The organism is Neptunicoccus sediminis (assembly GCF_001719615.1).
Taxonomy (GTDB): Bacteria; Pseudomonadota; Alphaproteobacteria; order Rhodobacterales; family Rhodobacteraceae; genus Amylibacter; species Amylibacter sediminis.
The window spans coordinates 57,672-115,342 of record NZ_MDVX01000008.1 but is presented as its reverse complement, the minus strand read 5'-3'; the positions used below and the strand labels follow the sequence as shown (position 1 = coordinate 115,342).

The following is a 57,671-nucleotide window of genomic DNA, read 5'->3' as shown; positions in this document are numbered from 1 at the left end:
TATGCGGAATGGAGCGGGTGAACCCGAAATTTGCCCCCGAAGCCATCAGCATCAGGTTGTTCGGCCCCGGTGTGATCGAGGAAACAAAAGCAAATCCGGCCAGAGCGGGAAGAAGTGTATAGTCCATAGACCGCTTTATTGCCGGAATGGGCGGTAAGGGAAACAGGCTTTTGCGCAATTGCCCCCCAAGGCGAGGCCCTGTGCAGCGCACACGTCCCCCCGAGGCGCTTGCCCCCTTGCGGTCAAGCATTTATAGACAGCGCTAAGGAACATTCTACGCCGGAGGAAAAATGGCAGGCCATTCTAAATGGGCAAACATCCAGCACCGCAAGGGACGTCAGGACGCTGTGCGCTCCAAGCTGTTTTCAAAGCTGGCAAAAGAGATCACCGTTGCCGCCAAGATGGGCGATCCCGATCCCGAGAAAAACCCGCGTCTGCGGTTGGCCGTAAAAGAGGCCAAAGGCAAATCCGTTCCAAAGGACGTGATTGAACGGGCCATCAACAAGGCGTCGGCGCAGGACGGCGAGAATTACGAGGAAATCCGCTATGAGGGCTATGGCCCCGCTGGTGTCGCCGTAATTGTCGAAGCCATGACCGACAACAAGAACCGCACAGCCTCTACCGTGCGCTCTACCTTCACAAAATCCGGCGGCAATCTGGCCGAGACCGGCGCTGTGTCTTTTATGTTCGAGCGTAAGGGACTTGTGGCCTATCCTGCGTCTGTTGGCGATGCGGACACTGTGTTCGAAGCCGCAATCGAAGCGGGTGCCGAAGACGTGGAAAGCACAGAAGACGGGCACGAAATCTACTGCGAGTTCACCGATCTGAACGAAGTCAGTAACGCACTTGAAGAAACGCTCGGGGAATCCGAGTCTTCCAAACTGATCTGGAAGCCGACCACCACGACGGAACTGGACCTTGAAGGCGCAGAGAAACTGATGCGTCTGATTGCGGCTCTGGAAGATGACGACGATGTGCAAACGGTCACAGCAAACTTTGAAATTTCCGACGAGATCATGGAGCAGCTTTAAGCGATTTTGAGTATTTTTCGGAACATTGAAACGGGGCCGCGGGGAAACCTGCGGCCCCTTTTTTGAGCCAAGGCGGGATTTTGACTGATTCTCCGGCTAAGAAAATTACGGGTTCGGGTGATTATCTTTTCATAAGTTTTAACGATCGCAGAAAACGGGGGACGTTGCGTCAGCCGCGCTACTTTGTGCTTTAGTCCGCAAAAAGCCTGAAATTTGTGCAGGAAATAAACCGATTCATGCAATTTTCGGGCAGATTGCCGCATGTACTCGGGTTCGAATCCTGTTATCCAAACTCGGTGATGTATAAATGTGCGCCGGTTTTGCCCGTTCGGGGCGGAGGCCCGGTCGCAACGCTTGAACAAAGGAGGTTTGTCATGCGCATCGGAACTCCCAAAGAGATTTTCGAAAACGAAGCCAGAGTGGCAATGACGCCGGACTCTGCACGCCAGTTGCAAAAGCTTGGCTATGAATGTGTCATCGAAACAGGGGCGGGCGAAAAGGCTCGTTTCTCGGACGAGGACTATAAGGCTGCCGGTGTAGAAGTGGTGAAAACCGCAGCGGCCCTGTATAAAACGGCTGATATTGTCGCCAAGGTCCGCCCCCCCGAAGAAATCGAGATTAAACGTCTGCGCAAAGGCCAGACGCTGATTTCCTTCTTCTATCCGGGGCAAAACACGGCCCTGATGGAGGCGGCCAACAAGAAAGGCGCCCATGTCATTGCAATGGACATGGTGCCGCGTATTTCACGGGCGCAAAAGATGGATGCCCTGTCCTCTATGGCCAATATCGCGGGCTACCGCGCGGTGATGGAAGCGGGCAACAACTTTGGCCGTTTCTTTACCGGACAGGTGACTGCTGCGGGTAAGGTCCCGCCGGCTAAGGTTCTGGTTGTGGGCGCCGGTGTGGCCGGTCTGGCGGCGATTGGTGCAGCGACATCCCTTGGCGCACAGGTCTACGCCTTTGACGTACGCCCCGAAGTGGCTGAACAGATTGAATCCATGGGTGCCGAGTTTGTGTACCTGGAGTTTGAGGAAGACGCCAAGGACGGTGCCGAGACAGGCGGTTATGCGGCCCCCTCCAGCCCCGAGTTCCGCGAGGCCCAGCTTGCCAAATTCCGCGAACTGGCACCGGAGATGGATATTGTCATCACTACCGCGCTTATTCCGGGTCGTGATGCGCCCAAGCTGTGGACGGCCGATATGGTGGCGCTGCAAAAGGCCGGTTCCGTTGTGGTCGACCTTGCGGCAGAGCGGGGCGGCAACTGTGACCTGACAGTTCCTGACGAGAAAATCGTATCGGAAAATGGTGTCACAATCGTTGGTTACACCGATTTCCCGTCGCGAATGGCGGCGCAATCCTCGACCCTATATGCGACCAACATTCGCCATATGATGACCGACCTCACGCCGGAAAAGGACGGTGTGGTCAATCACAATATGGAAGACGATGTGATCCGCGGGGCAACCGCGACCTTTGAAGGAGAGATTACCTTCCCGCCGCCACCGCCCAAGGTGAAGGCGATTGCGGCGCAGAAACCCAAAGCAGAGGTCAAGGAACCGACGGCGGAAGAGAAAAAGGCTGCAGAGGCCGCTGCGTTCCGCACAGAGACCCGCAACCAGGTCACATTGTTGGCCGTTGGCGGGGCACTGATCCTCGGGGTTGGTCTGGTCGCGCCTGCCAGCTTTATGCAGCACTTTATCGTGTTCGTACTGGCAGTCTTTGTCGGCTTTCAGGTCATCTGGGGCGTGGCGCACAGCCTGCACACCCCGCTTATGGCGGTGACGAATGCGATTTCGTCCATCATCATTCTGGGGGCTTTGATGCAGATCGGATCGGGGAGTTTCCTTGTGATCCTGCTGGCGGCACTCTCGGTCTTTATGGCCGGAATTAACATCTTTGGCGGCTTCATGGTGACACGGCGGATGCTCGCCATGTTCCAGAAATCGTAATCGGAGGAAGGTACTATGGAATTCGGATTTACCACCGCCGCTTACGTTGTTGCGGCTGTTCTTTTCATTCTGTCACTGGGCGGATTGTCCGGTCAGGAAAGCGCGAAACGCGCTGTCTGGTATGGTATTGCCGGCATGGCGCTGGCGGTTTTTGCAACCCTTGTCGGTCCCGGTTCGGGGCTGTGGCTGCTGTCGCTGGTGCTGATCGCCGGTGGCGGTGTGATTGGCTGGCAACTGGCCAATCGTGTGCAAATGACGCAAATGCCCGAGCTGGTTGCCGCGATGCACTCTCTTGTGGGTCTGGCCGCGGTTTTTGTCGGCTTTAACGCCCATATCGAGCTGGGCAATGTGTTGCTGCTTGATGAAAACGCGCGCAAGAGCCTTGAGGGGTTTGCAGCCCTTCTCGCCAAAAAAGATGCGCTGGAGATTTCCATCCTGCGGGTTGAGCTGTTCCTTGGCATCTTTATCGGTGCTGTGACCTTCACAGGTTCGGTTATTGCCTATGGCAAGCTGGCGGGTCGTGTGGGCAGTGCGGCGACGAAACTGCCGGGCGGTCATATGCTGAACGCAGGCGCGGCGGTTCTGTCGCTGATCTGTCTGGTCTGGTACTTTAACACCGGCGGATTTCTTCCGCTGGCGATCATGACACTGGCGGCGCTGTTTATCGGTTATCACCTGATTATGGGCATCGGCGGCGCGGATATGCCTGTGGTTGTGTCCATGCTGAACAGCTATTCCGGTTGGGCGGCGGCTGCGATCGGTTTCAGCCTTGGCAACGATCTGCTGATCGTGGTCGGTGCGCTGGTGGGTTCTTCCGGTGCGATCCTGTCCTACATCATGTGTAAGGCGATGAACCGCTCTTTCATCAGCGTGATCCTCGGGGGCTTTGGCGGTCCTGCCGGTGAACAAATGGCTGTCGAGGGCGAACAAATCGCAACCGATGCAGCAACTGTTGCGGCGCAACTGGATGACGCGGACTCTGTGATCATCGTGCCGGGCTACGGTATGGCGGTGGCGCAGGCCCAACAAGCGGTGTCCGAGCTGACCAACCGCCTGCGGGCCAAGGGCAAGAACGTGCGTTTCGGTATTCACCCTGTTGCAGGGCGTCTGCCGGGCCACATGAACGTGCTGCTGGCCGAGGCCAAAGTGCCCTATGACATCGTGCTGGAGATGGACGAGATCAACGACGATTTCCCCGAAACGGATGTGGTTATGATCATCGGCTCCAACGACATCGTGAACCCTGCGGCGCAAGAAGATCCGAACTCTCCCATCGCGGGGATGCCGGTTCTGGAGGTCTGGAAAGCCAAGAATGTAATCGTGTCAAAACGGGGGCAGGGGACTGGTTACTCCGGCATCGAAAACCCGCTGTTCTTCAAAGAGAATACGCGCATGCTTTACGGTGATGCCAAGGATAGTGTGAACCAGCTTCTGGCGAATATTTCCTGATCCGGTGGCGGGTGAACGCCCGCCCCATCACAATTCAAAACGCCTGTGGATTGCGATCTACAGGCGTTTTTTTTGTGGGGTAGGGGTACTGGGGCAGGCGTGCTACTGCTCGGGGAAGATGTCGTCCCATGTGGTTTCCAGCACGGCGATGACAAGCCATGCGACCATGCCGCCGATCGCCATTCCAATCAGAAAATTCATGTCTCGGCCCTTGATTAAATCAGTTGTTTTTCAATTCCATTCGGGCCTTCAGAATTGAGGGGGAAATGTGTCAGGAATGAGGCTGCTTTGCGCGGCACACAGGGGGGCGCCTGCCACTTTGCGTGACATTTAAGCTGCGGTTGGCGTGTTTTTTCAGGGGTAAGGGCGCACGGGCTGTCCGGTGCAGGCAGGGCCGTCCCTGCGAACATCCGCCCGTTGCCGGGCGGATGTGGCAAATCTATCTGACAGATCAGGCCGCTTTTTGGGCTGTTTGATCGCGCAGCCATTCCAGAACGGTCTCTGGTGTGGAAACTTCGTAAGGATCGTCTGCGGCGTTGTCGCAACGACCGGCCTCTTCGAACCAGCCGTCAACCACACCATCCCGCACGATGGCTGCATAGCGCCAGGAACGGTGGCCAAAACCCAGATTGTCCTTGTTCACCAACATGCCAAGTTGACGGGTGAAATGACCGGAGCCGTCCGGAATCATGCGGATGTTCTTCAGGCCAAGCGCCTTGCCCCATTGGTACATCACGAAAGCATCGTTCACGGACACACAGTAAATGGTGTCGATGCCAGCCTTCGCAAATTCTTCGGCCAGTTCGTCAAAGGACGGCAGTTGACGGGTGGAGCATGTGGGTGTGAAGGCACCGGGCAGACCGATCAGCAGTGCGTTTTTGCCCGCAAACAGGTCGGACGTGGACTGATCCTGCCAGCGGAAGGGGTTTTCGCCGCCGATGGACTCGTCCCGGACGCGGTTGTGAAAAGTAACTTCGGGGAGTTTCGAACCTGGTTTCATGGGTCTTACTTTCTTCTAGTGAATCAGTGCAAACCGGCTTTTACCCTGCCTGTCGGAAAGTTCCAATCGCCCAAAATGCCTCAGCGGGGGGTGCGTCTTTTCGCGCCTCTGATCGGGCGTATTTCACTGGTTTCGGGTTTTTGTTGATTGACCAGTCAATATAAAACCGTCAGATTGAGCCGCGAACAAATCTGAGTCTGTGATGCCCAAAGTTGGAATGGAACCGATCCGCCGTCAGGCGTTGATTGATGCTACGATTGCCGAGATCGGGCAGGCGGGTTCACTAAGTGTGACGGTCAGTCAGATTGCAAAACGCGCCGGCATGTCGAGCGGCCTTGCCCATCATTACTTCGGCAGCAAGGAGCAGATTTTCGTCGCCGCCATGCGCCACATCCTGCGCTCTTACGGAGAGCACATCCAGTCCGAGCTTCGACGTGTTGAAGGCCCCAAAGAGCGGCTGGACGCGATCATCGCCGTCAGCTTCCACCCGCTGAATTTTGCCGAGGAAGTGGTCTCGGCCTGGCTGAATTTCTACGTCTATGCCCGCACCGTCCCCGAGGCAAAGCGGCTCTTGGAAATTTACGGGCGGCGGCTGCATTCCAATCTGGTCTACAACCTGTCCCAGCTAATGGACAGGTCACGCGCGGATCACGTCGCACAGGGGTTGGCGGCAATGATTGACGGGTTTTATATCCGCCACGCCTTGCAGGAAAACGCGCCAGCCCGTGTCGAGGTCATGGCAATGGTTGACGAATACCTGCGCCAGCAACTGCAATTTCACGGAAATACGGGTAAATCATGAACAAACCGAACATTCTTATCTTTATGGTGGATCAGCTTAACGGCACCTTGTTTCCCGATGGTCCTGCGGACTGGCTGCACGCACCGAACCTCAAGAAATTGGCAGCACGCTCCACACGGTTTAAAAATGCCTATACCGCATCGCCGCTTTGTGCACCGGGGCGGGCGTCTTTCATGTCCGGCCAACTGCCCAGCCGCACACGGGTCTATGACAATGCGGCCGAATTTGCCTCTGACATTCCAACCTATGCCCACCATCTGCGCCGCGCGGGCTATCAGACCTGTCTGTCGGGCAAAATGCACTTTGTCGGGCCTGACCAGATGCACGGGTTTGAGGAGCGTCTGACCACAGATATTTACCCTGCGGATTTTGGCTGGACCCCGGATTATCGCAAACCCGGAGAACGGATCGACTGGTGGTATCACAACATGGGATCGGTCACAGGGGCGGGCGTGGCCGAGATTTCCAACCAGATGGAATACGACGATGAGGTCGCCTATAACGCCACCCGCAAGGTCTACGATCTGGCACGGGGCAAGGACGAACGGCCGTGGTGTCTGACCGTCAGCTTTACCCACCCCCACGATCCCTATGTCGCGCGCAAAAAATACTGGGATTTGTATGAGGATTGCGACCATCTGCTGCCCACAGTTCCGGCGATGGATTACGCGGAGCACGACAACCATTCAAAGCGGATATTCGACGCGAACGACTGGCGCAGTTTTGATATTCAGGAAGAAGACATCAAACGCTCTCGCCGCGCCTATTTCGCCAATATTTCCTATCTCGACGATAAAATCGGTGAAGTGATGGAGGCGCTGGAGTCCACCCGTCAGGACGCGATCATCCTGTTTGTCTCCGACCACGGTGATATGCTGGGGGAGCGGGGTCTGTGGTTCAAGATGAGCTTCTTTGAAGGCGCGTCCCGCGTGCCCCTGATGATCAGCGCACCGCAGATGGAGCCGGGGCTTGTCAGCGATCCTGTCAGTAATATCGACGTGGCCCCCACACTGGCGGAACTGGCTGGCGTGTCCATGGAAGAGGTCGCACCCTGGACCGAAGGAGAGAGCCTTGTGTATCTGGGGCAGGGCGGGGAACGCACCGCCCCTGTCGCGATGGAATACGCCGCAGAGGCGTCCTATGCGCCGCTGGTCTCCCTGCGTTATGGCAAGTGGAAATACAACCGCTGCGCCCTTGATCCCGAACAGTTGTTCGATCTGGAAAACGATCCCCACGAGCTGACCAATCTGGCAGGGGATGCCGCGCATCAGGGCACGCTGAACTCGCTTCGGGCCAAAAGCGAGGCCCGCTGGGATCTGGCGGCCTTTGATGCGCAGATCCGCGAAAGTCAGGCGCGCCGCTGGGTCGTGTATGAGGCGCTGCGCAATGGGGACTATTACCCGTGGGATTACCAACCGCTGCAAAAAGCCTCTGAACGCTACATGCGCAACCATATGGACCTGAACACGGTCGAAGACATCGCCCGCTACCCGCGGGGCGAATAACACCAGTACCGCAGGGCAGGTCCGCAACCGCCCGTGGCACTGTCCAAGCAAAAGGCGAAAGCTATGAACGCAGATTATATCATCATCGGGGCCGGTTCTGCCGGTTGCGCAATGGCCTATCGCCTGTCCGAAGATGGAAAACACAAGGTTCTGGTGGTGGAATACGGCGGCACCGACTGGGGGCCGTTTATCCAGATGCCCGGAGCGCTCAGCTATCCGATGAATATGTCCCGCTACGACTGGGGCTATCAGTCCGAACCCGAACCCCATCTTGGCGGGCGCAGGCTGGCGGCCCCTCGGGGGAAGGTGATCGGGGGCTCGTCCTCTATCAACGGTATGGTTTATGTGCGGGGGCACGCACGGGACTATGACACATGGGCGGAACAGGGCGCGCAGGGCTGGTCGGGCGCGGATGTCATGCCCTATTTCAAGCGTCAGGAAAACTGGGATCCTTCTGGCCACGGCGGCGATCCCGAAGTGCGCGGCACAAACGGCCCGTTACACGTCCAGCGGGGCAGTCGCGAAAACCCTTTGAACCGCGCCTTTGTCGAGGCGGGGCGGCAGGCCGGTTATCCGGTGACAGAGGATTACAACGGCATCCAGCAAGAAGGCTTTGGCCCGATGGACCAGACCGTCCACAAGGGGCAACGCTGGTCTGCGGCCAATGCCTATCTGAAACCGGCCTTGAAGCGTCCTAACGTTGAACTGGTCAACGGGCACGCCAACCGCGTGGTGATAGAACAGGGTCGCGCGGTCGGGGTGGAAATCACCCAAGGCGGCAAGGTTGTCACCCTGCGGGCCAACCGCGAAGTTATCATTGCGGCTTCGGCCTTTAATTCGCCCGCGCTATTGCTGCGCTCGGGGATCGGGCCGGCGGCCCATCTGCGGGAACACGGAATTGACGTTGTGGCCGACCGCGCCGGTGTGGGGCAGAACCTGATGGACCATCTGGAACTATATATTCAGGTCAAAAGTCTGCAACCTGTCACCCTGTTCAAATACTGGAACCTGATCGGCAAGGGCTATGTCGGGGCGAAATGGTTGCTGACCGGCAAGGGGCCGGGGGCGTCCAACCAGTTTGAATCCGCGGCCTTTATCCGTTCACGGGCGGGGATCGAATATCCCGACATCCAGTATCACTTCCTGCCGATGGCTGTGCGCTATGACGGCAAAGCCGCTGCGGAAGGCCACGGCTTTCAGGCCCATGTGGGGCCGATGCGCTCTACCTCGCGCGGGGCGGTGACGCTTGGCAGTGCTGATCCCGCGAAACCGCCGAAAATCCTGTTCAATTACATGAGCAAGGATCAGGACTGGGAAGATTTTCGCACCTGCATCCGCCTGACCCGCGAGATTTTCGCGCAGGACGCCTTCAAGCCCTTTAACGGCGGCGAAATCCAACCCGGTGCAGCAGTGCAATCGGATGACGAACTGAACGGGTTTATCAGGGAACACGTAGAAAGCGCCTATCATCCCTGTGGCACCTGCAAAATGGGTGCGGCAGACGATCCGATGGCAGTTGTTGACCCCGAATGCCGTGTGATCGGGGTAGAGGGCTTGCGCGTGGCTGACAGTTCCATCTTCCCGAGCATCCCGAACGGCAATCTGAATGCGCCCTCTATCATGGTCGGTGAAAAGGCAAGCGATCACATCCTCGGCCGCACGCCGCTGCCGGCTTCCAACCAACAGCCGTGGATACACCCCGACTGGCAGAACAGCCAACGCTGACGGGCGGGGGCGCTGACGGGGCGGGGCCGCTGACACGGGAAAGGGGCGCTGGCATCAGCGCCTCTGATACGGTCTGAAACAGGGCAAATTTCCCAAGTTGCAGAACAATCCGGATTTCCTGAATTTTTTCGCGCCTTAGGGCTTGCATGCCCCTGCCGAGATCGGTAATACCCCGCCTTACGGACAGGTGGCCGAGTGGTCGAAGGCGCACGCCTGGAAAGTGTGTAGGCGGGGAACCGTCTCCAGGGTTCGAATCCCTGTCTGTCCGCCACCCACCCCAGTTTCCCCAAAAAACCAAACCGCCGCCGCTGGCTGGTACATGGCTTTTGCAACGCGCTTTTTGTGTTGCGTGGGGCTGTGTGGTCTGCGTTTTGTCGCAATGACCTTACACAAACCGGAATTTCAGGCTAGATAACCAGCAGACCAGCGCCAGCGTGATTGGAAATTTCAAAGCGATGAACCAGAACCTGAAGATAGTGTATGACGGGGACTGCCCGTTTTGTGCGCGCTATGTGCGGTTCATCCGGTTAAAAGATACCGTCGGTGAGGTCGATTTGGTCGATGCCCGTTCGGAAGATCCGGCAGTAGAGCGGGTGCGGGCGAGCGGAGTAGATCTGAACGACGGTATGGCACTTATCGACGGGGACCGGATCTATTTCGGGGATGAATGTATTCACCGCCTTGCACTGATGAGCACGCCTTCGGGGGTGTTCAACCGCCTAAATGCGGCGGTATTCCGGTCTCCGACCCTGTCCAGACTGCTGTATCCGGTGCTAAAAACGGGGCGTGCGATCACGTTGCGCCTGTTGGGACGTGCCCCGTTGTAACGCGGTGTGACCCGCCCTTTGCTTAGCAAAAGGCGAAGTCCTCGGCGGGGGGGCAGGCTACGATGGCGGGGATGTCTGCTGCGATACCGCCTTGCGCTGCGCCAAAGCTGCCGACGGCGGCGGAGAACGGGTTCTCTTCCGGTTGCGCCGGCGTCAGGGCCACGTCAGAGAGGGCAGGCTCTGCTTTGGCTGGTTCGATAAAGCTGAATGTATCGGCCAGTGCTGCGACAGAAGCGGCGATTGCGGCGTTGCCGAAAAAGCCGGCGTCATCACAGGTGCTGCGCGTAGCCTGTGCAACGGGGATGTCCTCAACGGTGTCTGTCTCGCTCTCGGGGGTGGTTGTTTCGGGTTTGGTGGTCCGATCACCTGCAGTCGGGATAATGATCCGCGCTACCTCGAAATCCTGCTCGAAATGGTAGCTGATTTCACCGTCGCTCACGGCCAGCTCGATCCGCGACACCACGGGGACTTCAAACAGGCGTTCGTAAACCGTGCCTTTGAATTCCAGGAACTTCTCGGGGATTTCGGTGCGGATTACATCGGCCCAAACATAGTCTGCGGTTGTGTCCTCTTGCAGCGAGACAGACACGGTCAGACCGGATTTCTTGATGTCGCCAGCGGTCAGGAACACCACCTGTTCGGTTTCATCCGCAAAGGTGAAGGACTGATGGGTTTTTGCATTGTGGTTTTCGGACCAGGATCCGTCTTCAAATGTACCGCCCAGCAGTTTTTTTCCAACCAGACTGTCGGACAGCAGGCTTAACGCTTCCCCGCCGTGGCTGGTGGTTTCCAGCGCGCCGTGGTCGGTGTGCCAGAAATAGCTGTTCTCATGTCTTACCGTTCCCCAAAGTGATAGGGCGTCCGCGCCCAATGCGATGAAAGAGGTGAAAGCCTCGATGGTTTCGCCGGCTTGACGGGCACCGATGCTGTTGTCTGTCAGTTCCGCGGTGTCGATGTTGGAGACGTTGAACGGGTCTTTGGGATCATAGGTGTGAACAGGTTTGCCTACATTCCACGCGGAGAGGTTTTGCTCCACATCCCGCCCCAGTGCTGCGCTCCAGATGTCATAGGCATTTTCGATGTCGGAAAAGCCGAATTTCTCTACCGTGCTTTCCAGATGGTGCGAAACGATCTGGTCAATGCGGTCAAGGTTTTGCGGGTCAATTTCGCGCAGGATGGTGCGCGGGCTGTTGGTGCCGGACTGAATTGCGACGGAAATCTCCAACCCGTCGGGATTGTAGCGGCTGCTTGAGGCGATTTCGTTGATGGTCGCAAGCATGGTATTTGCGATCTGACCGTAGCTGCCTTGGGAAGAATAGGTCGCGCCTTCCCACCCCATTGCAAAGGTTTCATTGCCGATTTCCAGAGTCATATCTGCGGGCAGTTCACCAAATTCACCGGCGAAGAGTTTGATCAGAAACCCTTTAAGATCCGCCTCTGCGGTTTCCAGATCATTTGCATAGCGGCGGGTGGGGAGGATCATTGAAAACGACTGGCCCAGACTGTTGGCATGCGCCAGCATATCGGTCAGGCCCTTGCCCTCGTCAGAGCCGTCCACGAAGAACAGATCGGGGTTCGTGAGGCGAAAGTCGTCGGACTCTGCCCGCGCACCATCCGGCCAGCGTATAAAGTTGCCCTGATAGCCTGCTACGTCGTGGGATTTCTCAAAATTCGAAAGCGTTGTGTAGGTGGTGTATATGTCACCAAAGTGTTTTTCAGTAACTTCAAAATCTGTTGCATTTTTGTAGGGCTCAACCTGAACGAGAAGGTCCAATTCCGGGACAGATTCTGCATTTGGTGCGCCTGCAATTTGGTAATCATACATTGTATTCGTCATCTTGGTTCCCCGTGTAGCCGTGTAAGGTGTCTAAATCCCTTAGAAAGCTAGCAGGGGCGTTTGCGAAAGGTTACTCAACAAAGGGCTAAACAGGCCCAATACCGCATAGTGCGATGTATACAAAATTGAGGCAAAATGTGTCCGTATTGAGGCGCGACCTACCCAAAAGTCTACGAATGTTCAACTTTAGGTAAAAATAAGGCGATTACGTCACGTATCAGGAAACAATCGCAGGCCGTATTGTTTCCGAATCGGCAACCCGTCACAGAATCGCCCCATTCATTTCTCGCTAAGGTTGCGAATCTGGCGCTTTTCATCCGGTAACTTGGGAAACACGCGACTTATCCTTTCGCGCCGGTTTCCTACCCTTTTGCACTTTTGAATGGATGCCCCGTTCTCGCTAGCTGTGGTCCATCGAAAGTCTCGTCCGCGCACAGCGGTCGGACGAGTACCCCAACACGGCGAGGACACGCATGAACGGACTGGTGGATCTAACTGTTTTGAACGAAGCTATGGACGTGTTGGGCAATCGCCGCTTGCGACGGTCCATCCGGAAAGGATTTCGCTGTCTGAAACAGGATCTCGAACAACTCAGCACGCTGGGTGCAACGGCGAATGCCGGTTTCTGGGCCAATCGCGTGCATCTCGCCTGTGGTCCTTGCGCGGTATTTGGCGCCGCGGCCCTGACCGACGCGATGCGGGAACTGGAGGAAGAGCTTCGCAACAACCGCCTTCAGGATATTCCGAAAAAATCCCGCCTAGTGTTCCAGCTTGCCGCCAGCACCGAGAGTGAGTTGAACAGATTGACCAAAATCAGCTTCTTCTAAGGCCCCCCACACAGCCCGATCAAAAACACGCGCTCAATCCGTTTGAGGCGCGTTTTTTTTGTCTGCCTGCAGCAGAGCGAGAGCCGGTTGCAAAGCTGATTGTCCTGAAAAGGGGAGGGGGGCAGAAAAAGCAACAGTGTTCCGGTCAGCCGCGCCGGAGGGAAGCGCGCTGTGCCACTGTGCGAGCTTTGGTGCAGAACACCGTCGCTTTTTCTTTACCCGTTCGGTACGCCAACCGCTTTGTGGGGAGCCTTACAGTCGGAACAACAGCCCCCCACGTGGCTGGCGTAGGTCTTTTATACTAAATCTCCGGGGCGAGCGGGTGCTCTCTAAAGTATAGGATTTGATTACAAAGGTATACGAATTGGCGAAAACGCCGCCGCAAATGCCGCCGGAAACGCCCCTGAAAATGGCAAAGCCGTCAGGCGCAGGCTGCGCTTAACGGCTTTTGAGAGAGCAGAGTGTTAAAGGGTGTTCAGAGATACCCGGCTTCTTTTGCGATCATCGCGGCATGGGTGCGGTTGCGCGCGTTCAGTTTCTTGCTCAGGGTTTTAACGTGCAGTTTCACCGTGACTTCGCGCAGATCCAGATCGCGGGCGATTTCCTTATTGGCCTTGCCATCGGACAGCCCCTTTAGCACTTCTTTTTCACGGGTCGACAGGAGCGTGTCAAATTCATGGGCCTCTTCCGTGCGCTGCGCCATGAAGCTGACCGGCGCAAAGGTTTCCCCTGCCGCCATGAAACGCACGGCGTTCAACAAGGATTTGGCAGCCATTGTTTTGGGCAGAAACCCCGCCGCCCCCGCCTCAAGCGCAGCTTCTGCGACAGAAACAGGCGCCGTGCCCGAGATGATTCCGACAGGTTTTCGCTCATTGGCTTCCAGTGCTTTGGCAAGGCCCGAGAGACCGTTCATACCGGGCATTTCAAAATCCAGCAGCACCAGATCGAACGGCCCGTCCTTGTCGATGTGATCAAGCGCCTCTTGCAGGTTGGACGCGGGCGCGACGGTGTTTTCCGGATCGGACTGGATATAGGCTGCGATTGTATCGCGGACCAAATCATGGTCGTCTGCTATTAAAATTCTCATTGGCATCATTCCGTTTTGCGCCGGTCTTTGGGATCATAGGCCCGCTGTCCCGGCTTTTCTATTGCCTCTGTCCGGTTACTATATTGTGCTTCTGTAGGGTCGGAAAGACGCTTCGTAATGTGCCTTTAACCTTTCGAGAATTCCGAAATCAACGATCTTAAAGCCGTCCGATACCAATGCTACAAGACAACTATACTTTAGCATAGTCGTCCTATCCACTATTGCACAAGTAACATCAAATGCCTTGGGTTAGACCAAAGCCTGAGACAATATCAACAAGCGATGAGGATTTGATACGATGAAAAAACCTAGCATTCTAACGACTGCATGTGCCGCCCTGTTGTGCGCCCAGCTCTCTTTCGCTTCAACCGCTGTCGCACAGGCGCCTCTGGCCGCCCCCGGCGGAGACGTGGTTCTGACGGTAAAGGGTGGGATCGAAAACACCAATGCCGCTGACGCAGCCGCGTTCGATCTAAGCATGATAGAGGCACTAGAGGCGACGGAATATAAAACCAAAACCATCTGGACCGAAGGGGAGCAGGTTTTCAAAGGCGTACTGCTTAGCACCCTGCTGGACGCGCTGGGCAGCGATGGCAGTGTGATCAGCGCGATTGCGGCCAACGACTATCTGGTGTCCATCCCGATCGATGATGAAACCTTTGAAGGGGCGCTTGTCGCTTATGAGTTGAACGGAAAAAAGATGTCGCGCCGCGAGAAAGGGCCGCTCTGGATCGTGTACCCTTACGATTCTGACGAGAAATACCGGTCTGAAACCGTCTACAGCCGCAGCATCTGGCAACTTGACCGCATCACAGTGAAGTAGAAAACCATATGACGTATTTTAGCAGGGCTGACGGTGCAAGATCCCGCCGGGCAAGAAAGAGATCACAGATCGTTTTTCGTCTGGTGTGGACGCTCGTTCTTGTCGGGGGGATTGGACTCGTCGTCCTGCTTAGTGCGCAGCTTTCTTCCAAAATAGAGGAGATGCGCGAGGTTCCGGAGGATAACGCGCAGTGGAACCTCTCCCAGATCGAGGTGGCTTTTCTGAAGCTGCGGATCGCGGCGGATAACGTTCTTTTGCAAGGAGAATCCGCCCTGCCGGAGTTCCGCAAGTGGTTTGACATCCATTACAGCCGTATCGAACTGGTCAGCACCAGTGCGGATGCGATGGAAATCCATCAGAACCCGCAGTTGCATCACCTGCACGAACTGCTCCGCAAGTTTAACCGTGAAAAGGTCGTGCTTGTGGATGGTCCGGACAACCTGCTTCTTGCAAATATGCCAGATTTTATTGCGGATATGCAGCAGCTTGCCTTCGCACCGCGGGAGTTATCCGTCGGGGGAGTGGAACTGAAATCCGCACGCTCTGACGCCAAGCGTAATGAGATCGTCAAGATCCTGCAAACCATCGCGCTGGTATCCACGTTGGTGATGGTCAGCCTGATTGCCGCTTTTGTGTTCGTCTGGTTGCAGCGGCGGCGGCTGAACATGCAATCCGCCGAAATCCGCAAGGCTGGCAAATTCCATGAAACGATCCTGCGGGCCTCGCTGGATGCGATTGTCGTTGTGGACGGCAGCGGCAAGATCACAGATTTTAACGGGTCTGCCGAAAAGGTCTTCGGATTGAACCGCGCAGATGTGATCGGAAATTCCCTGTCGCAGACTATACTGCCCGAACGCTTTCGCAGCGCCCATGAATCAGGGATGGCCCATTACACCAGTGCGGAGGAGTCAAACATCGTAGATGAGGGGCGACTGGAACTGGTTGCAGTCCACGCAGACGGGCATGAGTTCCCGGTCGAGGTCTCAATCTCCGAAGCCCATAGCGACGATGGTCGTATCTTTGTGTCCTATATTCGCGACATCACGCAAGAAAAGCAGAACAAGGAAGACCTGCAAGCTGCGCGGGATCAGGCGTTGGACGCCTATCGCGAGAAGTCCCGTTTCCTCGCCGTGATGAGCCATGAGATGCGCACGCCGCTCAACGGGATAATCTCTTCCCTGCACCTGCTGCGGGATGATCCGCTCAGCGAACGGCAGGAGCGGTTTGTCAATTTGGCGGATCACTCCAGCAACGTCCTGCTGAACCACATCAACGACGTTCTGACGATCGAGCGTCTGGATTCCGGCGAAACAAAATCGGCCAAACAGGTGTTTCTGGCGCGTGACATCGCGCAGGGCCTGATCGAGGTGATGCGCCCTCTCGCGGATGAACAGAACACCAGCCTGTTACTAGACATCGAGGGCGAGGAAGCCTTTGTGCTGGGCGAACAGCGCCAGATAGAGCAGGTTTTGACCAATCTGCTGAGTAATGCGATCAAGTTCACCGCCAGCGGAGAGGTCACGCTTGGCATCACATCGGAGCGGGTGAACCTGAACGAACTCAAGCTCGATTTTTCGATCAGCGATACGGGTATCGGGATCTCCGAGGAAGATCTGCAAACCGTATTCGACGATTTTGTGACCGCTGAATCCCCTTACGAGCGTACCGCCAAGGGAACGGGACTCGGGCTGGGGATTGTGCGGCGGCTGGTGGAGTCTATGGGGGGCGAACTGCACTTTGACAGCATTCTGGGAGAGGGCAGCATTTTCGGTTTCTCGATCACGCTGCCGATAAAGGACGAAGTTGCGCAGCCACGGGATCAGGCCGCAGCGGAGGACGGACCGTCTGCGCCGACAGGTTTGAAAATCCTCGTGGTTGAGGACAACCCGATCAACCGCGAACTGCTTGGCGCGATGCTGGAACGGGACGGGCATGTTGTGTCCTTTGCAACGGACGGTTTTGAGGGCGTTCATGTGGCCAGCAAGAACGTCTTTGACGTGATCCTGATGGACATCAGCATGCCGAATATGAACGGGATCAAGGCGACGACAACGATCAAAAGTTCGCAAGGACTGTCCCGCAACACGCCGATTTATGCGGTAACGGCCCACGCCATGCCCGCGGAAATCGCAGAGTTTGAAAAGGCCGGTATGGAAGGGTGTCTGCTCAAACCGATCCGCGTGGAGAAACTTCGCGCGATCCTGAGTGAGATTTCACAGGATGACCCCGCGGATGCGCCTTCTGAACCCCCGATGGCACCTCCCAATCCGACCGGTGCAACGGACATTGCGCCGCTTCTTAGCCCCGATCAGCTTAGAAAAATGAGAGAGGTTTTCGGCCCAGAAGCCATGATCGACAAAGTGCAGGCTTTCCTGAAGGAAGGCGATCTGCTGATTGGCGCGATCCTGAACAACACGCTCGGGCAGGACCGCGAAACCTTGCAATCCTCCACCCACAAGTTAAGCGGCTCTTGCGCGATGTTCGGCGCGACCCTGCTGCGGCAGACCCTGACCGCGCTTGAAACAGCCTGCAAGGAAGGCAACGAAGAGGCTGCGGCGGCGTTGCAAGAAAAGGCGCGGGAAGAATGGAAACGCACCAGAACCGCGCTCGACGCGATTTACACGCAGGGCTGATCCTTGCGCCGGCAAATCACGCCGGACGCGCTAGTTGCCTTTGGAAATGTCCAGCTTGGTCTTGAGCAAGGCAACCTGACACACTTCTCCGGCGATTTCCCGTTTGGGACCAAAGGCGCCGGAATCAAGGTCCAGACGGCTGCTCCAGCGTTTCCACAGGTAGGGCACGATACCGATGACGAATTTTGCTCCCTCCCTGTGGGCGGTGTCGGTGATTGCCTGCAGCAACTGGGTGCGCACGAGCAAACGGTCGCGGGAGGGCACATCGTCAGACACAAAAATTCGCGAGGCTTCCCAGACCCTCGGGCTGACCGGAGCCTCGCATATCAGCAGGTCCGACGGAATATCCTCCAGCAGGCCGCGTTGGGCGTCGCGAATCATATAGGTGTAAATCCCGCATTGCGCGGTTGTCGGGGTCAGGCGCACGCCCGCCAATATCTCGCCGTAGCGGTGTAAAACCAGCCATCTGCTGAAGGGATTATCGTATTGATCGAACTCGTACCCATCGACACTGGGCAATTCCCAGCCGCGTTTTTCAATAAACACCCGCCGCCGGATCTGAAGCAGATCGTGGAACATTTCACCGTATTTGTGCATGTTTCCCATAGAAAGCGTGCTCACCCGGATGGTCCCCCGGCTGGACCTGCGTGCCGGAACCGCAGGGGATGGGGCGGGCATGGGCATCGCCTGAGGCTCTTCCCTGACCGTCATTGCGTTCAGCGGGGACAGGCCCGGCTGTTCTACCGATTGTGAGTTGATCGAAAATGGATGGCGAAGCGATTTCACAATGTTCTCTCTTAAACGCGGTGTCGTTTAACGCAATGAATACCACAGATTGAATCACAACGCAGGGGTTAACTTGCAAAAAGGAAAGAATCTGGAAGTTTTTACTGGCTAAAAAATGGGCAAAGTCAGGAAAACATTGCAAATACTTGTAGAAATTTGGAAAAGAACTTTTTAATTCAATTAATAAGTTCAGGAAAAACATAAGCTTACCAATCTGCTGCAGTTGTTTCAAATTCCTGACATATTGAAACCACATTTTCCGAAGATTCCATAACACTGGGCATGTGTAGTGTTTTTTTGTCACGCATGGTTGGACGGGTGCCGTTGTATCCGCATTTTTATGGAGTTCGGAAAGTCCATGTATACTAATAACGGGTTAAGATGACCTGAACCTAATGGCCGGTGAAACGGCTGCGTCTCTCATCTAAAGCAGGTAACGTTCTACGTTGACACATCAAGCAAATATCCTGATCTCGACCGATCCCGCCTCTCTGAAGGATATTCAGACGCGTTTGGCGGATTACGTCGGTCGTATTTCGGGTCTACTTGTCCAGCGGCAGACCATTTTTATGGCCACTGCTATTCTGGCGGCTGTTTACTTTGATTTCTGGATTGCCGTCTACTGCATGACCCTGATCCAAATCACCGAAGTGATTGACATCTTCCTTGCGCGGCGGGTGCAGGCGGATGCGCGTTCCGGTGCGCTGAACAGGGTTATCCCCCATTATTACGGCCTGCTGGTGAACACGGTTCTGAACGCCTCGGCCATTTGCTTTTTCATCTTTATCATCGCCAGACAGGAAGGGAGCACGACACATTTCACGCCGATGTTCTTCCTGTTCGCTGCGGCACTATTTGCGGCTATGAACAACCATCAGGTTCTTGCTTTTATCGGCGTGCGACTGGCAATTTATACCATCACCTTTCTGGCAATCCCCGTCATCGACATTATCCAAACCGATGCCGAAATGATGTCACCGATCTGGTTGCAGATGTTCACGGTCATCTTCGTTCTGTTTTTCATCGTCGATAGCTCTGTGGTTTACATAAAACTCTATCGACGCAATCTTGAGCAGATGGAGACGTTGAAAGAAGAGAAGGAAAAAGCGACTTCGGCGCTGATCGCCAAATCGCGGTTCCTCTCAACCATCAGCCATGAGCTGCGCACTCCGTTGACCTCGGTTAGCGGGGCGATTGCCTTGCTGGACAGCGGCGCAATGGGAGAGCTTTCGGACCATCAGAAACGCACCCTTGCCATTGCGCGGAAAAATGCGGCGAACCTTACGGAAATGGTCGGTGACGTGCTGGATGTGCAGAGCCTTGAGGCGGATGAACTGCTGCTTAACATGGACACTGTAGACTGTCCGACCCTGCTGAAAACAACCTTCGATACCCATGTGGCGGCCGTCGAAAGTCAGGGCCGCAAGTTGCAAATTCAGGACGCTCTGCCCGCTGTTTCCATCAGGGCTGACAAAAAACGGCTGCACCGGATCCTTTCGGGGCTTATCTCGAACGCCGTTAAATTCTCCGCCCCCGGCACCACCATCACACTGGGACTGATTGACCGCGACGGTCAGGTTGAACTGACTGTGGCCGACGAAGGGGAGGGTATCCCCGAAGGTCAAGAGGACGCGGTCTTTTCCAGCTTTACCCAGCTTGACGGGACCGATGTGCGCAAGGCCGGAGGCAATGGGTTGGGCCTGTTCCTTGCCCGCGCGATACTGAAAGAAATGGACGGGTCCATTCGCTATGACAGCGTTTTGGGGTCCGGCACCACCTTCACTGTCGCATTCGACAAGATCCATTCAATTCAGAAGACACCTGCAACCGCTGATGTTTAGGGGGACACGCTGCTTTCCGAGGACGTAAAATGACCGAGCTAAAGAGAATTCTGCATGTAGATGACGAAGAAGACATCCGCTTCATCGTCCAGATCACGCTTGAAATTGCGCGCGGATATGAAATCAAATCCTGCGCCACAGGCCGGGAAGCCATAGAGGTCGCCCGCAGTTTCAAACCCCAGTTGCTGCTGCTTGATTTCATGATGCCGGAACTGGACGGGGAAGAGACCTGGAAGGGGATCGCGGCACTGGACGGGATGAATGGTATTCCGGCGATTTTCATGACCGCCAAAGCGGAGCGGAGCAACACCGATCGTCTAATGGCGGCAGGGGCAGAGGCGGTTATAACCAAACCGTTTGAGACCAACGATCTGGCCGATATGATTGACGGATGTTGGGAAAAAGCACAGCCGCACGTGGCGGTTTCCAGCCAGCATGCCGGACTGAGCTAACATCTTTGTGATAACTTTTCTTCCTGTGACTGGAACTTTCGAGCGTCCCACCTGTTGGGTTTGCAAATCGAAAGGAACTTTCCATGACGAAAATCACCACACAAAATCCGGCAACATACGAAGACATCCAATCTTATGACGTGATGAGCGAGGCCGAGGCGGTGGAGCGGTTGGAAGCCTCTCATGACGCCTTTTTGAAATGGCGCGAGCTGTCTCATAAAGAGCGTGCGCCTTATCTGGAAAAAATAGCGCAAAAACTGCGGGACAACGCGGACGAGCTGGCAGAGCTGATGACCAAAGAGACCGGCAAGCTGTTGAAAGACGGTCATACGGAAATCGACATCTGCGCGGCCATTTTTGAGTATACCGCGAAAAACGGCCCCGACGCGCTGGCCGATGAGGATCGTACCTATGGCGACGGTAAAAAAGGCATCGTCACCTATCAGCCGATCGGGGTGATCTATTCCATCCAACCTTGGAACTTTCCGCTGTACCAACCAGTGCGCGTTCTGGCGGCGAACCTGATGGTGGGCAATGGCTGTGTGCTAAAACACGCCAGCATCTGTACCGGCTCCGGCCTGCGACTGCGCGAACTCTGCATTGAAGCCGGCCTGCCGGAAGATCTGTTTCAGGTCGTAGTGATTGATCACGATACATCTGACAAATTGATCGAACACCCCAAAGTGCGCGGTGTGACGATGACAGGCAGCGACAGTGCAGGCCGTCATATCGGCTCTCTCGCGGCAAAACACCTTAAGAAAACCGTTCTGGAGTTGGGGTCGAACGATGCCTACCTCGTGCTGGAAGACGCTGACATTGAAACCGCGGTGAAATTCTCGGTCATGGGGCGGCTTTATAACAACGGGGAAACCTGCGTGTCGGCCAAACGCTTTATCGTGACGGACAAAGTGTATGACGCTTTCGTCGATGCCTTTGTAGAGCAGATGAAGGCGATCAAAATGGGCGATCCTATGGATAAGGACGTGCAGCTTGGCCCACTCTCCAGCGAAGATCAGTTCACCACCGTAAAAGAACAGGTGGAAGAAAGTGTCTCCCAAGGCGCATCCGTCCTTTGCGGGGGCGAGGTTCCCGACCGTACTGGTGCTTATTATCCCGCTACGGTTCTGGCGGATCTGAAAGAAGGCATGCCTGCCTTTGACGACGAGATTTTCGGACCCGTTGCGTCGATCATCCGCGCCAAAGACGACGAGCACGCCATGAAGCTTGCCAATGACAGCCGTTACGGTCTGGGCGGGGGCATTTTCTGCAAGGATGAGGATCACGCCCTCCGGCTCGCCCGAGAGCATTTCGACACTGGCATGGTACGGATCAACTCCTTTGGCGCTGCCGATCCGAATATGCCCTTTGGCGGGGTCAAGAACTCCGGCTATGGCCGTGAACATGGTGGCTTTGGGATGAAGGAATTTGTTAACGCCAAGGCCGTTTACCTGCCTTGATCAGCGCGATCCGCCCGATGCCCTGCACGGGCGGCACCGAACCGGGCGACCCGCCCAAACAAAGAAAAAGGAGTAGTTACAATGGCTAACAAAAATGTACTCGTGGCCGGTGCAACCGGTAAAACCGGCCGGCAGGTTGTGCGCAATCTGATCGAGCGGGGATATAAACCCACCGCATTGGTGCGCGAGAGTTCTGACACCAGCGTATTGCCCGAAGGCGCAGAACTGCGTCAGGGGGATTTGACCAATCTGCAATCGGACTGCTGTTCCGGTATGGATGCAGTGGTTTTCGCCGCGGGTGCAGGCAGCGGGTCCAGTGCGGAGATGACCGATAAGGTGGACCGTGAAGGAGCGCAAAACCTGATGGATCAAGCCCGTAAGGAAGGGGTTGAACGCTTTGTCATGCTCAGCTCTATCGGTGCGGATCAGGAAAACCCGCAAGGCGAGATGGCCCATTACCTTAAGGCGAAACACGCTGCGGACGAGCATTTGAAACAGTCCGGTCTGAACTATTCGATTCTGCGCCCTGTCGCGCTGACCGACGACGGACGGAGTGCGAAAATCGTGCTAGGCTCTGACGTAGATGCCAGCGCCAATGCTTCCCGCGCGGATGTGGCCCATGTGCTGGCCGAAGCCGTCGACAGCGATACTCTCGTGGGTAAAGAACTGAACATGCAGTCCACGAACCAGCAATTGTTCTAAACCGGCATTCTGCAGAATATCAGGCGGCGGGGCGGTTGATCCACCCGCCGCCTTTCTTTTTCACCTGCGACGCAGGCGTAAACCATTACTTTGACAGGTTCAGCGGTGTGCGGCTGAGCGTGGCAATCGCGTTCAGCGTTGCAAGGGTTTCCGCCGCATCGCCTGTCTCATAAGCCGCTTTCAGATCGTTAGCGGCTTTGGAAAATTCCTCAAAGGCTTTGTCGATCTGCACCGAAGTAACAGGCAGACGGCCCGTGGTATCCAGAAACCGTTCCCCCAGTTCGCACAGCAACCCGTAGGCCGCTGCGCGGTCGGCATCCTCCCGCATGGCCTTATCTGCTAGCGCGATGGTTTTGGTATAGGCCGCCCCGCTTTTGCCGTTGCTGCGCAGGGTTTCAAGAATTTGATCGAACATCATAAGCGTGCTCCTTAAAGGGTCAGATGGGATATGCCGCCGTGTCGGGCGGACCAGTCGAGAGGCGCGTTCAAAAAGCCCTCGACTTCGGTTAGTGTTTTTGTGTCAAAGCGATTTTGTGCTTTGCTAGCAGCCAGAACATCCCACCATGTGGCAAGGGAATGAAGGGTGATGCCGTCCGCCTCCAGCCTGTCGCGGGTTTGCTGGAAGATGTCATAATAAAAGACCACAATGGCGTGATCGGCTTTGGCTCCGGCACGGCGCAGGGCGTTGCAAAAGTTGATCTTGCTGCCGCCATCAGTTGTCAGGTCTTCCACCAGAAGCACCCGTTGTTCTTCCTGAATATCGCCTTCGATCTGTGCGTCACGCCCAAAGCCTTTGGGCTTTTTGCGCACGTAATGCATCGGCAGACCCATGTCCTTGGCGATCCATGCGGCAAAGGGTATGCCAGCAGTTTCACCGCCTGCAACCGCGTCGAACTGTTCAAACCCCACATCCCGCAGGATCAGGGACACGGAAAACGCCGTCACCATATCGCGCAGGCGCGGGTAGGCGATGATCTTGCGGCAGTCGATATAAACCGGGCTGGCAATGCCCGAAGTGAAAGTAAAGGGTTTCTCCGCGTTGAAATGCACTGCGTCGATTTCCAGCAGCATATTCGCGGTTGTTTCGCTCATCACCTCGCGGGGTGGGAAATGGCTGCTCATCTGTGATCCTTTGCAAATGTCTGCGCTGTGACGAAAGACGGTTTCAACATGGCGCAGTTCTAACCAGATACTCATAAATGATCGAGACACCAGCGAGAAAATCCTCGATTTCCATCGCTTCGTCCGGATTATGAGAACCGTTCTGGTTGCGCACAAAAACCATCGCGGCCGGAACACCGGCGTTGGAAAACACCGCCGCATCATGACCACCGCCCGACGCCATCGTGGTGGGTTCCATGCCAAGGCGGCCCATGGCCTGTTCCAGTTGCGCCACCAGTTCCGGCGTCATCAGGGCAGGGGGCGTGTTGTTCACATCCCCAAGGTCAAAAGTCACGCCCCGCTCAGCCGCGATCTTGTCCATTTCCTCGCGCAGCAGCATTGCCATCGCTTCAAGCACTTCGCTGTTCTGGCTGCGAATGTCGAGCGAGAAGCGGATTTCATCGGCAATGCGCGACATGGCGTGACGTTCGGGATCGGTCCCGACCACGCCAGAGGTCAGCACCAGATCGTCGCCCTTTTGCACGATGGTCAGCCAGCTTTCATCCAGTCGGTGCAGCAGGTCGGCCATCGCCAGCACAGGGTCTTTGCGAAAGGCGCGAGGCACGGCGCCGGAATGGCCTGCCTCCCCGATACAGCGCACCTGTTTGTGCCGGAAATTACCGCGAATGCCCGATACAACCGCCGCAGGTTGGTCCTTGCCGATCAGCAGCGGGCCCTGTTCAATGTGCAGTTCGATGTATTCGAGAATGTCGGATTTATCCATGAGCGGTTGTCCCGCTGCAACCCGCGTCATGTCAATTCCGACATCCGCCATATGGTCCGACAGGCTGCGCCCGTCGCCTTTGTGGGCGGAGGCCAGTTCGTCGCCGTTCAAGGTGCCCATCAGCGCTTTGGAGGCGATGTAGCAGGGGCCGAACCACGCGCTTTCCTCACCCCGCATGGCCAGAACCTTTACAGGGCGGGCAAAACGGGTGCCGGTTTTGCGGGCGCGGAACAGGCACATCAGACCAGCCAGAACGCCCGCCATCCCGTCGTAATTGCCGCCCATCGGCACAGAGTCCACATGGGAGCCGACAATCACAAACCGTTCCGCATCTGCGTCTTCCGGTAGGGAAATCAGCAGGTTCTGCCCCGCATCGGTTTCCACAAACAGCCCTTCTGCGCGGCAGAGATCCGCCAGAAATTCCAGAACCTCGGTCTCTTTGGCGGAATAGGCCGGACGGGATACGCCAAGGCGGTCGCGGCTCATGTTGTAGATGTCGTTGAACCATTGCGTGGCAAGACGCAACTCCTGCGGGTCAACAGTGAACGGAGCGGTGGTCATGGGGCGGTCTCCATGAAGACGACAGCATCGGCGGCATCTTCATCGCGAACCGAGCCGACCAGATCGCTGAGGTTGGCGATATTCCGGGTTTCCAGATAGGTTTCCAACTGCCCGAGCAGAGTCACCATAATGTTGGGATTGATAAAGGTTGCGGTTCCGACCTGAACCGCCGTGGCCCCTGCAATCAGGTATTCCACGATGTCTTCGACCGTGGAAATGCCACCGCAGCCGATCACTGGAATCTGGACCGATTTGGCACATTGATAGGCCATGCGCAGGGCAATCGGTTTCAGGGACGGGCCGGACAGACCGCCCATCAGATTGCCGAGTTTCGGTTTGCGGGTATGAATGTCAATCGCCATAGACAGCAGTGTATTGGCCACCACCAGCGCGTCGGCGCCTGCCTCTTCTGCGGCAAGGGCGACCTCTATGGTTTCGCCTGTGTTGGGGCTAAGCTTGGCCCAAAGCGGCAGGTCAGAGGCGCTGCGCAGCTTTTCCATCACGGCAGTGGTGGTCGAGGGGCGCATGGCAAAGGCCTTGCCGTCCTCTTCGATGTTGGGGCAGGAGATATTTACTTCAATCGCGGCGACACCGGGTACAGAAACCTGCTCGCAGATGCGGGCAAATTCATCGGCAGAATTGGCCGAAATACTGACGACCAGTGGCACGTCATAGGCGTTGTAAAACGGGATCGTATTGTCGATGAAATGCTGCACGCCTTTGGATGGAATGCCGATGGAATTCAGCATGGAGCCGCGCACTTCGCAAACACGGGGCGTGGGATTGCCGCCCCGCTTTTCCGCGGTGATCGTCTTGGTCACATGGGCGCCCAACTGGTGCAGGTCCAGCACTTCGGACAGGTCTTCGGAAAACGTGCCAGAGGCAGGCATGATCGGATTGGCCAGCGTCAGGCTGCCGATTTTGGTGCTAAGGTTTACCATGCCATCGCCTCCTCTATGCCAAAGACGGGGCCTTCGCGACAGACCCGTTCCTGTGTTATGGTGCCCTCGCGGTTAAACGAACGCACGCAGCATTGGCACATGCCAAGCCCGCAGGCCATTTGCTGTTCTAATGCGATTTCACCGGGGATGTTGTGGGTCGCACCGATCTCTTGCAGCAACTTCAGCATCCGGTTTGATCCGCAAGTGTACATGGCATCCACGCCCTGATCCGCAATGCGGCCTTCGATGATCGCGCGCAGGTTTTCCAGATCAGAGGTGCCGTCCGCATCGGTGACAGTAATCACCTCGGCGCCGAGGCTTTTGAAATGGTCGATAGACATCAGAACATCGGCGTTACGGGCCGAACAGATCGCCACCAGCTTGCGGTTCAGGCGTTGCGCCTCTTGTGCCAGCGGCGCAAGCGTGGCCAGACCGACACCCCGCGCCAGCAGCAAAAGGTTCTGCCAGTCGTCCTGAATGGTAAACCCAACACCCAGCGGGCCAAGCACGTTCAGCCTGTCGCCCTTTGCCAGTGTTGCCAGCGCCCGCGTGCCTTCGCCGGTGACTTTATAAAGGAACTGCAATTCGCCCTTTTCAGCGGAATAGCCGTAAATGCTCATCGGGCGGCGCAGGTAGGGTTGCTCGGTTGTGGTGACAGGGCAGAGGATGTGAAAGAACTGCCCCGGCTGGCAATCCAGCACGGACTGCGGCGCGTCAAGCGTCAGCAAACGGTACTCACCATTCACGGGTGTGTTCGACTTTACAGTGGTTTCAACTTCGTGAGTTGTCCCGTTCGCCGGAGAAACCTCTCCGGCGGTATGCCTTTGTATCAGTGACATGTTTTGCCTTTCTTAGCCGAAGAGCAGCTTCGGGATGAAAAGTGAGATTTGCGGTACGTAGGTGATCACCAGCAGCACGAGGATGTTGACAAAGACGAACGGCCAGACCCCTTTGATGATGTTGAGTACCGGTTTTTGCAGGGTGGAGGAGGCCACAAATATATCCAGACCAAAGGGCGGGGTGATCATGCCCAGACTGATGTTCAGCGTGACGATCATTCCGAAATGCACCGGATCAACCCCAAGCGCCGTGGCCACCGGAAACAGCGGTGGCACAAGGATCAACAGGGCAGAGTTCGGGTCGATGAACATCCCCGCAATCAGGAAACAGATATTAACGGCCAGCAGGAATTGGATCGGTCCTGCATCAATCGCGGTCAGGAAATCGGTGATCTGGGTCGGCACCTGCGCCAGTGTTACGTAAAAGGAGATCAGCCCGCCCATCGCCAGAAGGATAAAGATCACGCAGGTGGAAATCGCGCTTTGTTCGGTAATGCGGAACAGGTCTTTGAAGCCGAAATTCCGGTAGATGACCATTTCCACAAAGATCGCGTAGACCACGCTGACGGCAGCGGCCTCGGTCGGGGTGATCGTGCCGGAATAGATGCCGCCAAGGATTATCACCGGCATCCCCAGTGCCCAGGCTGAATCCTTCAGCGCCTGATACCGTTGCCCCCAAGAGGATTTTGCATCGGCCTCAATCCCTTTGCGTTTGGCCTCGATCCAGACCATGACAGCAAAGGCCAGTCCCAGAAAAATACCCACAGCCAGACCACCCGCGAACAGCCGCGCAATAGAGGTGCCGGTCATCCAGCCGTAAATGATAAAGGTGATGGAGGGCGGGATCAGCAGGGCGGTTTCCGCACTGGCCACTAAAAGGCCAAGGCTGAATTTTTCGGAAAACCCGTTCTTGCGCATTTCGGGGTAGACCATCTTGCCCATAGCCGCCACCGTCGCAGGGGCAGAGCCGGAGACCGATCCGAAAGCCATAGACCCGCCGATCACCGTGTGCCCCATGCCGCCACGGGTATGGCCGATCATGGCGCGCACAAATCCGGTCAGGTTGCGGGCAATCTGGCCCGATCCCATCAGATGTGCGGCAAAGATAAAGAAGGGGATCGCCAGCAGGGTAGAATGGTCCACGCCGCCGAATATTTTCTGCACAACTGCGGGATCAGGCAGGTTGCCATAGAACAGTTCCTTGGTGGCAAGGGCAGGAACGCCCAGCACCAGAAACATCTCAAAGCCAAGCACCAGAAGAACAACGGCGAGCGCGACAACAATCAGGATCATGCGTCATCTCCTTCGATTACATGCTGGTTTTCGGAAAAGCGGTCGATGACGCCGAAAAAGGACAGGGCAAAGCGCAAGGCCAACAGGCCGAACCCCGTCACCGGCGCCATATAGATCCAGCCGATGGGGATGTTCAGCGTCGGGCTGCGCTGGCCGGTCATCAGGACAAATTCCACAAGGCTCATGCCAAGCCATGCAAGGTAAATGGCAAAGAAGAACCCGACTCCGTCGATCAGTTTCAACAGAAGATAGCGGGGCTTGCCGGACAGTTTGTTGCGCAGGATATCGATTCCCACGTGGCGGCCTTTTTCAAGGGTCAGGCCAAGGGCGATAAAGACCAGAAAGACATTCATGAAACGCACGGCCTCTTCGATCCATGCAAAGCGGCTGGCAAAGGTGCCGCCGATCTCCCGCGCGATGACATTGCCGAAAAACAGAATGACCATGGCGAGAAAGACACTGACAAGGAACGTTCTTTCGACAAGTCTGAGTAGGTTTAGGATTTTCAAATTCGGTCCTCTGGCTGCAACCGGCAAGGCGGATCAGGGGCGTTGCGCCGTGGTGAGGCCCGCCAAAAACGGGCCCCAGCAGTGTTGTATCAACGCTTACTTGTTGGCGTTGTAGATTTCGATCAGGGCTTCGCCCTCATCGCCTGCGCGCTTGATATAGGCGGCAGTGGCCGGCGGTGTCATTTTTTCGGCAAAGGCTGTGCGCTCTTCAGCCGAGGCTTCGCGGATGTTGATGTCGCTTTCACCGATCACTTTCAGCGCGTCGGCAACAGCGGCGGCTTTGTGTTCGGTCAGGGCAGGGACGACTTCGTTGAACGTGTCCTTGATGACGGTTTTGTATTCATCCGGCAGGCTGTTCCACCACATCGGGTTGAACAGTACCATGTCTTCCATCGCGCCGTGTTCGGACACGACAAGGTAGTCCTGAACCTCAAAGAATTTCATGCGCTGGATGGTGTCGAGCGGGTTTTCCTGCCCGTCCACAACGCCGGTTTGCAAGGATGTGTACAGCTCTCCAAAGGGTAGCGCGATGGCAGAGGCGCCAAGGGCGTTGAACTGTTCGATCAGGATGTTGGAGTCCATGACGCGGAATTTCTGGTCGGCAAAGGCCGCGATGTCATCCAGAGGCGCGTTGGAGGTAAAGTTCTTCATGCCGTTGGGCCACCAGGCCACACCCACAACACCCCGTTTGTCAAAAGACGCAAGCAGCGCATCCCCGAACGGGCCTTCGCGCAGGGCTTGGGCTGCGGCCGGATCAGCGGGCATCAGATAGGGGATGTCCAGAACGGAAACGGCAGGGTTAAACCCGCCAAGAAACGCAGCGGGCGCCACGGTTGCTTCCAGCGTGCCAAGCTGCACGCCTTCGGTCATCTGGCGCTGGTTGCCCAGTTGGGCCTGCGGGAAAATCTGGAATTCAACGGCACCGTTGGTGCGTTCCTTAACCAGTTCAGCAACTTTTTCCAGATGCACATGGCGGCTTTGCTGGGTTGATTCCAGATGGCCGATCCGTGCGGTGAAATCTTGCGCAGCGACAGGCGCGGCAGAGAGCGCCAGCGCCCCCAGTGCAAGCGCCCCCAAAGCGCGGCGGGTGAAATTCGGTTTCAACGTCATTGTGTTCTCCACTGTTAATCGTTGCTAAAGGACCGCAGCAATGTATCAAAGTCAAGACAATTCTCAAATTTGAGAATAATCTAAGATTTGTCTACACAGATGGTAAAATCTGGACTAAACCCGATGAACCTAGCGTGGAAAAGCCCAGAACATGACATCTCAATACCAAATGATTTCTGACATTGGCAGACGGTTGAAGTCCTATAGACTGGGTGCCGGACTTACGCCAGAGGAGGTTGCGAGCGCCACTGGTATCTCTCGTGCGGCGATTTACAGGTATGAATCCGGCCAGCCGATCCGCGTCGATGCGCTGGGCAAGATTGCCGATCTGCTGGATGTTTCGCTTGCCTCTCTTTTCGGGGTCGGGTCCGAGAATATCCCCTCTGCCGTGACGTTCTTTGAACGGTTGCGCCAGATTGAATCCGAGGCGGACCAGATTACCGTGCTGTTCGGGCCGGTACCCTATTTGCTGACCACGGATGCCTATGACGACATGCTGCCACAGGTCCTGCGCGAAAGCGTGCCGGAGAATGCTGCAAACCGCGACGGACTGGAATCCTCTATCGCGCAACTGACCGAGACTTTGCTGCAGCGCAAAAAACAGTTCCGCGAACGCAAACCGAACCTGATCGCGTTGCTGTCAGCCTCGGAACTGGAGCAGTTCCTTGCGTCGGGCTTTGTCGGGAATCTTCACGGCGCGGCGCCGGTGCCCGCCGAACGCTATGGGCTGGCCCGTGCGGAAATCGCAAATATCCAGTCCCTGATCGAAGAACAGCCCATCGGAATGCAGATCGGTATTGTTCAGGATTCCATGCCCAGCACGATCTTCCAGATCCTGCGCAAAGGCACCAGCGCACAAGTAGCGACGAGCCCGTTCCGGCTGGGCGCTTCGGCCAATGTGCGCATCGGGGTGGCGACGATCACCGCAGCCGAGGAAGCGGTGAAACTGCATCAGTCGGTGGCAGAGCGGATCTGGCAGCAAAGCCTGAAAGGGCAGGAGGCAACAGAGTTGTTGCAACGGATCATGGATCAAAAAAGATAGCGCGACAGGCACGGGTTATTTCTGTTCGAGAAGGGCAATGAACCCTGCAGTGGCGAAATCGTATAACCCGTCGGTCAGTGCCTGATCCTCTTGGGTCGGGCCGGTGTCTGCCAGCGCAGAAATCCGCCAGCGCGAGGTCACAAGACCCAACACCGCAGAAATGGTAAATACAAACCCCTGCGCCAGTGCTTCGGGCGGGGCTGCGGGGAACCGGCGGGTTAAGACGGCAAGGAACTGCTGTGCTGTCGGGTCGAAGTACTGCGCTGCCAGTGCCGCCCAGCGTTGATCCGATGACACTTGCGCCACAAGACGGGCGTAATTACGCCACCCCTCATCCCCGCGGGCTAGGTCCAGAAACGGATCAATAAAGGCGTTCAGAACCGCCAGCACCGCATCGCGCGGGGGCAAGTCGGGCAAGTCTGGCCGGATGCGGGTCAGTTCCGCCAGCCGTTTCTGCGCCAAAGGCTCTGCACGGCGGGCGACGATTGCGGCAAAGAAATCCGCCTTGGCGCCGCCGTGATGGTTCACAAGTGCCGTCTGTACACCGGCCTCTGCTGCGATGTCGCGAATGGACGCCCCGTCGAATCCTCGCTCTGCGAACAGGCGCTCTGCACTGTCAAATATCCGCTGGCGGGTTTGCAGCGACCGTTTCGACGGCGCTCTTTTTCGTTTGGTTTCATCCACTTCGATACCTCTCAAGAATTACCTTGCCTTATTTTGAACGATTGTTCAATGTTATTCGGGATCGGGGAGATGTGTTTGATGCTAAGTATTAAGCCAGAGGCGCAAAGAGGGACTAAAGACAGCTATGCGCTGATTGGTGCAGGGCCAATGGGTCTGGCGATGGCGAAAACCCTGAAGGAACAGGGCATCGCCTTTCACGGGTTCGAGTTACACAAGGATGTCGGCGGGCTGTGGGATATAGATGCGCCTCTATCGACCATGTATGACACGGCGCATCTGATTTCCTCCAAGACAATGACGGAATTTGTCGACTACCCGATGGCAGAGGAGGTTGCCGAATACCCCTCCCACCGGGATTTGCGCGACTATTTTCGCGGTTTTGCGCAGCATTTCGGGCTGTACGACCACTACACCTTTGGCGCCCGCGTGACAGCAGCCGAACCGCTCGGCGGCAGCGGGGAGGGCTGGCGCGTCACTTGGGAGCTGGGCGGCGAAGAATACTCTGGCGAATTTGCCGGTGTCCTTATCGCAAACGGAACCCTGTCCGAACCCAATATGCCGGAATTTAACGGGAGTTTTGACGGAGAGATGATCCACTCCAGCTCCTATCGCGCCCCGACGCAATTTACCGGCAAGCGGGTGCTGATTGTGGGGGCAGGCAATTCGGGCTGTGATATTGCGGTGGATGCGATCCATCACGGCAAATCCTGCGAACTGTCCATGCGGCGGGGCTATTATTTCGTGCCGAAATACGTCTTTGGCAAACCGGCAGACACGATGGGCGGCATGATCAAACTGCCCATGTGGTTGAAACGCAAGGTGGACGGGGCGATCCTGAAATGGTTCGTTGGCGATCCGCAGAAATACGGCTTTCCCAAACCCGATTACGCGCTTTACGAAAGCCACCCCATCGTCAATTCCCTGATCCTGTTCCACGCAGGCCACGGCGACATCAAAATCCGCGCGGATATAGACCGGATGGACGGCAAGACCGTGCATTTCAAGGACAACACGCAGGGCGAATACGACATGATCCTCGCCGCGACCGGGTATAAGCTGCACTATCCGTTTATCGACCACGCTTTGCTGAACTGGCGCGGGTCTGCACCCCATCTTTACCTCAACGCGATGCATCCGGAGCGGGATGACCTGTTCGTGCTTGGCATGGTCGAAGCCTCGGGGTTGGGCTGGCAGGGCCGCCATGAGCAGGCCGAAATGATCGCCCGCTACATCGCAGGGCTGGCAAAGGGCAGCACCGAGGCCAAAGCCCTTCAGCAGAAGAAAGCCAAAGGGTTTGAGCGGGCCACCGGCGGGATGAACTACATCGACCTGCCGCGCATGGCTTATTACGTGGATAAAGCCACCTATCGCGGGGCCGTCAACAAGCACATCAAAGCCCTGAAAGCGAGCGCGTGATGCAGGATATTGACGCAATCATGCTGAACTTCAGTCCGGCCAGCCTGATGGCGCTGAATGCCATTCTTGCTGTTGTGATGTTCTCTATCGCGCTTGACCTGCGGTTGGATGATTTCCGCCGTGTGCTGGTGGCGCCCAAAGCCTTGTTTGTCGGACTGGTCTCGCAGTTTTTGCTGCTGCCAGCGCTGACCTTTCTGCTGGTGCTGGTGGCAACGCCGCGCCCGTCGATTGCCTTGGGACTGATCCTTGTGGCGGCATGTCCGGGGGGGAATATTTCAAACTTTATCACCCATCGTGCAGGGGGAAATGCGGCCCTGTCTGTGTCCATGACGGCTTTTGCCACGGTGGGGGCAGTGCTGTTGACGCCGCTGAACATCGCATTTTGGGGCGGGCTTTACGCCCCAACCCGCGCGGTACTGCAGGCCACGGCCATTGATCCGGTGCAGGTTGCGATTACGGTGACGTTGATGCTGCTGCTGCCGCTGGCGTTGGGCATTGCGTTGAACGCTCGAAAGCCCGCGCTGGCGGGGCGGTTGCGCAGGCCGATGCAACTGGCCTCTATGGGTATTTTCGTCGCTTTTATCGTGCTGGCACTGGCGGCAAACTGGGGGTTCTTTTTGCAATATGCATGGCTCGTCGCCGGTTTGGTTGTGCTTCACAATGCACTGGCGCTAGGCGGCGGGTTTACCCTTGCCAGTCTTGCGCGGCTCAGCCCGTTTGATCGCCGCGCCATCACGATTGAGACCGGCATCCAGAATTCGGGACTTGGACTTGTGCTGATCTTCGGCTTTTTCGGAGGCTTGGGCGGCATGGCTGTTGTCGCGGCCTTTTGGGGTATCTGGCACGCGATTTCAGGCATTGCGCTCGCCAGCCTGTTAAACCGGACAGAGGCCCAAAGATGAGCCGCATTCTGATCACAGGGGCGGCAGGTGCAGTGGGGCAGGCTCTGCTGGCAGAACTGGACGCAGTGCAGCATCAGGTGATTGCCACGGACCTGCACCAGCCCGACCTGCCGGGAGATGTTACGTTTGAACGGCTTGATGTAACCGGGGACGATCCAGACCGCGTAATCGGCGCGCACAGGCCCGATACGGTGGTGCATCTTGCCTCTATCGTTTCCCCGCCTAAAGGGTCTACGCGGACATTTGAATATGATGTCGACGTGAATGGCACCCGTGCTGTGCTGGCGGCCTGTATCAAACACGATGTACGGCGGATTGTGGTGACATCCTCCGGCGCGGCCTATGGTTATCACGCGGACAACCCTGTTCCCTTGCGCGAAAGCGATTCCCTGCGCGGCAATGAAGCCTTTCCTTATGCCCACCACAAGCGGTTGGTCGAAGAGATGCTGGCACAGGCACGGCAGGATCATCCCGCGCTGGAACAGGTCATCCTGCGGGTCGGTACCGTACTTGGCGCGGGTCTGGAAAACCAGATTACCGCCCTGTTTCACAAGCCGAAACTGTTGATGCTGCGGGGATATAACAGCCCGTTTGTGTTTATCTGGACGCAGGATCTGGCCCGCATTTTGCGGCGGGCTGCAACCGATGGGCCTTCGGGTATTTTCAACGTGGCAGGGGACGGGGCGCTTGGCATTCCGGAACTCGCAAATCTGCTGGGCAAACCTGTGCGCACAATTCCGGCAGGGCTAGTGCAGGCGGCACTGGCGGTGGCCAAACCGCTTGGCCTTTCGCGCTACGGACCGGAACAGGTGCGGTTTTTGCAGTTCCGCCCTGTATTGGACAACACCGCGTTGAAACAGAGGTTCGGCTACACGCCGGAACTGACCAGTCGGGAGGTGTTCGAGCTATGGAGAAAGGCGGCAAACCTGTGAAAACAGCAGTGATAACCGGCGGCGCCGGCGGCTTGGGACAAGCGATGACAGTCGATCTGTTGCAGCAAGGGTGGCAGGTCTATCTGCTGGATTTGCCTAGCGATCAACTGGACAAAATGGGCCGGACAACCGGCGTGACAGCGCTGGCCTGTGATTTGTGCGACAGTGCGGCACTGAACGCAGCGGCGGCGCAAATTCTGGCACAAAGCCCCGCCATTGATCTGTTGGTCTATAATGCAGGGCTGACCCAGATCGGACCGTTTGAAACACAGGATATGGTGGCCCACCGCAAATTGTTCGAGGTGAATTACTTTGCTGCTGTGTCTTGTGCTGCGCTGTTTTTGCACGCGGTACGGCAGGCCAAAGGCACCCATCTGGCCATGTCGTCGGTCGCCGGATTTTCGCCCCTGACGCAACGCACCGCTTATGCCGCCAGCAAGCATGCGCTGGAAGGGTTCTTTAAATCATTACGCTCCGAAGAGCGGCCCCACGGCGTCAGGGTCCAGATTGCCGCGCCTTCCTTTGTTGGCACCAATATCGGTCGTGCAGAACCGCAATCCGGTGGACTGGCCCGACCGGGGTCGGCTACGGATGCGGTGGATGTTATGACGCCGGAACAGGCCAGCGTGGAAATTCTGCGCGGACTTTCCAAAGGGCAAGAGATGATCCCCGTAGGGCGGGTGGCGCGATTGGCGTGGTGGCTGAACCGTATCGCGCCGCGGCACTATCAAAAGCTGATGGAGCGCAATGTCGGCGGATCGTAGGACCGCATCATTCCCGCGCAAAGCGGGCGGGCGACAGCTCTGCCACAATTTCTGCGCTCAAATCCGGCGTTTTGTCCGTGCATAGGGCAGCGCAAAGCGCGGCGAGCGCGGGGGACGTCTGCACACCGTAGCCACCTTGACCGGCCAGCCAGAAAAATCCTTCTTGCTCGGGATCGAACCCGACAACCGGCGTGCGATCAGGGGTAAAGCTGCGCAATCCGGCCCAGCTGTGGGTGGGGCGGGTGACTGGCACGATGACAGCCTGTTCATATCGGTGCAACCCTTCGGCCAGCACCATATCATCGGGCCATGCGTCATGGGGGTGGGTCGGGTCTTCATCCGCAGGTGAAATCAGCAATTTTCCTGCATCGGGCTTGGCGTACCAGCTCTCGGTGACAGAGGCAAAAAGCGGCCAGCGATCTATGTCATACCCCTGCGGCGCATCCAGCAGCACCGCAGAGCGGCGCATGGGGGTCAATCCGACGGGGGCTGCGCCTGCTATCTGCGCGATCTGGTCCGCCCAAGCGCCGCCTGCGTTCACGATGACAGGGGCGGAATATTCTGTTTCTTTCGTTGTAACCCGCCACAGACCGTTGTCGCGGGTCAGATTACAGACGGGACTGTTCGTAACCGTCTTTCCGCCCCGCCCCCGCAGCAGCCTCAGATAGCCCTGTAGCAGACGGTCCACATCAATATCCTGCGCATCGGGTTCCAGAATGGCGGCTGCGATCCGCTCTTTGCGCAGAATCGGGACCAGTTCAACCGCCTGATCGGGACGCAAATGCTCCAGTCCGGTGGCCTCGCGTGCATAGTTTTCCAGGTCCGTTATGTCCTCTTCGCCGGCGATCAGCAATTCACCGCGCGGCGACAATAGTCCGGTGTCGCTAATGCCTGCGCCGCTTTGCAACACCGGAGCGGAGGCCGCGTTCAGGGCGCGCAGTACGGCATTGCCGTAGTTGCGGATGAAGATCGCGGCTGAACGGCCGGTGGCGTGATAACCAAATTGCGGCTCGGCCTCTAACAACAGGACATCGGCATGTTCTGCCAGTTGCGCGGCGGCGCTGGTGCCTGCAATGCCGCCGCCGATCACAATGATGTCCGGCTGTGTCATGCCCCCTGAAACCCGCTCAGCACACTGGTCAGGTTTTCCCCCAGTTCATCGCAAAGATACCCGCCTTCCTGCACCAGCAGGGTCGGCACTCCCAGCCCTGCAACAGCCGCCCCGATCCGCCCGAACCCTTCGGTGGTAACAGCAAGCCCTTTGAAGGGATCGTCGATATAGGTATCAAGGCCAAGGGCGATGACAACCGCATCCGCGCCAAAAGCCTGAACACGGGCAAGGGCGCTGTCGAGGGTTTTAAGGAAATCCGCATCCTTCGTCCCCCGCGCCAGCGGCAGGTTGAGGTTATACCCAAGCCCTGCACCTGCGCCCCGTTCATGGGCGTGGCCCCAGAAGAACGGATAAAACCGCTCCGGATCAGCGTGAAGCGAGACTGTCAGCACATCGTCGCGATTGTAAAAGATGCCCTGCGTGCCGTTGCCGTGGTGCACATCCACGTCCAGAATAGCAGGCCGCAGCCCTTTGGCCCGCAGGCGTTCAGCGGCGATGGCAGAGTTGTTCAGAAAGCAAAAGCCCCCCGCCAGATCCCCGAAAGCGTGATGACCGGGCGGGCGGGACAGCACATAGGCCGATTGCCCGCCGTCGATTAGACTGTCCGCTCCGGAAATTGCGGATTGTGCGGACCAGTAGGCCGCCTCCCATGTGCCTTCTGCGATGGGGCAGGCGGTATCGGCCTGATGGTAGCCGGCCTGTCCGACAGCAGAGCGGGGGTAGCTGTCACTGCGGTTGGCGGGGTGGATGTTGGGGATGACCTCTTCACCGCCGCCGTCGATATATTGCCAGCGTTTGTAGATGTTTTGCAGAAACGTCAGGTACTCGGGCGAATGGATCGCGGCAATCGGGCCAAGCCCTGCATCCTGTGGCGCCTCAAAGCGGCAGCCTGCCGACACCGCGCCAGAGTGGAGCATTTCGATCCTTGCGGGCTGTTCGGGATTTGGCTGCACCACGCCGTTCGACATGAAATGCTTGGGGTCGTGGTGCCACTGCCGATCATCAAAAAACGCTTTCATTTGCATCCTTTCAGGGTCTCGAACCCGTTGTTGTCCAGAAACATGGTGGTTTCATTGTCTTTTGCCGCAAAACCCAGCCGGTCATAGAATAGCCGCGACTGGGTTGAATGGTCATAAACCGCCAGTTTAAGGTAGCTCGCGCCCCATTTCGCAGCAGTCCAGTCGGCCGTAGCCCCGAGCAACCGCCGTCCAAGTCCCGTGCCCCGTGCCGTTTCCGCGACCCAGAGATCGGACACATAAGTTCCGGTTCTTGCCATAGAAGTAGAGGCCACTGGGGAAAACATCACCGCCCCGTGTAGTCTGTCGTCGCCCCCTTGCGCGATTAATGCGTAGATGATCGGCACCGGACCAAAACCGGCCTGTTCCAGAAACTCCGGCGTGGCGGGATGGGGGTCGCCCAGTTCCGCAGACAGCGCGGCGAGCGCGGTATTCAGCAGGGGCAGGTCGGATTTCTCCGCTGCTCGGATGGTGGGGGGGATTGATAGCATATTAAAGTCCTGTTGCGGGTATTTACGCAGGTTTGTCGCCTGTATCACAGGCCCGGGTATTCGGCCATGAACTGTCGCATGGAACGCTCCAGAATCTCTGCGATTTCATCAAGTTGCGGTTCGCTCACGCTCATCGGGGGGCAGACCAGAAAGTGATCTCCGGACAGGCCGCCACGGGTGCGGCGGGAATAGATGATCAACCCGTTCTCATAGGCAATATCCACCAGTCTGGCATGGGCGTTCAGCTCTGTCGGTAAAGGGGCTTTGGTATTGCGATCCGCCATCAGTTCAAAGGCCAGCAGCAGCCCTTTGCCCCGCACATCGCCAATCACAGGATAGCGTTGCATCAGGGCTTGCAGGCGATCCGTCAGCGCATCGCCCATTATGGCGGCATTGCCGATCAGGTCCTGCCTTTCGATTTCATCGAGCACGGCCAGTCCGGCCGCGCAGGCAAGCGGATTTCCGGCATATGTATAGCCGTGGATGAACCCGCCGGCATCAAGAACAGCTTCGACCATATCGTTGCGCGCAATCATTGCGCCAAGGGGCACATAACCCGCGCCAAAGCCTTTGGACAGGGCGATCAGATCGGGGGTGACGTCCCAATGTTCCGCGCCAAAGAAACGGCCGGTGCGTCCGCCCCCCGTCATGACCTCGTCGTGGATCAGCAGCACACCATACTGGTCGCAAATCTCGCGGATGCGCTGCATATATCCGGCAGGGGGCACCAGCGCACCTGTTGACGCGCCGCCCACGGGTTCAACGATAAAGGCCAGCACGGTTGACGGGCCTTCTTCGAGGATTTTTTCCTCCAGCATATTGGCGTAATGCAGCCCCGTTGCCGGATCATCCGGGTCCAGCCCGTCGAGATAGGCGCGGGGGGCGGGAATTTTTGGCATGGATTTCATCATTGGATCAAACGGGGCCGACATGGGCGCATATCCGGTGATCGCCAACGCACCAAGCGTTGCGCCATGATAGCTCGGGTAACGGGAAATCACCTTGTAGCGCTGGGCTTCTCCTTGGGTCAGGGCATATTGCCGAGCCATTTTCAACGCGGATTCCACCGCCTCCGAGCCGCCGGAGACAAAAAACACGCGGTCCAGCCCTGCGGGTGTCAGACCCGCTATCCGTGCGGCCAGTGACTCGCTCGGTTCGGTCTGGAAATGCAGGCGGTAGCCGAAGGTGGATTTATCCATCTGTTCGCGCATCGCCGCCAGAACGTTGGGGTTGGAATGGCCGATATTGCTGACCATCGCGCCGGATGATCCGTCGATATAGCGTTTACCGGAAGTGTCCCACATATAGATGCCCTCGGCCCGTTGCAGGTCGGGGCGGGGCAGGCGGCTTTGATAGAACAGGTGGCTTTTCATGTCAGGTGTCTTTCAAGGGCAGGGCGCTGCATTCATTCGCCGCAAGGGTCAGGTTCACGGTGCTGCCCGCAGCGAAAGGGCGGCCCGTAATCATGTTAATGGCCTGTAGCTGGGTGTCGCCCACCCGCAGGAAATACCGCGCAAGCTGGCCTTGATAATCTACCGCTTCTATCACCGCTTGCGTGCTGTCGGGTGTGGCCGGACCATCAGACAAGAACAGTTTTTCCGCCCGCACCATCAACTGTCCGCGATCCCCGTCCCCAAGGGTCGCAGCGCGGTTGGCTGGCACAATGGTCGTGCCGAACTCTGCGGTTTCCAGCACCACCCCGTCGGCATCGCGCCCGATGACACGGGCGGGCAGCAGGTTGGAGGCGCCAAGGAAAGAGGCGACAAATTCGGAGGCAGGAGTGTTATACACCTCGTCAGGATCTCCGATCTGTTCGACCCGTCCCGCGCTCATCACTACAATGCGGTCGGACATGGCCAGCGCCTCTGACTGGTCGTGGGTCACAAAAATCGTGGTGACGCCGATGCGATCCTGAATGGCCTTCAGTTCCACCCGCATATCTTCGCGCAGGTTGGCATCCAACGCAGACAAAGGTTCGTCCAGCAACAGCACATCCGGTTCGATCACAATGGCGCGGGCCAGCGCGATACGTTGTTGCTGGCCGCCCGAAAGCTGTTGGGGGTAACGGTCCTCCACACCGGGAAGGCGCACAATATCAAGGGCTTTGTGAACCTTGCGCGTCACATCCGATTTCGCCACGCCACGGTATTTCAACCCGAAGGCAATATTCTCGGCAATGGTTCTATGGGGAAACAGCGCGTAGTTCTGAAACACCAGCCCCAGATTGCGTTTGTGGATCGGCACGTCGTTCACCCGATTGCCGCCGATCAGAATATCACCGCTGCTGGGGTCGGCCAGACCGGAAATCATCCGCAGGATTGTGGTTTTGCCACAGCCCGACGGCCCGAGCAGGGTCGTAAAGGACGCATCCTCGAACACGATATTGGCATTGCGAACGGCTTTGACCGCGCCAAAGGATTTCTGGATATCGACAAGTTCAACACGCGCCATAGGCAGGGGTTCCCGCTGTTATTCTAAGAGGATACGCGGGCCGGCAATCCGTGCGGCCCGCGCTGTGTCTGACGACCAAATCGTTGGCCCTAGCCGCCTTTGGACACACGGTTCCATTTTTTGGACTGCTCTTTTTCGACCTCGTTCCAGACCACCGGATCACGGAACACCAGTTTGTCCAGCTTGCCTGTCGGATCATAGGCGGGCAGAGCCTTGATGGTCTCGGTCATCTCTACCTTGTTCGGGTCGAGCGAGGTCGGGTATTTCTGCCCTTCGGCCACGGCAATCGCAGTCGCGGGGTCGAGCATGAAGTTCAGCAGTTCCTCTGCCTCGGCCATCGGAGAGCCTTTAAGCACGAACATGCTTTCCATCCACGCCAGACCGTTTGGCGGGTCCATATAGGCGATCGGGTGGCCTTGGGCCTGAAGCGCTGCAACGCGGCCCGACCATGCTTCGGTGACGTAGATTTCCTCTTTCGCCAGCAGGTCCATCAGTTCCGCGCCGGAGGACCAGTATTTCAGCACAAGATCACGGTTTTCGCGGGCCTTGTCCCAAACCGCATCCCAGTCCTGAATGTTATTGGGATCCTGATCGGATTGCAGCGCCCCGTACCAAGCACGATTGGCCCAGTCGCCACCCCACGCGCCGATCTTGCCCTTCAACTCCTTGTCGAGCAGCAGGTTCGCGCCCAGTTCTTTTGCTTTTTCTTCCGATACATGCTTTGTGTTATAGGCGATGCCGGTTGTGCCGTAGTCATAGGGAATGGCGGACAGGCTGTTCGGCGTGATCGCCCTGAAAGGCGCGATAATCGCCTCCATCACGTTTTCCACATTCGGTATATTGGCAAGGTTCAGTTCGGAACCGTAACCCGCATCCACCCAACGTTTGTACCAGCTTACACCGGAGGAATGCAGGATGTTGTGACCATTGGTGTTGCCCGCAGCCTTGATCTTGGTCAGTACTTCGGCCTCGCCCCCGAAAGTGGAATCCACAACCTTGTTGCCGGTGGCCTCTTCATAAGGATTGAACGCATGTTTGCGCAGGGCTTCGGACACGACACCGCCCCAGCCTTCAAAGTATAATTCTGTCCCCGCGGCACGGGCCTGTTGCGCCATGGTCGTCATGATTCCGCCGGAGACACCGGCATAGATCCCCGCTGCCCCAAGCAGGCCAAAGAAAGAGCGGCGGTCCATATCGCCATTGCCCATCCGCTCTTTCAGCATCTCGTAGCGTTTTGTACTGTCTATCTTTTTCATCTGTTCTCTCCTTGTTGGTTGGTTTTTATCGCTTCGGTCTATTTCGTGTTGCGCATGTAATAGCGCGCCAGCGCCCCCGCCATCAGCGGCACGCCGACGGTGATGCAGATCATCACAAAGCCAAGCGCGTTGATCTCGGGGCTGACGGAATTGCGTAACATGCCGAAAATCTGGGTGGGGACAGTCTCCATCCCTGACGGACGCCAGAAAATAGTGGCGGTGATGTTGTCAAAAGAAATGGTGAAGGCAAACAGCGCCCCCGCAAAAACGGCGGGCAGCATCAGGGGGAAGGTCACGGCAAAGAAGGTTTGCAGCGGATTGGCCCCGAGACTGCGGGCCGCTTCTTCGTAATCGCGCCGGATACCTGTCAGCCGCGCCTGCACCACCAGCACCACAAAGGGCAGGGCGATGATGGAATGCCCCAGCAGAAGCAATCCGAAAGAGCGGGGCACATGCAACCAGCGCATGAAAATCAACAAGCCCACCGCCAGCACGGTTTCGGGCACCAGCACAGGGGCAATCAGAACCGTTGTGATCAGATCCTTGCCGCGAAACGTATAGCGAACCAGCGCCAGTGCCGCCAGAATCCCCAGCGTCGTTGCAATAACGGCTGTACAGGCCCCCAAGATAACCGACGTGCGCAGGGCGCGGATGATCGCTTCATTCTCGGACAGTTTGACGAACCAGCGAAAGCTGAAACCCTCAATCGGGAAGCCGCCGAACTGGGAGGAATTAAACGCCAGCACCAGCACCACAACAATGGGGGCGAACATGAAGATGTAAACCAGAATGGTGTAGGTTTTAAGCAGGGTCCAGACGCGCAGTTTCATGTTATTTGAACGCCTTTGACAGTTGGTTCAGCCCCATCAAGCGGCTGTACAGCACCACGACCAGCCCCAGCAGCAACAAGAGCGTGAAGGACAGGGTCGCGCCCATCGGCCAGTTCAGCTCTGTCACGATGGCGTCATAGATCAGGTTGCCGAACAGGAAATCGCTCGGCCCGCCAAGGATGAGCGGCGTGACGTAACTGCCCCCCGTTAATACAAAAACCAGCAGGCAACCGGCGGCCAGACCCGGCATGGACAGGGGCAGGGTCACTTCGCGGAAGGCCTGCCACGGGGTCGCGCCAAGCGTGCGGGCGGCGGGTTCCAGATTTTCGTCTATGCCTTCCAGACTGACGTAGATGTTCAGGATCATGTAGGGCAGGAACACATGGATAAAGCCGACGATGACGGTGAACTCGTTATACATTAGCGACAGCGGCGCATCCGTCAGGCCAAGCAGTTGGAACAGCCCGTTCAGCGCGCCCTGATTGCCAAATATGTGAATCCAGCTCAGCGTGCGGATGATGAAGCTGATCCAGAAGGGCAGGATCAAAAGCAGCAGCAAAAGCCACTTGTCGCGGAATTTGGTCATGGCGATGAAATAGGCAGGGATATAGCCGAGCACGGCGGCCAGCACCGTAACAATCACCGACAGCCGCAGGGTTTTCCAGATCGCAGTGCGGTAATAACCGTCCGTCATCACCTCGGACCAGTTGCCGAACTGAAAGGCGACCTTATCCACGGCAAGATCGATGTTTTCGTAAAAGGAATAGACCAGAATAAACGCCATCGGAATGACCACCAGCAAGGTGATGGCCATAAGGGAAGGGGACAGCAGCAACCACGGCCGCTTGTCTATACTTTGATCGCTTGACGACATCCCGGCCCCTGTTCCCTTAAGTCATGTTAACTATTGCACGGGGCCTTTGAATTGGGCAAATTGATATAAAACATAGATGGCATTAATGTGGTTAATGTCGGCTGTGTGGCGGGCAGATCAGGATCGGACGGACAGGAATGACAGACCGCGGCGACGAGAAATTTGTGATCGGGCTGGACTGGAACCTGCTGCGCACCTTCGTGGTGATCGTCGAGGAAGGCAGCATCACCCGCGCCGCCCATCGTTTGTGGCGGGGGCAGCCTTCGGTCAGTCTGGCGTTGCAGCGGCTGGAACAGGAACTGAACTGCCAGTTGATCGAACGCTCCAAGGGTAGTTTCCGTCTGACGCGGGCGGGTCAGCGGCTTTATGATGAATGTATGGATATTTTCCGCAGCGTGTCGGGGTTGAAGGAAATCACCATTGCCTCCAGCTCGGAGATTTCGGGCGAAATTACCATCCATCTGGCCAGCCATGTGATCACGCCCTTGCTGGACGACCTGCTGACCGAGACGAAAACCCTTTACCCCAAAGTCAGCTTCAACATCAAAACCGCCACCAGCGCGGTTGTCACCAGCGCGGTGCTGGACCGTCAGGCGAGCTTTGGCATCTGTCTGGTCAATCGCAAACTGCCGGATCTGAATTATGATCTGCTCTACCGCGAATATTTCAGTTTCTATTGCGGACCGACCCATCCCCTGTTCGGGCGGCGGAATCTGAAGATGGAGGATTTGCGCGACTATGACATTGTTACGTTTGATACCGATGATCTGAACGATGCGCTCCGGCCTGTGGCGCTGCTGCGCAAGCAATGGGATATGGCGCAGCGGATTGTGGGGCGTTCCTCGCAACTGGAGGAAGTGCGCCGGATGATCCAGTGCGGGCTTGGTATCGGATCGTTGCCGATTCATGTGCTGGAGCGGGATGTGCGGGACGGATTGCTCTGGCGGTTGCCGCCCTATGACGACCCGCCGGAGGTGGATATTTACCTGCTGCGCAACCCCAAGAAAAAGCTTAACCGTGCGGAACGGATATTTGTAGAGCGCCTGTCAGAGCAGATTCGCACCATTCCCCTGACACAGCGCACCTATCCGGTGCCAAAAGGGATCGACCCGCGCAAGGACGGCTAACGCAGGGCGAAGGTTAAAAACATAGCGCACCCCTGAACAGGATCAAGAAAGCGCTGTTTGTCCCCTCCGCAAGCGACAAGCGACTTGACAATAGCGGAAAACTCTCACTAGCCTTAAGACTAACAATTGGATGAAAAAAGGTATTTAAGCCTTTGTTTTTCCTACTGGTGCTTGTTTGCGCTTCGCTTTAAGGAAAGCGCCGCAGCTTTGGACACTGCTCGCACTGAAGCTGCTGCTTTATGCCATCCGATCAAATGTCCCCTTTGTCAAAGGGGGGGCATAAACGTGAGCAAAAAAAGAGGAGAACACTATGCGTTTCATGAAACATCTTGCTTTTGCAGGGGCGCTGCTGGCCGGTACAGCCGGTATCGCGCAAGAGAAGTTCATTACCATCGGGACTGGCGGTCAAACCGGCGTATACTTTGTTGTCGGTCAGTCGATCTGTCGTCTGGTGAACCGCACAACCGCTGAAACCAACCTGAAATGCACCGCGCCTTCCACAGGTGGTTCTATCGCCAACATCAATGCGATCATGGCGGGCGACATGGATATGGGCGTGGCCCAATCCGACTGGCAGTATCACGCCTATAACGGCACATCCAAATTTGAAGGAAACCAGTTTTCCGACGAACGGGCGGTCTTTTCTGTCCACGGTGAGCCCTTCAACGTGATTGCCCGTGCTGATTCCGGCATCAAGACTTTTGCCGATCTCAAAGGCAAACGGGTTAACATCGGCAACCCCGGTTCCGGCCAGCGTGCGACAATGGATGTTGTGATGGAGGCTTTGGGCTGGACCAAGGACGATTTCGCACTGGCATCCGAACTGAAACCGGCGGAACAGGCGGCTGCGCTGGGCGACAACAAGGTGGATGCGATTATCTACACTGTTGGCCACCCGAACGGTTCGATTCAGGAAGCGGTTTCCACAGTAGATGCGGTTCTGGTGCCGGTTGAAGGCCCTGAAATCGACAAGCTGATCGAAGAAAACCCATTCTATGCTGCCGCGACCATTCCGGGGGGCATGTATAAAGGTACGGATTCCGATGTGAACACATTCGGCGTTAAGGCGACCTTTGTGACTTCTGCGAAAGTGGACGAAGAAGTGGTGTATCAGGTTGTTAAGGCCGTTTTCGACAACTTTGATCGTTTTAAGCGTCTGCACCCTGCGTTTGAGAACCTCAAAGAAGAAGACATGATCAGCGCCGGTCTGTCCGCGCCTCTGCACCCCGGTGCCGAGAAATACTACAAAGAAAAAGGCTGGATGTAATCCGGCGGTCGTTCGCGACCTTCTTTAAGAACGATAACAGATGCGGCGGCGGGCGCTGCCGCATCTGACCCGAAGGAAAAGAAAAGCCCGATTTTACGGGCCATAGCGGGGAACAGGGGACATCCATGACCAATGATCCAAACCAACAGCAGGCCGCCGCGGTAGAGGCCGCTGCAACAGGTGATCGGGGCGGGCTGACACAAGCCGAACTCGACGAGCTGGTTGCTTCTTCTGACACAGGCGGACGCGGGGCATTCGGTCCGGTCGGCATATTCCTGACTTGCGTGGCGCTGGCGTGGTCGCTGTTCCAGCTTTGGATCGCCTCACCCATTCCGTTCATGGTGGGCTGGGGCGTATTTAACGATACCGAAGCCCGTTCCATCCATCTGGCCTTTGCGATGTTTCTGGCTTTTGCGGCCTTTCCGGCCACACGATCCGGTTTCCAGATCGGGCTCGGCATCGTGGTGCCGCTGGTCCTTGCCGTTTTGTTCATGATGGGCGCCAAAGATGGCACTGTGACGTGGTGGATACCGATTGTTGCGCTGGCCGTTATGGTTGCTGTTTTGCTTGGCTCTCCGAAGGACCGGATACCGGTCTGGGAATGGGCGCTGGCACTGGTGGGGGCGCTGGCTGCGCTTTATCTGTTTGTCTATTACCGTGAAATTTCGGGGCGTGTCGGTGCGCCTGTGCTTCAGGATTTTGTCGTCGCCGTAATCGGCTTGATGCTGCTTCTTGAGGCCACCCGCCGCGCCCTTGGCCCTGCACTGATGATCGTGGCATCGGTGTTTCTGATCTACACCGTGCTTGGCCCCTATATGCCCAGCATCATTTCCCACAAAGGCAACAGCCTGTCCGAGATCGTGAACCACCAGTGGATCACCACGGAAGGCGTATTCGGTATCGCACTGGGTGTCTCTACCAGCTTTGTGTTCCTGTTTGTGCTGTTCGGTTCACTGCTGGACCGGGCAGGGGCGGGAAACTATTTCATTCAGGTCGCCTTTAGCCTGATGGGGCATATGAAAGGCGGACCGGCCAAGGCGGCCGTGGTGTCTTCGGCCATGACGGGGCTGATTTCCGGTTCGTCCATCGCCAATGTTGTAACTACCGGCACCTTTACCATCCCGTTGATGAAAAAGGTCGGCTTCAGTTCGGAAAAAGCAGGCGCGGTTGAGGTTGCTTCTTCGGTGAACGGCCAGATCATGCCGCCCGTGATGGGGGCTGCGGCCTTTCTGATGGTGGAATACGTTGGCATCCCCTATTTCGATGTGGTGAAACACGCGTTTCTGCCTGCGGTGATCTCCTATATCGCGCTGGTCTACATCGTCCATCTTGAGGCGCTGAAAGCCGGAATGGAGGGTTTGCCCCGCGCTTATACCCCCAAACCCATCGTGCAACGTCTGATCGGCATGGCCTTCACCATCGCTGCAATCTGTGCGCTGTCCTTTATCGTCTATTACGGCATGGGCTGGATACGCCCTGCCTTCCCGCAAACGGCGGGCTACATTATCTTTGCCTTCCTGACCGCGGTTTATGTCGGGCTGCTTTATATAGCCTCCAAGGAAAAGCCGCTGGAACTGGATGATCCGAACGAGCCGGTGACAAGATTGCCGCTGCCCGGCCCGACAATCCGCTCCGGCCTGCACTTTATCCTGCCGGTTGTGGTGCTGGTCTGGGCGCTGATGGTGGACCGGCTGTCACCGGGCCTGTCGGCGTTCTGGGCCACCGCCTATATGATCTTTATCCTGCTGACCCAGCGCCCGTTGACCGCGATGATGCGGGGGGACAGCGCCTTTGGTGCGGCTGTTCGCAACGGTGTGGCAGACCTGATTGACGGGCTGGAAACCGGCGCGCGCAACATGATCGGGATCGGCATTGCCACAGCGACTGCCGGTATTATCGTGGGTGCGGTCAGCCAGACAGGTGTCGGCTCTGCCCTTGCGGATGTGGTTGAGGTGCTTTCCGGCGGCAATATCCTTGCTATCCTGTTCCTCACCGCGATCCTTTCGCTGATCCTTGGCATGGGCTTGCCGACCACCGCGAACTATATTGTTGTGTCCGCACTTCTGGCGCCGGTCATTGTGACTTTGGGTCAGCAGAACGGCTTGATCGTGCCGCTGATTGCGGTGCATCTGTTCGTCTTCTACTTCGGCATCATGGCCGATGTGACCCCTCCTGTAGGACTGGCGAGCTTTGCTGCGGCAGCGGTATCGGGCGGTGATCCGATCCGCACCGGCCTTGTCGCCTTCTTTTATTCCCTGCGCACGGCAGCCCTGCCGTTCCTGTTCATCTTCAACACCGAACTGCTGCTGATAGAGGTCACATGGGTGCAGGGTATATTCGTCTTTGTGGTGGCAACCATCGCGATGTTGCTGTTTGCAGCGGCGACCCAAGGCTGGTTCCTTGCGCGCAACCGCTTTTATGAAACCATCGCGCTGCTGCTGGTGGCCTTTACCCTGTTCCGCCCCGGTTTCTGGATGGATATGGTTGCGCCGCCCTATACCGAAGAGGCCCCGACCGAACTGGCAGCCGCCGCGTTGGCAACGCCGACGGATGAGGACCTGCGCCTGCGTGTGGCCGGCGTCAACGATCTGGGCGACCCGATAGAATTTGTTGCGATCCTGCCCATTGGCGAAGGTGCCACGGGGGAGGAACGACTGGAAAGTTCAGGTCTGATCCTGCGCGAAGCCGATGGCAAGATGATGGTGGATGACGTGCTGTATGACAGTGCCGCCGCCAAGGCCGGGCTTGATTGGGACCAGACCGTGCTGCGGGTGCTGCGACCTGTGGAGCAGCCCAGCAAATACCTGATGTTCATTCCGGCCCTGCTGCTGCTGGGGTTGATCGTCTTCCTGCAAAGGGGCCGCAACAGCCGCGCCGTGCGCAAACCCGTCACAGCCTGAGGAGGAAAGAGAGATGTTTAACACGGTTCTTCTGACAATTGACCTCACGGATAAGGACTCTTGGGTCAAAGCCCTGCCACAAGCCATCGAACTGGTTAGCAAATCAGGCGGCGTGCTGCATATCATTTCGGTTGTGCCGGATATGGGCAGCCCGCTGGTAGAGGGGTTTTTCCCCGAAAACTTCGAAGAAAAAGCCGTCGCGGCGGCAAGCAATGCGCTTGACCGGCTGGTGCGCAATGAAATTCCCGATGACATAAAGGTGAAGCAACACCTTGCGTTTGGTAAAATCCACCGTAAAGTTCTTAAGACCATCGAAAAAATCAATTGTGATCTGGTGGTTATGGCGTCCCACAAACCCGATCGCCTGCGGGAGTTTCTGGTGGGGTCCAATGCGGACAGGATCGTAAGCAGATCCCCTGTTTCCGTTCTGGTGGTGAGGGCGTAAGAGGGATGCAAAGCGATGAACGACTCAACAGATCAGAGCCGTTTGCGCAAGCACAGAGAGATTCCTCAATGACCCCATTTGCAATTGCCGGCGTGCAGATGCACGTAAACGCCCTGCAGTCCAATGTCGAAGGCATGATGCAGCGGCTTGATATTCTGATGGCTCGTTTCCCCTGGACCCAGATGGTGCTGTTCAGCGAACTGGCACCTTTCGGCCCGCTGGAACGCTTCAAGCTGCCCCCCGAAAATGAAATCATCGACCGTTTCTGCGCAGCGGCGCGGCGGCACAAGGTCTGGCTTATTCCGGGCTCGATGTTCCTGACCTCGCCCCATGACGGGCAGGTCTATAATACGTCACTGGTGATTGATCCCGACGGCAATGTGGTGCGCCGCTACGCCAAGATGTTTCCCTTCCTGCCCTATGAGGCCGGAATCGCCGCTGGCACCGATTTCTGCGTTTTCGATGTGCCGGATGTGGGCCGTTTTGGTCTGTCGATCTGTTATGATATGTGGTTCCCCGAAACCACCCGCCAGTTGACCAGTCAGGGGGTAGAGGTGCTGTTGCATCCGGTCCTGACCGGCACCACCGACCGTGATGCGGAACTGGCGATTGCGCGGGCGACTGCGGCGCAGTTCCAGTGCTATGTTTTTGATGTGAACGGTCTGGGCGCTGGCGGGGTCGGCAAATCCTGTGTTGTTGATCCGACATCACTCGTCCTGCACCAGTCTGCGGGTCAGGAAGACATGTTCCCGATAGAGGTAGACCTGTCGATGGTCCGCCGCCAGCGCGAGACCGGCATGAAGGGGCTTGGGCAGGTGCTCAAGAGCTTCCGTGACCGCTCTGTCGATTTCTCTGTCTATGACCGCACCAGCGGCACGGACAGTTTTCTTAATACCCTTGGTCCGCTGGAGGTGCCCCAACAGGGCTCTCGCGCGGGTCTTCATGTAGACGTGCCAGCAGATACGGAGGCGGAGATACGGGAACGTAAAGCCGCCACGGATGTGGGGCAGGTGCCCTTTGCGGGCGGCAATTCAAGCGGCTGATACCAAAAACAGGAGCGTCGTTCGCTGATTTCGGTTGAAGCCTTCATTTAGGAGAGCAACCGATGGATTCTGTCAGCGAGTATTATTCGGCTACGCAATTGCGGTCTGACAGGTGGGCCGCGTTGCGTGCCGCTGTTTCCGCGATTTGCAGGGAAACCTCCAAGACCAAGATCAAAAGCCATTCTGACGAGGTTCAAAAACTGTTTGAGGCCCTGTCGCGGATCGAACCCTATTGGGCCTTTCCCGGCATGCCCGCCTTTGTCCATATGCGCCGCCAGTTTGACAGCGGCCATTATGAAGACGTGGCCTTTTCAATCACCCGTGTAACCCGTGCCCTGACGACAGGGTCTTACCGGCGGCGTTCGATCCCGCTGGAACGGGACAGTATGGACGAGGAGGAAAACAACGACGAGGCGCTGCTCTCGCCCGAGGCACGGGCCATGACGCGGCCCTATTTCGAGGTGCTTATCGTTGACAATGTGAACGACCAGCAGGAACGCTGGATCAAGAGCAATATGGAACGGATGCGCCGGATCGAGGACCCGTTCCACTATGAGGCCGTGGTGGTTCCCAGTCTGGAAGACGCGCTGATTGCGGTGCTGTTCAACCACAATATTCAGGCCATTGTCGCCCGTCCCGGCCTGACGCTGAAATCCAGAAACGAAAACGAACTTTTGCAAAAATACCTGTCCCATCTGGGCAGCGGTGAAAACCTGGATACCTTGCTGCCGGAAAACTACGGAGCAGAGCTTTGCCGCCTGATCCAGCAGGTCCGCCCCGAACTGGACGCCTATCTTGTCACCGAACGCTCGGTTGAGGAAATTGCCGGGCTGGATCTGGGGATCTGCCGCCGCGTCTTCTACAATCAGGAAGACTTTATGGAGCTTCACCTCAACATCCTGCGCGGGGTTGAGGCACGGAATAAATCCCCGTTTTTCACAGCGCTGGTGGAGTATTCCAAGCAGCCCACCGGCGTTTTCCACGCTATGCCAATCAGCCGTGGCAAATCCATCAGCCGCTCCCACTGGATTCAGGATATGGGGGCGTTTTACGGCCCGAACATCTTTTTGGCGGAAACCTCGGCCACTTCGGGCGGGCTCGACAGTTTGCTGGAACCCAGCGGCCCGATCAAGAAGGCGCAGGAACTGGCCAGCCGCGCATTCGGATCAAAGCAGACGTTTTTTGCCACCAACGGCACCTCTACCTGCAACAAGATTGTCGTGCAGGCGCTGGTGCGCCCCGGTGATATTGTTCTGGTGGACCGGGACTGTCACAAATCCCACCACTACGGGATGGTGCTGGCAGGGGCCGAGGTGGTCTATCTCGACAGTTATCCGCTCAACGAATATTCAATGTATGGCGCCGTGCCTTTGCGAGAAATCAAACACCAGCTTCTTGCTCTCAAGGCGGCGGGCAAGCTGGATCGGGTGCGGATGCTGCTGCTGACGAACTGTACCTTTGACGGGCTGGTCTACAACGTGCAGCGGGTGATGGAGGAATGTCTGGCGATCAAACCGGACCTTGTGTTCCTCTGGGACGAGGCATGGTTCGCATTTGCCCGTTTCAGCCCCACCTACCGCCAGCGCACGGCGATGCGTTCGGCCAATAACATGCGCAAGCGCCTGCGCACGGAACAGCATCTGGATGCCTATAAAGCCCAGCAAAAACAACTGGAAAACGCCAGCGACGAAGAGCTGCTGAACACGCGGCTCATCCCGCCGCCCACGGCGCGGGTCAGGGCCTATGCCACGCAATCCACCCATAAAACCCTGACATCCTTGCGGCAGGGGTCGATGATCCATGTCAACGATCAGGACTTTAAGGGAGAGGTAGAGCAGAGCTTTCACGAAGCCTATATGACCCATACATCCACCTCACCCAATTACCAGATCATCGCCTCGCTTGATGTGGGGCGGCGGCAGGTGGAATTGGAAGGGTTCGAGTTCGTCCAGCGCCAGATAGAGGCCGCAATGGCCCTGCGCCGCGCCATCAGCAGCCATCCGATGCTGCAAAAATACTTTAAGGTGCTGACAGCGGGGGACATGATCCCCGAAAGCTATCGTCAGAGCGGTGTGAGCAGTTATGTTGACACGGAACAGGGCTGGACCGACCTGTGGGAGTGTTGGGAGCGGGACGATTTCGTGCTGGACGCCACCCGTGTGACATTGGCTGTGGGCGGCACCGGATGGGACGGAGATACGTTCAAAAATCAGGTGTTGATGGACAAATACGGCATCCAGATCAACAAAACCTCGCGCAATACCGTGTTGTTCATGACCAATATCGGCACCACACGGTCTTCGGTGGCCTATCTGATCGAAGTGCTGGTGGAGATCGCCAATGAATTGGACGACCTGCTGGATGATGCGTCAAAGATGGAGCGTCTGGCCTTTGACCGCCGTGTGGCAAACCTGACGGAAAACTACCCGCCGCTGCCGGACTTCAGCCGTTTCCACGACGGGTTCCGGCCCGATAACCTGACCCCCGAAGGGGATATTCGCAAAGCCTATTACCTTAGCTATGATGAGAAGAATTGCGATTATCTCGAATTGGACGGATCATTGAAGGCGGCGATGGAGACGGGCAAGGAACTGGTTTCCGCCAGCTTTATCATCCCCTATCCGCCGGGCTTTCCGATCCTTGTTCCCGGACAGGTTATCAGCCGTGAAATCCTTGATTTCATGCGCGCATTGGATGTGAACGAAATCCACGGCTACCGCGCCGATCTGGGCCTGCGCGTATTCACACAGGAAGCCCTCGCAAATCTTACCGCAGAAAAAACCATTCAAACCGCAGCCGAATAATAAAGGACAATACTATGGCGACAGTTCTCAAAAACATCTCTGAAATCCGGCGCTTCTTTCATAGAAACGAAGACCCGATTTATTTTATTTCGGCAACCAACTTCAATCTGCTCGGTCTGGATGAATGGGTCAAAAACTTCAAATATATCTGCTACATAGACTGTTATGGCGGAAAGCATCCGAATGTCTTCTGCCCCTCCGAACAGCCCCATGCGGAATTTCAAAGCATTGAGGACATCAACAACTATCTGCTGCAGCACAAAGAGGTCATCGACTTTATCAAACGGCGCGGTGGCAAGCCGAAATTCGTCTTTCTGATGTTTGACGAGGAAACCGAACGTCTGTCCAAAGAACTGGGCGCGGATGTGTGGTTCCCCAAGGCCAAATTGCGCACCAAGATGGACAATAAGATCGAAACCGTGCGGATCGGCAACAAGGCGGGCGTGCCGTCTGTGCCAAATGTGCTGGCCGAGGTGAAAGATTACGACGACCTGCGCAAGACTTGCGAAAAAGCCAAGCTTGGCCATGATCTGGTGCTGCAATCCGCCTTTGGCGATAGCGGCCACACGACATTTTTTATCAAGAACGAGGCTGACTTTCGCCGTCATGAACATGAAATCGTCGGAGAGGGCGAGATCAAGATCATGAAGCGCATCGATTGCCGTGGCTCTGCGATTGAGGGCTGTGCCACCAAAGAAGGCACGATCGTTGGCCCGCTGATGACAGAACTTGTGGGCTTTGACGAACTGACGCCCTATCGCGGTGGCTGGTGCGGCAATGAAATCCTCTCCACCGCCTTTCCGCCAAAAGTGCGGGAAAAGGCCCGGGAACTGACCTTCAAGTTCGGGGAGCAACTGCGCAAGGAAGGCTATCGCGGCTATTTCGAACTGGACTTCCTGATCGACAAAAAGACCGGCGATTTGTGGCTCGGGGAATTAAATCCGCGGATCACAGGGGCGTCGTCGATGACCAACCACGCAGCCTTTGCCCATGCGGATGCGCCCTTGTTCCTGTTCCACCTGCTGGAATTTTCCCGCAAGAAGTTCGATCTCGACACGGAAGAGCTGAACAACCGCTGGGCCGATCCCGACATGATCGACAGCTGGTCGCAGATGGTGATCAAACATACCGATGACAGCGTGGACATCTGCACGGATGCACCGGAAACCGGAATTTACAAGATGTTGGAAGACGGCCGCGTTGTCTTCGACCGGTTCGACTATCACCGCCGCGCGGTTGAGAGCGAAAACGAAGCGTTTTTCCTGCGTATCCTGCAACCGGGCGACTATCGCTATGAAGGCGCGGACATCGGTATTCTGGTGACAAGGGGGCGCTCTATGACCAAAGGGTTCCAGTTGAACGAGCGTGCGAAAAAGTGGATTCATGGTATCAAGCAATCCGTGAACGGCAAGGCGCTGCCGGTGGCTGATGCCGGTCCCGCCGTGGCAGAGCCCGCGTTCAAGATTTTGTAAGGAAAGCCATGTACTGGCGTGCAATCCGTGAAGAACAGCCCGGTCCGAAATGGTCCGGGCTGTTCAACGAATACTGGCCCGATTACAAAAACTGGTGGCTTCAGGAAGGGGACAGCGCAAGGCCGAGCTATCTGGAGAGCCGGCGTGCAATCGCGACGCATATGCCGGAAATCATCCCGCTCTACGACGATCTGTGTGAGCTTGCAGGCGGTGGTGATCAGGTGGCGCGGTTTCTCAGCTTTTATTGCCCGCCGCCATATCTGGCAGGGTGTTCACAGGCAATCTGGACCGGAAAAGAGCCGGTTCTGATGCGAAATTACGACTACAACCCCACCGCGTTTGACAGTCTGATCCTGCACACGGGCTGGCAGGGGCGGCGGGTGATGGGGGTCTCGGACGGGCTGTGGGGCATGGTGGACGGCTGCAATGATGCGGGCCTGTCCATATCCCTGACCTTTGGCGGGCGGCGCGTTGTAGGCATCGGCTTTGGCGTGCCACTAATTCTGCGCTATGTGTTGCAGACCTGCGAAACAGCGGAACAGGCGGGCAGGGCGCTGGCCCGTATTCCCACCCATATGAGCTATAACGTCACTGTGCTGGATGCAAAACGCCAGTATCTGACGGCGATGATGGCTCCGGACCGGCCCGCCGTAATCACCCATGCGGCAGTTGCGACCAACCATCAGGAACACGTGGAATGGGTCAGCCACGCACGGTTCACCGCCACGGTGGAGCGGGAACGCTTTTTGTTGCAACGTCTGGCGCTGCACCGTGATCCGGAGGAAAAGTTCATAGGTGCGTTTCTGAAACCGCCACTGTATTCCACAGCTTTCGATGCGGGCTTCGGCACGCTATACACCGCCGTTTACCGCCCGCGACTGCAACAAATGGAAGTGCGCTGGCCCGGTACGGTCTGGTCTTTTTCGATGGACGAATTTAACGAAGGGAGCCGGCGAGTCAGAATTCCCGGTGCTGCTTAGGAGCCTGAAATGTCCCATATTTTTCCCCGCCACAAAAAACAGTCCCCCCCCGTCGCGGTACGCGGTGAAGGTTGTTATCTTTATGATGCAGAGGGCAAACAGTATCTTGATGCTTCGGGTGGGGCGGCTGTGTCCTGTCTGGGACATAATGACCGCACCGTGATTGAGGCGGTAAAGGCGCAATTGGATAGTCTGGCCTATGCCCACACGGGGTTTCTCACCTCTGAACCGGCTGAAACGCTGGCGGATTTGCTGATCGAACAGGCGCCCGGTGATCTGGACCGTGTCTACCTTGTGTCCGGCGGCTCCGAAGCGGTGGAGGCGGCGCTGAAACTGGCGCGGCAGTATTTCGTCGAAAAAGGAGAACCGCAGCGGGGGCGTCTGATCGCCCGCAAGCAAAGCTATCATGGCAACACGATGGGGGCGCTTTCGGCAGGGGGCAATGCGTGGCGGCGTGCCCAATTCGGTCCGTTGCTGATCGACATGAGCCATATCGACCCCTGTTATGCCTATCGTCTGCAACAGGACGGTGAGAGCGCGGAAGCCTATGGCCTTCGTGCCGCCAATCTGTTGGAAGAAGAACTGCTGCGGGTCGGGCCGGAAACCGTCATGGCCTTTATTGCCGAGCCTGTGGTGGGCGCCACTGCCGGTGCGGTGCCTGCGGTGAAGGGCTATTTCAGGCGTATCCGTGAGATTTGCGATCAATACGGTATCCTACTGATACTGGACGAAGTCATGTGCGGCATGGGGCGCACCGGCAGTCTGTTTGCCTGTGAACAGGACGGGGTGGCACCGGATATACTGTGTATCGCCAAGGGTTTGGGCGCGGGTTATCAGCCGATTGGCGCGATGCTGTGCAGCAAGGAAATCTACCGGACGATCGAACAGGGCAGCGGTTTTTTCCAGCACGGCCACACTTATATCGGCCATCCCTGCGCCGCAGCGGCGGGGGTGGCTGTCCTGCGCTCTCTGAAATCGCGGGATCTGGTCACTGCGGCGCAAACGCAGGGCCATAAGTTGCGCACTGCGCTAACGGCAGAGTTTGCAGACCACCCGAACGTGGGCGACATTCGCGGGCGCGGGTTGTTCTGGGGTGTCGAACTGGTGGCAGACCGGCAGAGCAAGACACCGCTAGATCCTCAGCGCAAGACAGCGGCGCGGATAAAAGCGGCGGCGTTTGAGGCTGGCATGATCTGTTATCCGATGGGCGGCACCATCGACGGGCAAAGCGGCGATCATGTGCTGCTGGCCCCGCCTTTCATCATCACCGACCCCCAGATTGACGAACTGGTCGCCAAACTGTCACGGGCGATAACGGTCGGGCTTGGCTGATCAGCCAGAGCAGCTTTGCGAAAACGCGAAAGGTCCGCTTGCGTCGGGGAGGACAACGCAAGCAGACCTTTCAGGCACTTTAGTCGGACATTTGGGACAGGGATTGCCCATATGTGTCGTATCCCGCGCAGCAATTGTAAATCTTGCGCGGGCAACACCTAGGTGCCTTCAACTGTAGCCGAGTTTTCGGGGATGGTTTCGGTCGCGCCATCCTCTGTCACATCGTCTGACAGGTAGGTCAGCGTCAGCATCACAAGAATAGCGGCGGCACCGATCGCGATCATACCGATCAACGGGCCGTAATGGCGTTTCTTTTGTTTCTCAACGTTTGTTTCAGGGGCGGACATAGGTCTAACCTTTCCGGTTTGTAAGAGGGTTTCACAGGTGTAACCCGCAGCCCGCGAAAATGTTCCGAAGACTCTTTCTGTCGTAACGTAAAGGAAGATGTTGCGTGCGGGGGCGCGGTGGTGCCAGATTGCCGCAAACCCAATTTGAGGAGCTGCCCCCATGTCTGAACTCTGGACCCTGAGCGCCACCGAAATCGCTGCAAAAATCCGCGCCAAAGAAGTTTCCGCCACAGAAGTGACCAAGGCCCATCTGGAGCGGATCGACGCGGTCAATCCGGCGCTGAACGCGGTTGTGCAACATATGCCAGAGGAGG

The 57,671-nt window shown here is 57.0% G+C and carries 53 protein-coding genes and 1 tRNA gene (2 of these 54 cut by a window edge); 30 read left to right on the top strand and 24 right to left on the bottom strand.

Annotated features, from left to right (window positions below; translation table 11 throughout):
• Positions 1-127, bottom strand: the 5' end (the start) of a protein-coding gene (locus BFV97_RS09435; protein ID WP_069300111.1) for a LysE family translocator. 470 nt of this gene lie to the left of the window's left edge; only the first 127 of its 597 coding nucleotides appear in the window; it begins with the start codon at positions 125-127; its stop codon lies beyond the left edge, outside the window.
• Between the two features lie 163 nt (positions 128-290).
• Between BFV97_RS09435 and BFV97_RS09430 the strand changes: the two genes are divergently transcribed.
• The 3 genes from BFV97_RS09430 (at position 291) to BFV97_RS09420 (ending at position 4,429) form a co-directional block, all read left to right on the top strand.
• The gene (locus BFV97_RS09430; protein WP_069300110.1) at positions 291-1,031 is read left to right on the top strand and encodes a YebC/PmpR family DNA-binding transcriptional regulator; all 741 of its coding nucleotides are present in this window, start codon (positions 291-293) and stop codon (positions 1,029-1,031) included.
• Positions 1,032-1,405: 374 nt separating this feature from the next.
• Positions 1,406-2,980: a Re/Si-specific NAD(P)(+) transhydrogenase subunit alpha gene (locus BFV97_RS09425; RefSeq protein ID WP_069300109.1), complete on the top strand. Its 1,575-nt coding sequence runs from the start codon at positions 1,406-1,408 to the stop codon at positions 2,978-2,980.
• A gap of 15 nt (positions 2,981-2,995) precedes the next feature.
• Positions 2,996-4,429 carry an NAD(P)(+) transhydrogenase (Re/Si-specific) subunit beta gene (locus tag BFV97_RS09420; RefSeq protein WP_069300108.1) on the top strand — a complete coding sequence of 478 codons (1,434 nt, stop codon included), beginning with the start codon at positions 2,996-2,998 and terminating at the stop codon, positions 4,427-4,429.
• A 451-nt stretch (positions 4,430-4,880) separates the two neighbouring features.
• Here the strand turns inward: BFV97_RS09420 and BFV97_RS09410 are convergent, their stop codons facing one another.
• Positions 4,881-5,429 carry a peroxiredoxin gene (locus BFV97_RS09410; protein WP_069300106.1) on the bottom strand — a complete coding sequence of 183 codons (549 nt, stop codon included), beginning with the start codon at positions 5,427-5,429 and terminating at the stop codon, positions 4,881-4,883.
• A gap of 202 nt (positions 5,430-5,631) precedes the next feature.
• Between BFV97_RS09410 and betI the strand changes: the two genes are divergently transcribed.
• The 5 genes from betI (at position 5,632) to BFV97_RS09385 (ending at position 10,288) form a co-directional block, all read left to right on the top strand.
• Positions 5,632-6,231: a transcriptional regulator BetI gene (betI, locus tag BFV97_RS09405; RefSeq protein WP_069300105.1), complete on the top strand. Its 600-nt coding sequence runs from the start codon at positions 5,632-5,634 to the stop codon at positions 6,229-6,231.
• Positions 6,228-7,736, top strand: a complete 1,509-nt coding sequence (betC, locus tag BFV97_RS09400; protein WP_069300104.1) for a choline-sulfatase — start codon at positions 6,228-6,230, stop codon at positions 7,734-7,736. The genes betI and betC overlap by 4 nt, the downstream gene beginning before the upstream one ends.
• Before the next feature lie 63 nt (positions 7,737-7,799).
• Positions 7,800-9,461 (top strand): choline dehydrogenase, encoded by a 1,662-nt coding sequence (betA, locus tag BFV97_RS09395; RefSeq protein WP_069300103.1) that lies wholly within the window; start codon positions 7,800-7,802, stop codon positions 9,459-9,461.
• Between the two features lie 181 nt (positions 9,462-9,642).
• Positions 9,643-9,732, top strand: a tRNA-Ser gene (locus BFV97_RS09390).
• A 163-nt stretch (positions 9,733-9,895) separates the two neighbouring features.
• The gene (locus BFV97_RS09385) at positions 9,896-10,288 is read left to right on the top strand and encodes a thiol-disulfide oxidoreductase DCC family protein (protein WP_245667680.1); all 393 of its coding nucleotides are present in this window, start codon (positions 9,896-9,898) and stop codon (positions 10,286-10,288) included.
• Positions 10,289-10,310: 22 nt separating this feature from the next.
• On the opposite strand, the gene BFV97_RS09380 is transcribed toward BFV97_RS09385, so the two are convergent.
• Positions 10,311-12,125: a hypothetical protein gene (locus BFV97_RS09380; protein WP_157888304.1), complete on the bottom strand. Its 1,815-nt coding sequence runs from the start codon at positions 12,123-12,125 to the stop codon at positions 10,311-10,313.
• Between the two features lie 473 nt (positions 12,126-12,598).
• On the opposite strand from BFV97_RS09380, the gene BFV97_RS09375 reads away from it, so the two are divergent.
• Entirely contained in the window at positions 12,599-12,952 is a 354-nt protein-coding gene (locus BFV97_RS09375) for a hypothetical protein (protein ID WP_069300101.1), read from the top strand.
• 475 nt (positions 12,953-13,427) lie between these two features.
• On the opposite strand, the gene BFV97_RS09370 is transcribed toward BFV97_RS09375, so the two are convergent.
• Positions 13,428-14,039, bottom strand: coding sequence for a response regulator transcription factor (locus BFV97_RS09370; protein ID WP_069300100.1), 612 nt, complete (start codon positions 14,037-14,039; stop codon positions 13,428-13,430).
• Between the two features lie 298 nt (positions 14,040-14,337).
• Here BFV97_RS09370 and BFV97_RS09365 point away from each other — a divergent pair, with 298 nt between their 5' ends.
• Both BFV97_RS09365 and BFV97_RS09360 read left to right on the top strand, forming a co-directional pair.
• Entirely contained in the window at positions 14,338-14,862 is a 525-nt protein-coding gene (locus BFV97_RS09365) for a putative pterin-binding protein (RefSeq protein ID WP_069300099.1), read from the top strand.
• Positions 14,863-15,023: 161 nt separating this feature from the next.
• Positions 15,024-17,495, top strand: coding sequence for a response regulator (locus BFV97_RS09360; protein WP_069300098.1), 2,472 nt, complete (start codon positions 15,024-15,026; stop codon positions 17,493-17,495).
• Between the two features lie 30 nt (positions 17,496-17,525).
• Here BFV97_RS09360 and BFV97_RS09355 read toward each other — a convergent pair whose 3' ends face one another.
• Together BFV97_RS09355 and BFV97_RS18750 are read right to left on the bottom strand one after the other, a co-directional pair.
• Positions 17,526-18,116: an acyl-homoserine-lactone synthase gene (locus tag BFV97_RS09355; RefSeq protein WP_245667678.1), complete on the bottom strand. Its 591-nt coding sequence runs from the start codon at positions 18,114-18,116 to the stop codon at positions 17,526-17,528.
• Positions 18,076-18,513, bottom strand: a complete 438-nt coding sequence (locus BFV97_RS18750) for a hypothetical protein (protein WP_157888303.1) — start codon at positions 18,511-18,513, stop codon at positions 18,076-18,078. Before BFV97_RS18750 ends, BFV97_RS09355 begins: the two co-directional genes overlap by 41 nt.
• Positions 18,514-18,727: 214 nt before the next feature.
• On the opposite strand from BFV97_RS18750, the gene BFV97_RS09345 reads away from it, so the two are divergent.
• From BFV97_RS09345 to BFV97_RS09330, 4 genes are all read left to right on the top strand, one after another.
• Positions 18,728-20,122 carry a sensor histidine kinase gene (locus BFV97_RS09345; protein ID WP_069300095.1) on the top strand — a complete coding sequence of 465 codons (1,395 nt, stop codon included), beginning with the start codon at positions 18,728-18,730 and terminating at the stop codon, positions 20,120-20,122.
• A gap of 29 nt (positions 20,123-20,151) precedes the next feature.
• Positions 20,152-20,574 carry a response regulator gene (locus tag BFV97_RS09340; RefSeq protein ID WP_069300094.1) on the top strand — a complete coding sequence of 141 codons (423 nt, stop codon included), beginning with the start codon at positions 20,152-20,154 and terminating at the stop codon, positions 20,572-20,574.
• 83 nt (positions 20,575-20,657) lie between these two features.
• Complete coding sequence (locus tag BFV97_RS09335) at positions 20,658-22,031, top strand: NAD-dependent succinate-semialdehyde dehydrogenase (RefSeq protein WP_069300093.1); 1,374 nt, start codon at positions 20,658-20,660, stop codon at positions 22,029-22,031.
• Positions 22,032-22,112: 81 nt separating this feature from the next.
• Positions 22,113-22,733, top strand: a complete 621-nt coding sequence (locus BFV97_RS09330) for an SDR family oxidoreductase (RefSeq protein WP_069300092.1) — start codon at positions 22,113-22,115, stop codon at positions 22,731-22,733.
• 85 nt (positions 22,734-22,818) lie between these two features.
• Here the strand turns inward: BFV97_RS09330 and BFV97_RS09325 are convergent, their stop codons facing one another.
• From BFV97_RS09325 to BFV97_RS09290, 8 genes are all read right to left on the bottom strand, one after another.
• Positions 22,819-23,151, bottom strand: a complete 333-nt coding sequence (locus BFV97_RS09325; RefSeq protein WP_069300091.1) for a hypothetical protein — start codon at positions 23,149-23,151, stop codon at positions 22,819-22,821.
• Positions 23,152-23,162: 11 nt separating this feature from the next.
• Complete coding sequence (locus BFV97_RS09320; protein WP_069300090.1) at positions 23,163-23,855, bottom strand: orotate phosphoribosyltransferase; 693 nt, start codon at positions 23,853-23,855, stop codon at positions 23,163-23,165.
• A 43-nt stretch (positions 23,856-23,898) separates the two neighbouring features.
• Complete coding sequence (locus BFV97_RS09315; protein WP_069300089.1) at positions 23,899-25,179, bottom strand: Zn-dependent hydrolase; 1,281 nt, start codon at positions 25,177-25,179, stop codon at positions 23,899-23,901.
• A complete protein-coding gene (locus BFV97_RS09310; protein WP_069300088.1) occupies positions 25,176-26,120 on the bottom strand; it encodes a dihydroorotate dehydrogenase in 945 nt (314 codons plus the stop codon). The genes BFV97_RS09315 and BFV97_RS09310 overlap by 4 nt, the downstream gene beginning before the upstream one ends.
• Entirely contained in the window at positions 26,114-26,959 is an 846-nt protein-coding gene (locus BFV97_RS09305) for a dihydroorotate dehydrogenase electron transfer subunit (RefSeq protein ID WP_069300087.1), read from the bottom strand. Before BFV97_RS09305 ends, BFV97_RS09310 begins: the two co-directional genes overlap by 7 nt.
• A gap of 12 nt (positions 26,960-26,971) precedes the next feature.
• The gene (locus BFV97_RS09300) at positions 26,972-28,252 is read right to left on the bottom strand and encodes a TRAP transporter large permease (RefSeq protein ID WP_069300086.1); all 1,281 of its coding nucleotides are present in this window, start codon (positions 28,250-28,252) and stop codon (positions 26,972-26,974) included.
• Positions 28,249-28,761 carry a TRAP transporter small permease gene (locus BFV97_RS09295; RefSeq protein ID WP_069300085.1) on the bottom strand — a complete coding sequence of 171 codons (513 nt, stop codon included), beginning with the start codon at positions 28,759-28,761 and terminating at the stop codon, positions 28,249-28,251. The genes BFV97_RS09300 and BFV97_RS09295 overlap by 4 nt, the downstream gene beginning before the upstream one ends.
• A gap of 96 nt (positions 28,762-28,857) precedes the next feature.
• A complete protein-coding gene (locus BFV97_RS09290; protein ID WP_069300084.1) occupies positions 28,858-29,871 on the bottom strand; it encodes a TRAP transporter substrate-binding protein in 1,014 nt (337 codons plus the stop codon).
• 151 nt (positions 29,872-30,022) lie between these two features.
• Here BFV97_RS09290 and BFV97_RS09285 point away from each other — a divergent pair, with 151 nt between their 5' ends.
• Complete coding sequence (locus tag BFV97_RS09285; RefSeq protein WP_069300083.1) at positions 30,023-30,913, top strand: helix-turn-helix domain-containing protein; 891 nt, start codon at positions 30,023-30,025, stop codon at positions 30,911-30,913.
• A 15-nt stretch (positions 30,914-30,928) separates the two neighbouring features.
• On the opposite strand, the gene BFV97_RS09280 is transcribed toward BFV97_RS09285, so the two are convergent.
• Positions 30,929-31,612: a TetR/AcrR family transcriptional regulator gene (locus BFV97_RS09280; RefSeq protein WP_069300082.1), complete on the bottom strand. Its 684-nt coding sequence runs from the start codon at positions 31,610-31,612 to the stop codon at positions 30,929-30,931.
• 63 nt (positions 31,613-31,675) lie between these two features.
• Between BFV97_RS09280 and BFV97_RS09275 the strand changes: the two genes are divergently transcribed.
• The 4 genes from BFV97_RS09275 to BFV97_RS09260 are packed head-to-tail and all read left to right on the top strand — an operon-like array spanning position 31,676 to position 35,611.
• Positions 31,676-33,013, top strand: a complete 1,338-nt coding sequence (locus tag BFV97_RS09275) for a flavin-containing monooxygenase (protein WP_069300281.1) — start codon at positions 31,676-31,678, stop codon at positions 33,011-33,013.
• On the top strand, positions 33,013-33,915 hold the full coding sequence (locus tag BFV97_RS09270; RefSeq protein ID WP_069300081.1) for a bile acid:sodium symporter family protein: 903 nt from the start codon (positions 33,013-33,015) through the stop codon (positions 33,913-33,915). The genes BFV97_RS09275 and BFV97_RS09270 overlap by 1 nt, the downstream gene beginning before the upstream one ends.
• A complete protein-coding gene (locus BFV97_RS09265; RefSeq protein WP_069300080.1) occupies positions 33,912-34,847 on the top strand; it encodes an SDR family oxidoreductase in 936 nt (311 codons plus the stop codon). Before BFV97_RS09270 ends, BFV97_RS09265 begins: the two co-directional genes overlap by 4 nt.
• Entirely contained in the window at positions 34,844-35,611 is a 768-nt protein-coding gene (locus BFV97_RS09260) for an SDR family NAD(P)-dependent oxidoreductase (RefSeq protein ID WP_069300280.1), read from the top strand. The genes BFV97_RS09265 and BFV97_RS09260 overlap by 4 nt, the downstream gene beginning before the upstream one ends.
• A 7-nt stretch (positions 35,612-35,618) precedes the next feature.
• On the opposite strand, the gene BFV97_RS09255 is transcribed toward BFV97_RS09260, so the two are convergent.
• From BFV97_RS09255 to BFV97_RS09220, 8 genes are all read right to left on the bottom strand, one after another.
• Complete coding sequence (locus BFV97_RS09255; protein ID WP_069300079.1) at positions 35,619-36,722, bottom strand: NAD(P)/FAD-dependent oxidoreductase; 1,104 nt, start codon at positions 36,720-36,722, stop codon at positions 35,619-35,621.
• A complete protein-coding gene (locus BFV97_RS09250) occupies positions 36,719-37,741 on the bottom strand; it encodes a histone deacetylase family protein (protein WP_069300078.1) in 1,023 nt (340 codons plus the stop codon). Before BFV97_RS09250 ends, BFV97_RS09255 begins: the two co-directional genes overlap by 4 nt.
• Entirely contained in the window at positions 37,738-38,229 is a 492-nt protein-coding gene (locus tag BFV97_RS09245) for a GNAT family N-acetyltransferase (RefSeq protein ID WP_069300077.1), read from the bottom strand. Before BFV97_RS09245 ends, BFV97_RS09250 begins: the two co-directional genes overlap by 4 nt.
• A gap of 44 nt (positions 38,230-38,273) precedes the next feature.
• A complete protein-coding gene (locus tag BFV97_RS09240; RefSeq protein ID WP_069300076.1) occupies positions 38,274-39,602 on the bottom strand; it encodes an aminotransferase family protein in 1,329 nt (442 codons plus the stop codon).
• 1 nt (position 39,603) lies between these two features.
• Positions 39,604-40,680, bottom strand: coding sequence for an ABC transporter ATP-binding protein (locus BFV97_RS09235; RefSeq protein WP_069300075.1), 1,077 nt, complete (start codon positions 40,678-40,680; stop codon positions 39,604-39,606).
• Positions 40,681-40,769: 89 nt separating this feature from the next.
• Complete coding sequence (locus BFV97_RS09230) at positions 40,770-41,936, bottom strand: ABC transporter substrate-binding protein (RefSeq protein WP_069300074.1); 1,167 nt, start codon at positions 41,934-41,936, stop codon at positions 40,770-40,772.
• Between the two features lie 38 nt (positions 41,937-41,974).
• Complete coding sequence (locus BFV97_RS09225; protein ID WP_069300073.1) at positions 41,975-42,766, bottom strand: ABC transporter permease; 792 nt, start codon at positions 42,764-42,766, stop codon at positions 41,975-41,977.
• 1 nt (position 42,767) lies between these two features.
• The gene (locus BFV97_RS09220) at positions 42,768-43,640 is read right to left on the bottom strand and encodes an ABC transporter permease (protein ID WP_069300072.1); all 873 of its coding nucleotides are present in this window, start codon (positions 43,638-43,640) and stop codon (positions 42,768-42,770) included.
• 137 nt (positions 43,641-43,777) lie between these two features.
• Between BFV97_RS09220 and BFV97_RS09215 the strand changes: the two genes are divergently transcribed.
• From BFV97_RS09215 to BFV97_RS09175, 9 genes are all read left to right on the top strand, one after another.
• Positions 43,778-44,767: a LysR family transcriptional regulator gene (locus BFV97_RS09215; RefSeq protein WP_069300071.1), complete on the top strand. Its 990-nt coding sequence runs from the start codon at positions 43,778-43,780 to the stop codon at positions 44,765-44,767.
• A 319-nt stretch (positions 44,768-45,086) separates the two neighbouring features.
• The gene (locus tag BFV97_RS09210) at positions 45,087-46,034 is read left to right on the top strand and encodes a TAXI family TRAP transporter solute-binding subunit (RefSeq protein WP_425412274.1); all 948 of its coding nucleotides are present in this window, start codon (positions 45,087-45,089) and stop codon (positions 46,032-46,034) included.
• A 125-nt stretch (positions 46,035-46,159) separates the two neighbouring features.
• Positions 46,160-48,934, top strand: coding sequence for a TRAP transporter permease (locus BFV97_RS09205; RefSeq protein WP_069300069.1), 2,775 nt, complete (start codon positions 46,160-46,162; stop codon positions 48,932-48,934).
• 13 nt (positions 48,935-48,947) lie between these two features.
• On the top strand, positions 48,948-49,379 hold the full coding sequence (locus tag BFV97_RS09200) for a universal stress protein (protein WP_069300068.1): 432 nt from the start codon (positions 48,948-48,950) through the stop codon (positions 49,377-49,379).
• Between the two features lie 68 nt (positions 49,380-49,447).
• Positions 49,448-50,422, top strand: coding sequence for a carbon-nitrogen hydrolase family protein (locus tag BFV97_RS09195; protein ID WP_083225579.1), 975 nt, complete (start codon positions 49,448-49,450; stop codon positions 50,420-50,422).
• A 62-nt stretch (positions 50,423-50,484) separates the two neighbouring features.
• The gene (locus BFV97_RS09190) at positions 50,485-53,226 is read left to right on the top strand and encodes an aminotransferase class I/II-fold pyridoxal phosphate-dependent enzyme (protein WP_069300067.1); all 2,742 of its coding nucleotides are present in this window, start codon (positions 50,485-50,487) and stop codon (positions 53,224-53,226) included.
• Between the two features lie 14 nt (positions 53,227-53,240).
• Positions 53,241-54,698, top strand: coding sequence for a biotin carboxylase (locus tag BFV97_RS09185; RefSeq protein WP_069300066.1), 1,458 nt, complete (start codon positions 53,241-53,243; stop codon positions 54,696-54,698).
• 8 nt (positions 54,699-54,706) lie between these two features.
• Positions 54,707-55,678: a C45 family autoproteolytic acyltransferase/hydrolase gene (locus tag BFV97_RS09180; RefSeq protein WP_069300065.1), complete on the top strand. Its 972-nt coding sequence runs from the start codon at positions 54,707-54,709 to the stop codon at positions 55,676-55,678.
• Positions 55,679-55,687: 9 nt separating this feature from the next.
• Positions 55,688-57,010 (top strand): aspartate aminotransferase family protein, encoded by a 1,323-nt coding sequence (locus BFV97_RS09175; RefSeq protein WP_069300064.1) that lies wholly within the window; start codon positions 55,688-55,690, stop codon positions 57,008-57,010.
• 158 nt (positions 57,011-57,168) lie between these two features.
• On the opposite strand, the gene BFV97_RS09170 is transcribed toward BFV97_RS09175, so the two are convergent.
• Positions 57,169-57,357, bottom strand: coding sequence for a hypothetical protein (locus BFV97_RS09170; RefSeq protein WP_069300063.1), 189 nt, complete (start codon positions 57,355-57,357; stop codon positions 57,169-57,171).
• Between the two features lie 160 nt (positions 57,358-57,517).
• Between BFV97_RS09170 and BFV97_RS09165 the strand changes: the two genes are divergently transcribed.
• Positions 57,518-57,671, top strand: the start of a protein-coding gene (locus tag BFV97_RS09165; protein ID WP_069300062.1) for an amidase family protein. 1,241 nt of this gene lie beyond the right edge of the window; the window shows 154 of its 1,395 coding nt (coding positions 1-154); it begins with the start codon at positions 57,518-57,520; its stop codon lies off the right edge, out of view.

Bases quoted from the DNA above. Each gene is read 5' to 3' on its own strand.
- BFV97_RS09430 (WP_069300110.1), top strand. From the start codon at position 291: ATGGCAGGCCATTCTAAATGGGCAAACATCCAGCACCGCAAGGGACGT.
- BFV97_RS09425 (WP_069300109.1), top strand. From the start codon at position 1,406: ATGCGCATCGGAACTCCCAAAGAGATTTTCGAAAACGAAGCCAGAGTG.
- BFV97_RS09420 (WP_069300108.1), top strand. From the start codon at position 2,996: ATGGAATTCGGATTTACCACCGCCGCTTACGTTGTTGCGGCTGTTCTT.
- BFV97_RS09410 (WP_069300106.1), bottom strand. From the start codon at position 5,429: ATGAAACCAGGTTCGAAACTCCCCGAAGTTACTTTTCACAACCGCGTC.
- betI (WP_069300105.1), top strand. From the start codon at position 5,632: ATGCCCAAAGTTGGAATGGAACCGATCCGCCGTCAGGCGTTGATTGAT.
- betC (WP_069300104.1), top strand. From the start codon at position 6,228: ATGAACAAACCGAACATTCTTATCTTTATGGTGGATCAGCTTAACGGC.
- betA (WP_069300103.1), top strand. From the start codon at position 7,800: ATGAACGCAGATTATATCATCATCGGGGCCGGTTCTGCCGGTTGCGCA.
- BFV97_RS09380 (WP_157888304.1), bottom strand. From the start codon at position 12,125: ATGACGAATACAATGTATGATTACCAAATTGCAGGCGCACCAAATGCA.
- BFV97_RS09375 (WP_069300101.1), top strand. From the start codon at position 12,599: ATGAACGGACTGGTGGATCTAACTGTTTTGAACGAAGCTATGGACGTG.
- BFV97_RS09370 (WP_069300100.1), bottom strand. From the start codon at position 14,039: ATGAGAATTTTAATAGCAGACGACCATGATTTGGTCCGCGATACAATC.
- BFV97_RS09365 (WP_069300099.1), top strand. From the start codon at position 14,338: ATGAAAAAACCTAGCATTCTAACGACTGCATGTGCCGCCCTGTTGTGC.
- BFV97_RS09360 (WP_069300098.1), top strand. From the start codon at position 15,024: ATGCGCGAGGTTCCGGAGGATAACGCGCAGTGGAACCTCTCCCAGATC.
- BFV97_RS09340 (WP_069300094.1), top strand. From the start codon at position 20,152: ATGACCGAGCTAAAGAGAATTCTGCATGTAGATGACGAAGAAGACATC.
- BFV97_RS09335 (WP_069300093.1), top strand. From the start codon at position 20,658: ATGACGAAAATCACCACACAAAATCCGGCAACATACGAAGACATCCAA.
- BFV97_RS09330 (WP_069300092.1), top strand. From the start codon at position 22,113: ATGGCTAACAAAAATGTACTCGTGGCCGGTGCAACCGGTAAAACCGGC.
- BFV97_RS09325 (WP_069300091.1), bottom strand. From the start codon at position 23,151: ATGATGTTCGATCAAATTCTTGAAACCCTGCGCAGCAACGGCAAAAGC.
- BFV97_RS09320 (WP_069300090.1), bottom strand. From the start codon at position 23,855: ATGAGCAGCCATTTCCCACCCCGCGAGGTGATGAGCGAAACAACCGCG.
- BFV97_RS09315 (WP_069300089.1), bottom strand. From the start codon at position 25,179: ATGACCACCGCTCCGTTCACTGTTGACCCGCAGGAGTTGCGTCTTGCC.
- BFV97_RS09310 (WP_069300088.1), bottom strand. From the start codon at position 26,120: ATGGTAAACCTTAGCACCAAAATCGGCAGCCTGACGCTGGCCAATCCG.
- BFV97_RS09305 (WP_069300087.1), bottom strand. From the start codon at position 26,959: ATGTCACTGATACAAAGGCATACCGCCGGAGAGGTTTCTCCGGCGAAC.
- BFV97_RS09300 (WP_069300086.1), bottom strand. From the start codon at position 28,252: ATGATCCTGATTGTTGTCGCGCTCGCCGTTGTTCTTCTGGTGCTTGGC.
- BFV97_RS09290 (WP_069300084.1), bottom strand. From the start codon at position 29,871: ATGACGTTGAAACCGAATTTCACCCGCCGCGCTTTGGGGGCGCTTGCA.
- BFV97_RS09285 (WP_069300083.1), top strand. From the start codon at position 30,023: ATGACATCTCAATACCAAATGATTTCTGACATTGGCAGACGGTTGAAG.
- BFV97_RS09275 (WP_069300281.1), top strand. From the start codon at position 31,676: ATGCTAAGTATTAAGCCAGAGGCGCAAAGAGGGACTAAAGACAGCTAT.
- BFV97_RS09270 (WP_069300081.1), top strand. From the start codon at position 33,013: ATGCAGGATATTGACGCAATCATGCTGAACTTCAGTCCGGCCAGCCTG.
- BFV97_RS09265 (WP_069300080.1), top strand. From the start codon at position 33,912: ATGAGCCGCATTCTGATCACAGGGGCGGCAGGTGCAGTGGGGCAGGCT.
- BFV97_RS09255 (WP_069300079.1), bottom strand. From the start codon at position 36,722: ATGACACAGCCGGACATCATTGTGATCGGCGGCGGCATTGCAGGCACC.
- BFV97_RS09250 (WP_069300078.1), bottom strand. From the start codon at position 37,741: ATGAAAGCGTTTTTTGATGATCGGCAGTGGCACCACGACCCCAAGCAT.
- BFV97_RS09245 (WP_069300077.1), bottom strand. From the start codon at position 38,229: ATGCTATCAATCCCCCCCACCATCCGAGCAGCGGAGAAATCCGACCTG.
- BFV97_RS09240 (WP_069300076.1), bottom strand. From the start codon at position 39,602: ATGAAAAGCCACCTGTTCTATCAAAGCCGCCTGCCCCGCCCCGACCTG.
- BFV97_RS09235 (WP_069300075.1), bottom strand. From the start codon at position 40,680: ATGGCGCGTGTTGAACTTGTCGATATCCAGAAATCCTTTGGCGCGGTC.
- BFV97_RS09230 (WP_069300074.1), bottom strand. From the start codon at position 41,936: ATGAAAAAGATAGACAGTACAAAACGCTACGAGATGCTGAAAGAGCGG.
- BFV97_RS09225 (WP_069300073.1), bottom strand. From the start codon at position 42,766: ATGAAACTGCGCGTCTGGACCCTGCTTAAAACCTACACCATTCTGGTT.
- BFV97_RS09220 (WP_069300072.1), bottom strand. From the start codon at position 43,640: ATGTCGTCAAGCGATCAAAGTATAGACAAGCGGCCGTGGTTGCTGCTG.
- BFV97_RS09215 (WP_069300071.1), top strand. From the start codon at position 43,778: ATGACAGACCGCGGCGACGAGAAATTTGTGATCGGGCTGGACTGGAAC.
- BFV97_RS09210 (WP_425412274.1), top strand. From the start codon at position 45,087: ATGAAACATCTTGCTTTTGCAGGGGCGCTGCTGGCCGGTACAGCCGGT.
- BFV97_RS09205 (WP_069300069.1), top strand. From the start codon at position 46,160: ATGACCAATGATCCAAACCAACAGCAGGCCGCCGCGGTAGAGGCCGCT.
- BFV97_RS09200 (WP_069300068.1), top strand. From the start codon at position 48,948: ATGTTTAACACGGTTCTTCTGACAATTGACCTCACGGATAAGGACTCT.
- BFV97_RS09195 (WP_083225579.1), top strand. From the start codon at position 49,448: ATGACCCCATTTGCAATTGCCGGCGTGCAGATGCACGTAAACGCCCTG.
- BFV97_RS09190 (WP_069300067.1), top strand. From the start codon at position 50,485: ATGGATTCTGTCAGCGAGTATTATTCGGCTACGCAATTGCGGTCTGAC.
- BFV97_RS09185 (WP_069300066.1), top strand. From the start codon at position 53,241: ATGGCGACAGTTCTCAAAAACATCTCTGAAATCCGGCGCTTCTTTCAT.
- BFV97_RS09180 (WP_069300065.1), top strand. From the start codon at position 54,707: ATGTACTGGCGTGCAATCCGTGAAGAACAGCCCGGTCCGAAATGGTCC.
- BFV97_RS09175 (WP_069300064.1), top strand. From the start codon at position 55,688: ATGTCCCATATTTTTCCCCGCCACAAAAAACAGTCCCCCCCCGTCGCG.
- BFV97_RS09170 (WP_069300063.1), bottom strand. From the start codon at position 57,357: ATGTCCGCCCCTGAAACAAACGTTGAGAAACAAAAGAAACGCCATTAC.